Genomic DNA, 57,671 nt, shown 5'->3' on the forward strand with positions numbered 1-57,671 from the left:
CCCGGAAAAGACACACTTTTCTTTACTTAACCCCGGAAAACCATCGATAAGTCGGGCAGACAAAAAGACCCGCACCTTACCGGTGCGGGTCTGCGTTGTGCGCCCGAAGGGATTCGAACCCCTAACCTTCTGATCCGTAGTCAGATGCTCTATCCGTTGAGCTACGGGCGCATTTTGTTGTTATTCAGCGACTCTGGGGTAATTCCCTCGGCCCCTGCAACGAATAGATACTTTACTCATCCTGCTAAGTTTTACAAAATCGCCTGTTCAAGCAACCTTTTCGGCACTTATTCAAGTACATATTCGTTGCACATTAACAACAGGTTTCGTAGCGGTTACCCCGGCCTATCCGAACAGGACCGACCGAGGTACCCCTGACCGAGGTAACGGAGAAACCGAGGAACTACTCGCCGCGGACCCAACGGACAGCGTTGCCGAAAATGTCCTGCTCACCAATGCCCGGAATGTTGCGCATCAGGCCCTCCCGGAAACGCTCCGGGTGGCCCATCTTGCCCAGAATCCTGCCGTCAGCACTGACAATGCCCTCAATGGCGTAGGAAGAACCGTTCGGGTTGGCTGGCGCTGTCATCGTCGGCACGCCCTCGGCATCGCCGTCGGCATCGACGTACTGGAAAGCGACCTGACCGGCCTCGAACAGGCGGCGAGCCTCGTCCTCGGAAACCACGAAACGGCCCTCACCGTGAGAAACCGGCATGAGGTGGGTCTGACCTGGCTCGAAACCGCGCAGCCACGGGGAATTCACGGTCGCGACGCGAGTGGTGGCGATGCGGGACACGTGGCGCAGCTGGCGGTTGTGGGCCAGGGTCGGCGAGTCCTCGCGGAGCTGCGCAGGGTCGCCGTACGGCAGGAAGCCGGACTTGACCAGCGCCTGGAAACCGTTACAAATACCGAGCACAAGACCGTTATCGGATACGAACTCCTTGACGGCGGCTGCGACATCGTCGGAACGCAGGAACGCGGCGATGAACTTGGCGGACCCGTCCGGCTCATCACCCAGGGAGAAGCCACCGGAGAATGCCAGGATGTCGGAGTCCTGAAGCTTCTCGATGAACGCCTTCGTGTCCTCCGCCAGCATTGCCGGGGTCAGGTTGCGGATTACGTGGAACTCGTAGGTAGCGCCAGCAGCGACGAATGCCTCGGCCATGTCGTACTCGGAGTTGGTACCCGGGAAGACCGGCAGCAACACGTGGACATCCTTCTTGCCCGGGCTCTGCAGGTCAGTCTTGGTCTCGCTGACCTGGTTAGCGAACTCCGGCAGGGCCTCGCCCTCGTAGTCATTGAGCGGGAAGACCTCACGGTAACCGGACTCCATTGCCTCCAGAGCCTCGGCGACAGTGAAGGACTCCTCACCGAAGCGCAGCGTGCCCGACTCGTCGGTAGCACCGATCTTCACAGCACTTTCAACAGTCTGACCAGCCGGAACAGCCACAACAATGGAACCCAGTGGAGCCTCCGGGAGGGATGCCTCCAGGCCCACGCCATTGCCCACAGCCATGTTGACCAGGGTCGCAGCCAGATCCGCATTGGTAACAGCCGAGGCCGCAGCCGGACGCAGCTCGCGCACAGCGGCAAACAGTTCGTTGAGCTGCTCGTAGTTCGGCTCCCCGGACTCGAGTGGCTGGTGCGCAAACAGGTAGAGGTCGAAGTTACCTGCCGGGATTGCAGCAGAGACAGCGTCGGTCTCGTCCATCGCGGCAACTGCGAAGGTCACCAGGGTCGCCGGCACGTGCAAGTCCTCGCCGTAGGTGCCGGACATGGAGTCCTTACCGCCAATAGCCGCAACCTGGAAGCCATCCTGAGCCTCCAGCAGGCCAAGCAGAGCCTGCGCGACCTCGCCCCACCGCTGCGGATCCTGGTCCAGGCGCTGGAAGTACTCCTGCACACTCAGCCAGGCACCGCGCGGATTGCCACCGGCCGCCGCGAGCTTAGCCAGTGCCTCCACGACGGAGTAGGCACCCATGAGGTACGGGGACTCGTCGGCAAGCGATGGCGAATAACCCCAGGTCATGACGGACGCGGTGCTCGTGCCGCCATCGACCGGCAGCGTCTGGATCGACGCCTGCTCGTCGGTCTTCTGCGTCGCACCGCCGTACGGCATGAGCACGGTGGAGCGGCCGACGGTCGAGTCGAACTGCTCGATCATGCCCTCCTGGGAACCCGCCGTCGCCGCACGCAGCGACTCCAGCACGCTCGCCGGTGCCTGCTTTACGACGCCGCCCTCCGCAGCAACCATCTCGACGTTCTGGGCGCGGTCGGCGCCGTTGGTGTCGATGAACTCACGGGAGAGGTCGAAGACGACCTCGTCGCCCATGAACATGCGCAGTCGACCGGTGTTGGTGATGTCTGCCAGCGCGACGGCCTCGATGTTTTCTTCGGCAGCGGCGGCGATGATGAAGTCCGCATCCTCCGGGCGCACGACCAGCGCCATGCGCTCCTGGGACTCGGAAATTGCAATCTCGCGGGCATTCAGACCGGCGTACTTCAGCGGCACGCGCTCGAGGTGAATGTCGATGGAGTCAGCCAGCTCACCGACCGCAACGGACACGCCACCAGCGCCGAAGTCATTACAGCGGACAATCTTGGTGGCGACGTCCTCGCGGCGGAACAGGCGCTGAATCTTGCGCTCGTTGACCGGGTTACCCTTCTGCACCTCGGCACCGGAACGGCCCAGCGAGTCCTCATCGTGAGCCTTGGACGAGCCGGTCGCACCGCCGACGCCGTCACGGCCGGTGCGGCCACCGAGCATAATCACCACATCGCCCGGCGCAGGTTCGAGGCGCTTGACGTTGTCTGCCGGGGCAGCGGCGACGACGGCACCGAGTTCCATTCGCTTAGCGACGTATCCCGGGTGGACCAGCTCGCGCACACCAGTGGTGGCCAGACCGATCTGGTTGCCGTAGGAGGAGTAGCCGGCTGCGGCGCGGGAGGAAATATCGCGCTGCGGCAGCTTGCCCTCGAGGGTCTGCTCGCGCGGAGTGTTGATGTCACCTGCGCCGGACAGACGCATGGCCTGGTAGACCCACGAGCGACCCGACAGCGGGTCGCGGATAGCGCCACCGAGACAGGTGGAGGCACCACCGAATGGCTCGATTTCGGTCGGGTGGTTGTGGGTCTCGTTCTTGAACATGAGGAGCCACTTGCGGTCATCGCCCTCGACGTCGACATAGACGGAGCAGGCGTTGATTTCTTCGGAGACTTCCTGGTCATCCATGACACCCGTGCGACGCAGTTCGCGGCCCATGATGGTGCCCATGTCCATCAAGGAGCGTGGCTTGTGCGTGCGACCGTTGAGCTCACGCAGCTCGTCGTAGCGACGCAGCGCGCGATCCAACTGCGCGGCAAAGCGCGGCTCGTTGTTCTCGATGGAGGTCAGCTCGGTGTTGAAGGTGGTGTGGCGGCAGTGGTCCGACCAGTAGGTATCCAGCGCGGACAGCTCTACCTCGGTCGGAGTGCGGCCCTCGGAGCGGAAGTAATCCTGGATGGTCTTCAGGTCGGCCAGCGACATGGCCATACCGTCGGCTGCGAGCAGCTCGGCCAGGCCTTCGTCATCCAGCTCGGTGAAGCCCGGGTACTCGTTCAGCGGCTCGATCTCGCCCATGCTCGGACGGCGCAGGACGCTCAGGTTCTTCTCCCCCGATTCGACCGGGTTGATGAGGAAGGAGCGCACGGCGTCATTCACCGGAGCATCGAAAACGTACAGCGTTGCCGAGGTGATCTGCGCCTGCGTTTCCGGGCGGAGCAGGCGCAGGGCCTGCTCGGCGGCATCGGCACGCTGGTCGTACTGGCCAGGAAGCGGCTCGACAGCAAGGTAGTTCCCCAGCTCGGCGGGGGCCGGGAGCTCGACCAGCTCGTCGACACGCGAATCAGCAACTACCGACTCACGCAGCGCGACAAGATCCTCCTCCGTCGCATCGAAAGCATCGTAGAGATAGTAGATTGCCACCTCGCCGTCCTGGCCGATCGAGGACAGCAGCGTAGCTTCCTCATTGCGGAACTCGGGCTTACGGCGAACGGCTAGACGGGCGTCCATCAAGGCTCCTATCGAAATACGGGGAGGGCAACCGGGGTCTAAGTCTATTGCAACTGTTCAGGATAGGAAAATGTCCCCCGGTGCGCGAGGCGGCGCGGGGCGGCGCGGGGCGGAAGCGTCGCGGGGCGGAGGCCCCGATTGACCAAGTACAAGGCCAGGCTAATCGGATTCAGCCGGGCAAAGGCTGCGCGGGGGTGTTGGAGGTACGGCCGTGGCTGCTCAAGGAGGTGGCGAGTCGGGCGGCAGGTCCGGGTTGGTGCCTGTTGCTGCGCTTTGCTACCTGTTGCTGCGCGTTGCTGAAGCAAGGGAGCTGGTTCGTTGTCTTATCGATGCATAGTTCACCTTTCGATTCGCTATAGCCTGGCCACAAGTGAACAGTGCATCGACAAGTGCACACGTAGCACCCACAGCGCGCGCATAAGTGGCGCAAAACCATCGACAGGCCACGAGAAACCATCGATAAGTGACCGAACCCTGGCCACAAGTGAAGGACCGCGCTGCCCCGCCCCGCGATACCCCGGCTCGCGCTGCACTGCCAGGTAATAAAAACAAAAAGACCCGCACCTACAAGGTGCGGGTCTACATGGTGCGCCCGAAGGGATTCGAACCCCTAACCTTCTGATCCGTAGTCAGATGCTCTATCCGTTGAGCTACGGGCGCGTGTGGCGGAGGCGAGAGGATTCGAACCTCCGGCCCGTCGCAAGACAGGCAACTCCTTAGCAGGGAGCCCCATTCGGCCGCTCTGGCACGCCTCCAAAACCACTGGCATCGATCCCGCTTCAGCAAAGCTGTTCGCCATTGCGTGGACGAGACCAAATAACCGCAGCCAATCCTACAGAACACAAGAATTGAAAAGCAAAACACCCGCGGAGCCACCAAATACGGCGCCACAAATAGCGACCACACCTTGGGATTTTGCGGGGATTCTGTACTGCCCAATCCGGGCCATGTTCTACAGTTAGGCCTATGACCAACGATGCATCTTCAGTTCAGCCCAAAACCCGTGCCGACCTCGAGCAGGTTCCGGCCTATGTCCCGGGCAAGGCTGTGCCCGGCGCGCTGAAGATCGCGTCCAATGAAATGACTCAACCGCCACTGCCCTCGGTGGTGGAGGCCATCTCACAGACCATCGCTGACCCAACCACCAGCCCGAACCGCTACCCGGACATGGGCGCGGTTGACCTGCGCATTAAGCTCGGCGAGCACCTGGGTCTGCCCATGGAGCAGGTCGCGGTCGGCTGCGGCTCCTCTGCTCTGTGCCTGCAGCTCGTGCAGGCCACCTGTGCGGATGGGGATGAGGTCGTGTTCCCGTGGCGCAGCTTCGAGGCCTACCCCATTCTCGCTCGCGTCGCTGGGGCTACTCCGGTGCCGGTGCCGCTGGATGCGCAGGGTCGTAATGATCTTTCGGCAATGGCTGCCGCTATCACCGGCCGCACACGCCTGGTTTTCGTCTGTAATCCCAATAACCCGACGGGCACGACCATCACTCGCGAGGCTTTCGCGGAGTTTATGGCGCAGGTTCCGGGCGATGTTGTGGTCGCTCTCGACGAGGCGTACATCGAGCTGGTGGACGAGGCCACTCATGCTGCTACCCCGTTGGCGCATGAGCTGCTGGATACCTACCCCAACCTGGTCGGTTTGCGCACATTCTCCAAGGTCTACGGTTTGGCCGGGCTTCGTGTGGGCTACATGTTCGGCCCGGAGAAGCTTGTGGAGGCCGTGAATAAGGTCGCTATCCCCTTCTCCGTAAACACTCTCGCGCAGATTGCCGCGCTCACCTCGCTCGACGCACAGGAAGAGCTCACCGCCCGCATTGCTGAGGTCCGCGCACAGCGCGTCGCCGTCACCGAGGCCATCAACGCCGCCACCGGCCGCGAGACGGTGCTGCCGAATTCGCAGGCCAACTTCATTTGGATTGACGAGGGTCGGATCGCGGATCTCTCTTTGCTTGACGACGTCTCGGTGGCCACCACCACGGATCTCGGTGACTTCTTGGCGCAGCGCAACATTCTCATCCGCTACTTTGCCGGCGAAGGTGCTCGTATCACCATCACTACTGAGGAAGAGACCTCGCAGCTGCTGGCTGCGCTAGGAATTGAGCGCTAACAGCTATCGCTCAGCTAGCAGCTACCGGCGCGGCCGGTGGTCGCGCCACCGCTGCGCTCAATCGCCTTTGCGATGCGGTCAAGCATTTGCTGGCCGGTCTCATAGGTGCCGTCGTCAGGCTGGGCTGCGATAGCGACACCAACGAAGGTGCCCGGCTTCTTGCCCGGCAGATAGCCGAACTGTCGCACAAGGTAGACGCCTTCATCATCTGGGCCCCAACCGCCCTTGAAGTGGGCGCCGCGGATGCGTCCGAGGCCGTAGGACTGCTCGTCGGCAATCTGTCCCATGAGGTCAGCGACCTTTGGGCCCGCCTCGATGCACTGCAAATTGGCGCCGAAAATAGCCTGGTCGCGCAAATCCCACTGCGTCTGCCCGAAGACGGTGTATTCCGCACGGATGCGGTCAGTGCCCATGACGGTGCGGGTGTCGTGGCCCTCTCGGAGAATCTCGTCGGTGGTCGCGCCCGCGGTCGCGTCATCGCCCAGGAAGTACCACATGGACTCAGCCGCATCGTTATCGGAAACCGTGATTGCGGCTTCGACCAGGGAATCCACGCCCGATTGGCGCACATAAGCCACCGCGATGGGCACCTTGGAGGTAGACCAGGCCGGACCCGTTTTGAAGTCACCTGTGGCAACCACTTCGGAATCCTTATCCGGCGTTGCCAGAGCGGCGCCGGCCAGACCACCGAGTTCCTTTTGCGCGGACTTCACTGCCTCGACAACTTCGCGAGGCATCTCACCGGGCACAACTTTCCCGTCGGAGGATGCTCCGCCGGGGCCGTCGTCAAGCGGATTGGACAGCGTCGGCGACGGCATGTCCGCCGAGTCGGTGCCGATGGTGCAGGCGCTAAGGCCGAGCGTGACGACGGCGGTTGCGGCCAGAGCTACTCGGAGACGTTTAGACAATGTGCACCGTCGCATTCGTACCGCCGGTGCAAGTGACAACCTCACCGTTATCGCGGCAGGTCATGCTGTATGTCTTGCCAGTTGTTGGGCTGCTAGCGGTGACTGTACCGTTGAGCTTCTTCGTAAGTTGGTACTGCTCAACGAAGGAATTGCGGACGTTGGTGGCAAACTGACAGGTCGTCGTGTTACCGCCGACATCTTCTGCATATACCAAGTTCAAATCACCCGGATCGCCTGAGCCGGAGCAGTGGCGCCAATTCGATGGCGGCTGGAACCCTTCAGCGCGACGCTTCTGCTCAGCAGTCGACGACGTGGAGGAATCCTCAGCACTAGCTGACTGAACCGACTGGGGCGAGTTGCTGCCGGCCGAATTCACTCCCTTCGAATCGGAGAAGTAGAAGTAAGCCATTGCGCCGACGAAGAGAGCGACCGCAACGAGTGCCAGGACAATAACCGCGATGGTCAGCCCCTTGTTGTCATTGCGCGGCGCAGCAGCCGGACCAGCTTGCGGACCTGGAACATAGGGGGCAGGGCGGTATGGTTCAGGCTGCTGGGACTGTGGATACTGCTGCTGCAGATACTGGGTTTGCTGGTTCTGGGGCTGATAGTCCTGCGTTTTCCCCTCAGGCTGCTCCCACTGTGACTCATCCACAGCGCTCCACGCATTTGCCGGCGTATCAGCGGAGGGTTGATCATCTGACGTGCCCGGATTTATGCTCCACTCACCGAACGAGTCGTCCGAGTGGTTGCTCCGATTCGTTGCCATTGTTCGACCTTTTCCCTCAATACCGTCCGCCAGCATGACGCTGGGTTTGTATTACAGCAAGACCGAGCTTACCGGTTTTAGCAATTTGCCCGTATTGTTTCAGGCCACAGTACACGTTGGTCGGAGCAATTAAATTACCTCCGCAAAATTACCTGTGGCAGATTTCGGACACACGAAACCCCCGACCGCATGCGACCGGGGGTTTACGTTCTGCAATTCGCTCTCTATCTGGGGAAGTTTTTACTCATCCCTGGAGAACTGCCGCTAATCGCGACCTAGAACAGTCGTTAGAACGGCCACCACGACGGCTTCGCATTCTTGTTCACGACTACCTTTTCGCCGCCAACGACCCAGTTCGCGGTCGGGTTAAAAGCCGCGCCCAAGTTGGCGTAGCCGCCGTTGTCGAACTCACCTTCATAGCCTGGAGCCCTGTACGTGAAGTCAACGGAGACAGACTTCGAACTGCTGACAGTCGGGTTGTCCTTGAAGACACCGAGGAAGCCGCCCTCCGTCCAAGACAGGCGCACCTGACGATTACCGTTGCGCTCGGTGTTGACGTACTCCCCCTCCTTCAGCGTGTAAATACCGCCACCGAGGATATTGTCCTGCGACTGGCGAGTCACACGAACGAGCTCAAAGTCAGCCGGGATGTTGTGGCCGATTCCCCGCAGTTTGCCTTCGCCATTGACGCCGACGACCTCAATACGGATGGTGACCTCGTCACCCGGTCGGACCTCCTTACCGCGGATAATCTGCGAGTAAACATCAGCAGACCAAATCGGGCCACCGACAGTGCCGAGCTTCACCTTCGGGGCGCTCGAGCCCGGCAGGGTCAGACCAGGCGAATTAAGTCCTGGCGAGTTCAGACTCGGCGAGGGCAGACCCGGGGACTGTGCCATGGCAGGAGCGCCGAAACCGAAGGTCAAGCCAGCTGCGAGGGTAACTGCGGCAATGGCGGTACGGGAGCGACGTCGCGGACGAGAGGCCGCGATGTTCTTGGAGTGCATATTGCGCATGATGGGAAAACTTTCTGTGAAAACCTGAAAACAGGCGCGGTGGAAAAGCTGGAATTACTTAGCGGTTAATGCCCGGCGACGGCAGCCCCGGGGACTGGAAGCCCGGTGACGGCAGGCTCGGCGACTGCAGGCTCGGGGAGCCCAGCGAGCCACCTGGGACATCCGGAATACCCGGAATATCCGGAGCTGGCGCCTCTCGCTTCACAGTGAGCTTCGGCCCCATGTCATGCAGCTTCTCCACCGAATTGCTCGGGTTGAAGTGGATTTCGGTTCCGGTATTCAACGCACCGTCGGCAATTGCGTCCGTGACGCGGTACTTCCACTTGAAACTCACAGTCGACGTGGTCGGGGAACCCCATGCCTGTGTGATTCTGTCGGCTGCAAACTCCACCGCACCGTTGTTAACGATTTCCAGCCACTTGTCTGACTCGTTCTGGTTTGCCCACTCATCGTCGCCGACCTTGTACGTCGCCGAGTTGGCCACGTACTGCAGGCCATCCGGAATGACATCGGTCATGCGCTGAATGTAGGACTTCGCACCCCAGATGTTGTTGTCCGTGTAGGTCAGAGTAAAGGTCACGACATCGCCGGGCTTGACGACGGCACCCGCGACACCATTGACCTCAACGGATCGCGTCACATTGGAGTTCTTCCAGCTATGCGTCGCGCTGGAGGAACCAGTACCGGTGACTTCACCAATGGCGTCGGTGACAGTCTGAGTGATGGAATCAACGCTCAGCAGGTCCTGAGCATGTGCGGTATTACCGAATCCCGCAAAGGTCATACCTGCGGCTAGAGAGAGTGCAGCAATGCGAGCAATGCTGCGGTTACGTACGGTGCGAGTTGCCATCTGTCACGGGCTCCTTTTAACGATGCGAAGACTTGTGGTCGGAGTAGGCCAACATGGCGGTTCTCCAGCAGGAATGCACGCGTGATGCATCGGCGTGCGATTCACTTGGCGATAGTTAATACGACACCTATCGACGGCGGCAACAAGTAGCCATTTTTCGAACATCAACCTAAAAATCGAAAACCATGTCGCCACAGCAGTCACACCAGTCACATGTCCGCACATGCGTTACAGGTTTGGGCCGGCTGGAATACTTTTAACTATAGAAATACGCACTGCCCTGAAATGGCTGTTCCACACCGCTGCCAAAATTGCCCCCATTTTCCATCCCGCGACAAAACACCCCAGCTTGCCCCCTGTAACGCTGTTCAGGAGTATCCAAAGAGCCCAATTACATGCCCGTCCGACCACCCCATAACGGGGTTAACCACGAAAGCCTCCCAAAGGTCCGACTATCCGTCGCTGACCTCAGCACATACGCCAACTTTTAAGAGAAATGAAGAAACCCCCGGTAGAAAATCTACCGAGGGTTTCATCTGCGGAAGCAGGGGGATTTGAACCCCCGGAGGTGTGACCCTCGCTGGTTTTCAAGACCAGTGCATTCGGCCGCTCTGCCATACTTCCAACGCCAACATCATAACCGCATACCGCCGTAAGGCAGCAAACGCCCTCATAACACCCCTTGCCAGCACCTTTCGCAAGCCCTTCATCGGAAACCACACCCCAAGCATCCACCTCTACAGACATAACTATTTTTGCTAATTGCAAAAGAGGTTGAAATACCGCGTGCATAACCAGTTTTTGCATTACCTTTGAAGACTATGAAGGCAATCATTCAGACTGATCTTTCCAACCCCCGCGCCCTGGAATGGGCCGATGCTCCGGAACCGACTCTCGAGGATGGGCAGGTGCTGGTCAAGGTCAAAGCCGCTGGCGTAAACCGCGCTGACCTACTGCAGGCCGCTGGCCACTACCCGCCACCGAAAGGCGTGACCGACACCCTCGGCCTGGAGTGCGCGGGTGTCATTGAAGAGGTCAAGGGGGACTCCCAGGGCTGGAAAGTCGGCGACGAGGTCTGCTGCCTTCTCTCCGGTGGCGCTTACGCCGAAAAGGTCGCAGTCCCGGCCGGCCAGATTCTCCCCCTGCCACATGGCTACTCCTTCACCGAGGCCGCATCCGTCGTCGAGGTTGCCTGCACGGTGTTCTCGAATGTCGTGATGATTGCCGGCCTCAAGGAAGGCGACCTGCTGCTGGTCCACGGTGGCGCGGGTGGCATCGGCACTTTCGCTATTCAGATGGCCAAGCGGCTCGGTGCTCGCGTCGCAGTCACCGCCGGTTCAGCGGAGAAGCTGGCTAAGTGCAAGGAGCTTGGCGCCGACATCCTCATCAATTACAAGGAAGAGGACTTCGAGGAGATCGTCGCAGCTGAGGGCGGTGCCAATGTCATTCTGGACATCATGGGCGCAAAGTATCTCGACCGAAACGTCAAGGCCCTGGCAAAGGACGGCCACCTGGTCATCATCGGCATGCAGGGCGGCGTTAAGGGCGAGCTCAACATCGGCCGCCTGCTGAGCAAGCGCGGCTCCATCACCGCCACCGGCCTGCGCTACCGCGATCTCGCTGACAAGGCTCGCATCGTCAACGCCACAGAGGACACCATCTGGCCAATGCTTGCCGACGGCACCGTCACCCCTCAAATTCATGAGGTCATGGATATGCGCGACGCAGCCAAGGCCCACGAGCTGCTCGACAGCGGCGCGGTCAGCGGCAAGATTGTGCTGACCGTCTAGTTAACCGGCTGCCTAGCTAACCGAGCGAGGCAACTGCGCGCACGAGCTGGTCAATGTCGTGCGGCGTATTGAACGGCTGGAGGCCGACTCCCACGGCGCCTCCAGCCTCATCGATGCCCATGGCCTCCAGCAGTGGTGATTCATATGCATCAACAATGCTGGTCACCAGGCCATTATCCAGCAGCCTGTCCACGACTACCTTCGCCGACACCCCATCGACGAGGAAGCTAACGCGCGGAATGTGCTGTGCCCGCGACACACTCGCGAAAGAATCATCTTCGGTATCCATGCCGATGATGTACACCCGCGGCAGGGTCATCAACGCCGCAATCAGGCGTTCCGACAACGTCGTCAAGTAGCGAGAAACCTGCGGCATCGCCGTTTCAATGCGATGCCTACGCGACCCCCTCGCCGTGCTATCCAGCGATGCCAAGTGCAGCACCGATTCCGACACCCCGCCGAGCAATGCCGGCGACACCGGAGAAACCTCGATCCGCTCGACGCCGCGCACATTCGGCACATAGCTTAACGACGTCATGCGCTCGAACATCTCGGGATCCTTGAACACCAATGCTGCGACCTCAGGCCCGCCCAGCACGGAGGCATCAACCAGCATGATGTCGGCGCCCAGCTTGCTCATCGACACATCGCGGTAGGCGACAATATCCGAGGCATCAACCAAAACCCAGGCGTTGGAGTGCTCATGCACCCGCCGAGAAATGTCAGCTACCGGGGCAATGGTGCCAATGAACGGATCCGCGGCCGGGACGACAACGAGGCGAGTGTGCTCGTCTACGAGCTCGTCGAACTGCCAGGACGGCAACGTACCCGAGGACAAGTCGGCCTCAGCAATGCGGACTTGAGCTCCGTAGAGATTGGCTGCCCGGCGTAGTGGTGCGTGTACAACTTGCGAACCAATGCGAGAAATCACCAGGTTAGAGCCGAGCGTCAAGCGTCGACTCATTGCGGACGTGAACTGCTCCATGAGCACCTCACGCGAAGATCCCAACACCACGCCGGCGACCGGGCCGCCAGTGAGGTCGGCAAAAGCCCGGCGCGCACTGGCGGTTAGCTCCGCTGCAGCGGGAACGCCCGAGCTGCGCGACTGGCCATGAGCCCCCGCCCCAGTCTCACCAGGAAGGGACTTCTGGGCATTGCGAAATGCAGAAATCATCGCAGCCTGGACACGCTCGGGTACCTGGGTGCGTTGACCCGCATTGAGGTATGTCCACCCGTCGGAAAGCGACGAGTAAGCACCCCTGGTTGTCGGCACATCGAAGGCCATGAAAACCCTTTCCCGGTTTCGAATTCAAGCTGCGATATCTATTTCAGAGTTAACTGTGCAATCACCCACGAATCGAGCATCCATGCCCCGAACCGTGTATCGATTGCACATCTTAGTTGGAACCAATTCTATCGAAGCAACCCCCTATAGGATAATCTTTATCCCTTTTTAGTAGTTGCTTAAAATTGGACGAACTTTTCTTGCCTGTAGCCATGCGCAAGCACTCCCGATGCGTGAACCATATGCACCAGCTGCATGCCATAAAGCAGTTACAGCGGCGATTGTATGTAAGTTTTCCAGGGTCACATAACCAGTCACATAACCAACCGTGGAAACAGCCTCAGAAGCACCACGTCACCACCAATGACGACCGTCCCACGCGACCGTTGTTCGCCGTCACGACGTGGAATAATGGCTCGCCCGGTGCCGTCGGTATTCAATCTAAACCGCCCTAGCTAGTAGTTTGGAGACGTGACTAACGCAGAAAATGATCGCCAATCCGCAGCTGCAGCCGACCAGCCGGCCAATACTGTGCGCAATGGCTCCGCTATCCGCACGGAGGAAACTCTCCGTCGCGACATTGCGCGCATAACTGACGCAACAGGCGAGGCACCGGCTTTCAAGTCGCGTTCCCGCACCATGGGCGCTGCCTGGCGGGATCTAGCTATCGGCTTCGGCCAGCGCGAGCTGTGGCTGCAACTGGGCTGGCAGGACATCAAACAGCGGTACCGCCGCTCCACGCTTGGTCCACTGTGGATCACCATTGCCACCGGCGCCATGGCCCTCGCTCTCGGCCTGCTGTACTCGCTGCTGTTCCAGCAGGAGCTGGCGTTCTTCCTGCCACACGTGACCGTTGGCCTGATCATCTGGGGATTCATCTCCGGCTGCGTGCGCGAGGGCGCAACCGTCTTCATTGAAAACGAAGGCCTGATCAAACAGTTGCCCAGCGCGCTGAGCGTTCACGTCTACAGGCTGGTATGGCGGCAGCTGCTCTTCCTGGCCCACAACATGGTGATCTGGCTAATCCTCGTGCTGGTCTTCCGGCCGGATTTGGGCTGGAACTTCTTTCTGGTCATCCCCGCGATGGCGCTGCTGGTGGTCAACGGTGTGTGGGTGACGATGTTCTTCGGCATCATCGCTACGCGCTACCGCGACGTGGCACCACTGCTGGATTCCCTAATTCAGCTGGTGTTTTACATGACTCCGATTGTGTGGACCACCAAGACGCTGGAGGAACAGGGCGGTGCCGTCGCCGAACGCGCACGCATCGCAGAGATCAACCCGCTGTTCCACTACCTGGAAATCATCCGCGCCCCATTGACCGGCGAGCCGGTGGATACCTACCACTGGTGGATTGTCCTCGCCTGCACCGCAGTCGGCCTGCTGCTGGCACTCGGGGCTATGCGCCTGTGGCGCTCCCGCGTGAGCTACTGGGTTTAGGCCGCAAGGGCCGTCGTAAAGCGAATAGAACTAGCAAGGGATAAGCATGGTCAGCATTGATACTTACAACGCGTGCGTTGACTTCCCCATTTTCGACGCCAAATCGCGGTCGATGAAGAAGGCGTTCCTCGGCGCCGCGGGTGGTGCGATTGGCCGCAATGACTCCAACGTCGTGGTTATTGAGGCGCTGAAGGACATCAACATCCACCTGCGTGAGGGCGACCGCGTCGGCCTAGTAGGCCACAACGGCGCGGGTAAGTCCACGCTGCTGCGACTGCTGTCGGGCATCTATGAGCCCACGCGCGGTGCCGCCGATGTGCGCGGCCGTGTGGCTCCGGTGTTCGACCTCGGTGTCGGCATGGACCCGGAGATCTCAGGTCTGGAAAACATCATCATCCGCGGTCTGTTCCTGGGGCAGACACGCAAGCAGATGAAATCCAAGCTCGACGAAATCGCAGAATTCACCGAACTCGGTGACTACCTGCACATGCCACTGCGCACCTACTCCACCGGTATGCGCGTGCGACTGGCGCTCGGCGTGGTCACGTCCATTGAGCCGGAGATTTTGCTTCTCGACGAAGGCATCGGAGCCGTCGACGCCGCATTCATGGCGAAGGCCCGGACGAAGTTGACCGAATTGGTCGACCGCTCCGGTCTGCTGGTGTTTGCGTCGCACTCAAATGAGTTCCTGGCGCAGCTGTGCGACACGGCGCTGTGGATTGATCACGGTACGGTTCGACAGGCAGGGCTTGTCGACGAAGTGGTCGAAGCCTACGAAGGTAAAGAGGCCGCCGACCAGGTGCGCCGCGTGCTCGCGCAGCGACGGTAGCAGCTTCGCCGGGAGTCCGGGCGCAGTTCCCCATCGTGGCCGAGCGGGCGGCTGGCGAGCGGCTGGCGGGCGGCACGGATGCTTGGAATTGCCCACCCGGAGCAACATGGCAAGATAGACAGCAATAAAAACAGTAATAAACGGTACTTCCCCCGATGGAGAACGAAGTGAGCGAAAACTCGGCTGACCACCCAAAGCACGATGAAGCAGCAACGGCCGCAATCGTGGTGACTCACAACCGCATCGAGGACCTGCGCCAATCGCTTCCCATCGTTGCCAGCCAGACCCACATGCCGAAGTGGCTCATCATCGTCGACAACGGCAACGACCCGAAGGTCAAGGAACTCGCCGAGCAGGTGGCGGCGCAGCAGTCGTCGGAAAGCGGATCGGCGCCGGAGATTCACTACGTCGGTTCCAAGACGAACCTGGGCGGCGCTGGTGGTTTCGCACTGGGTATGCTGACTGCGCTGTCGCTGGGCGCGGAGTGGATTTGGTGCGCCGATGATGACGGGCGCCCGGAGGACTCCTACGTGCTGAAGGCGCTGCACAGCTGCGCGCGACGTCACCAGCTCGACGCTGTCTCGCCGGTGGTCTGCGACATTAAGGCCCCGAACAAGCTGGCATTCCCCCTGCGCCGCGGGCTGGTGTGGCGCCGTCATCGCGAGGAGCTTTTCGAAAGCGGCATCAACCCCAAACTCCCGGAAGTACGCGACTCCGAGGGCACGAAGTGGTTCACCAATTTCGCAGATCAGAAGGCTGCTACCGGGCTCGAACTGCCTAGCGACCTCGAGACCATCGACGGCAACCACGACCTCCTGCCCGGCATCGCATCCCTGTTTAACGGCGCACTGTTTAGCGCCCGCTCGCTGGAACAGCTCGGCGTTCCCGACTACCGCCTATTCATCCGCGGCGACGAGGTCGAATTCCACCGCCGCCTGGTCCGCTCCGGCCTCCGGTTCGGCACATGCTTGACGACGGCCTACCTGCACCCCTCCGGTTCGGGTGAATTTGTGCCCATTCTCGGCGGCAAAATGCACACGCAGTACCCGACCAATGACTTCAAGCGCTACTTCACCTACCGCAACCGTGGCTACCTGATGAGCCAGCCTGGCATGCGCAAGCTCATGCCACAGGAGTTCCTGCGCTTCGGCTGGTTCTTCCTGGTCCAGCGCCGCGATGTCCGCGGCTTCTACCGCTGGTTCAAGCTACTGAAGCAGGGGCGCGCGGAGAACTTCGAGCGCTTCGATCCAAAGTCGAAGTAGTTCGGGCTGGCGTTGCGGCTGGTGGGGCTGGTGGGTTCGGGCAAGCGCTGAGGCTGATGAGGCTGGTGGGGCTGAGGCTGTGGCGCTGGCCTGCATATTTGATCTCGCCCGGGTCGTGTAGTCCGCATTTCGAGTGCTCAGTGCGCAAAAGTGTTACCTAACCCCTGGTTCCCTTCTCCTCCACTGACATATCGATGAGGTATTCACTCATCGATGCGCTACAGCCTGCGCATAAGTGAATAGTCCTACGATAAGTGCGCGGGCCAGGCCAACAGCGTGGCCATAAGTCCTGAAAAGTCATCGACAAGTGGCGGAAAGTTGGCCATAAGTCAGCACAATTGCAATAGGTCAGCAGCTGAACTTAGCCTGAGTCGCGCGAGGCCGGTGCATTTTCCAGAAGCTGCAAACGCTGCTTACGCTCCTGGATTCTGGACTCACGGAGCTGCCGATCTTTATACGGGACAGTGGCTTGACGAAAACGCCCAACTTCGGACGAAAATACCAACCCACCTGCCTGAATGCGCTGCCTCTGCCGAATAGCGAACTGTCGCAAGACCTCCACGCAGTCCCCATTAATGACCTGTGACCATTGGAAGCGGAGTACATCTAAGTGGAGGTTTCGCAGACGCTTCTCGCGAGCTTGCTCTTTCAGAAGCACAGTCTCCGTAGCTGCTACCCCGCCACCGGAATACTTAGTCAGCCCATCGAACTCAATGATCAAATTCAGATGAGGCACATAAAAATCGACGCGCCCAATGAATCCTTCACTGTCATAGAACTCGACTTGCTGCATGAGCACGCATTTTTCGTCGTAAAGCGTGGCAATTCCTGAGTCGATTATGCATTTCTTTGTGATTGACTCACCGATGGTTTCGCTGTGTGCGCTGGCAGTTCGAAGTAGCTCGCGGGCGCGGCGGGTACCCGGCGAACGTGGGTAATTTGTGAGGACGGTGTGCAGTTCTTCGAGGTCACACCACTGTCGCAGTGCGGTGTCAACGATGACTGGCCCGTTTTCGGACTCGGCGGTGCGGCAGATATCGATGACGGTTTTCGGCACATCGGTAACGCAGCGCCCACCAATGCGAACGATGTCTTGTTCGAGGATTCTGTCACCGACATGGCGCAATCCGCCGCCAGGTCGGCGCAGGCCGGAATTGGCAAGCGCGATTGTGGCATTTCGAACAAGCAACGGGATGCCATGCAACGCAGCGGCTGCTTCACCCGTAATGATTGTCCCGGAACCTGGCTTGACCAGTGCCTTTATCTGCAGTTGAAAACGTTCGAATGCTGACAGCGCATTCCAGCGAGAGCACTCGATGTATGTGCCGTACGCCAGTCTGAGCAGGGATCCATCTCGAATATTTGCGCTTCCGACGTGCCCGTGCAGATTATCCAGCTCTGACTTGGCACTGACATATTCACAAGGATGCTTGATTTGTTTCTGCGAAGCCGCGTGGATGAGGCCATCGGAATCGTAAGTCCAGTTAGGCATTGGTTTAGGCACGCTCCCCGAGGTGGGCTACAGGAATTCACGCATTGGAATTAGTGCCTTTAGTTATGGTCGACCCCGCGGAAATTGGCAGCAGAAAAGCCGCCGAATTGCCCGTTTCTGTGGACAATTTGGCGGCTGTGGATAACTAGCTGCGGACACCCAGCTGTCGCTTACTTAGTACTTGGCGCCGTCCTCAACTGCGAGACCGAACGGAATGCCGGTGTCTGACGGCCAGTACTTCTCGTCAGCTGAGAAGCTAATCGTTACCCTTTCCCCGTCGCTGTGGAGACTTGGGTTAATCACGACATGGTCAATAGTGCGTGTCTCAGATTCATTACTTCCTGCAAGCTTTGCTGTCACTTCAGTTGGCTGGTCGAGAACCAGAATCGCAAATTGTCGATCGTCGGCAGTATGGGGGTTGGGATCCTCACGCTGCTGATAAGCGAGAACCTCGGCTCGATTCTGGAAAACCTTCACAGTACCGGTCACGGTCTGCTGGCCGCTGGTTCCGTTGCTCGACCCCTGCGAACTAGAACCCGAAGCCCCAGACTGCGAACCCGAACCAGCCCCCGACTCCGAAGCCGACTGCCCCGCCGTCGGATTCGGGCCACCGTTGCCACCGTTACCACCATCAGCGCCAGTACCATTCGAGCCCGAGCCCGGCGCGCAGTCATTACCAGCAGCAATGGCCTCGACGACATCCAGGTTGTCAGCCGGAATCCAGTTAAACTGTTCGAACTCCCCGGCACCCGGATTCGCAGGCGTTTCCACCAGCTCATTGCCCTGGCGCGTCACCAGCAAATCTTCCTGATCGCGCCCCATCCTCTCTGCAGAAAACGAGAACATACCCGGCTGACCAGTAGCTCGCTGAAGAGCGCGACGTACACCGCCCACAGAAGTCACGCCGTCATGGTAGGAATTCTGAAACTGAATTTCCTGACCATTCTCGTCAACGCCGTAGACACCAATCGCATCAATTTCGGCGCTCATCGCACTTGTGCCATAGTTCAGCACCAGCTCGGGCACGCACCCATCATCAAGATGCACGAGCGCATATTTCATCGCCCCACCGGGGCTAACTTCTCCGACAAAAGTCTGCAGTGGCGCCGGGTTCGCCAGCACCTGCTTGTACACAACGACGGCCTTCTCCGCCTGCGCCTGCACCTGCGCATCGCCATTTTCGCTTGACGACGACGCCCCACCCTCGGCAGCCGCCGAATCGCCACCTCGATCCCCAGAAACCTGGAGGAAAAGGAACAGAGCCAGCAACAGGATAATCAGCACCAATAGCACCAAAATGGCGATGAGCTGCTTGCGGGTTTTGCCACCTGAGCTAGTCGAAGGCGTGGGTGTGTGCGTGGTCATGATTGAAGAACTACTCGCCCTGGAAGAACTTTTCCCAGTTGTCTTCGCTGGTCAGCGACGGCACGGCGGCACGCCACTGCTTCGCAAGGTCGTCCCACTTGGAGGACAGTTCGCGCATGAGGCTGATGGTCTCGGCGCGCATGGACTTTTCCTTTTCCAGGTCGCGGACCAGGTGACGCACACCGTTCTGGGAAGCATCGGTAACCCACACGTCGTCAAAGGTGGAAATGTGCCACCAGAAGGAGTCCTCGAAGGCCACAGCCACCGGACCCGGGCGCTTCTTACCCATCTGCGTATAAGCCAAACGCTTTGCCATCGTCTTATTTTCGCTGGAGATCTCGTGTGACGGCGGGCGAACTGGGGTCAGACCACCCGGCATCTCGTGCATCGGCAGCAGCTCGGTCTCCGGGAAGTTCTTTCGACCAGCGGAAATGCGAGCGAAGTCGCCCTGCGATGCGTTCTTCAGCACCTCCGGTCCACGCAGCAGGTCACGAACAGCTTCCATCTGCGTCCAGGCCAGACCGTAGCGCATAGAGACTAGGTTCGAGAGGATTCGTCGTGAAGCGACGTTGACCATGTCCTTTGCGGTGACATCGCCGTGCATGGTGGCGGCGATAAGCGAGTTGCGCAGGCCGAAGTACTGGGCGGCGTTTTCGATGTCCTTCCAGTAGAAATCGGCGTGCCAGACGGCGGCGCCCGGAATGGTGTCAGTCGGGTAGCCGGCCTTGGCGGCGCGGAAACCGTAGTCGATGTCGTCGTACTGGAAGAACAGCGGCAGCGCCAGGCCAATCTTCTTAATGACCTCGGACGGCACCAGGCAGGTCCACCAGGCGTTGTAGTCAACGCCCAGGCGACGCAGCTGGTGGTACTTGCGCACGTCCACGTCGGCGTAACCGAACTTGGGGTCGTTCTCCTCGACCGTCAGCGCCTTCCAGTTGTAGGTCTCGCCGGTGCGGAAGAGGCTGGTCGGGTTGAACAGGAAGAGCATCTGCGCACCGAGCAGCATCGGCTTTTCCGCGCATACGGCCAGGGCGGATAGGCGCAGGGTGGTTTCGGGCTCGGGGCGGATGTCGTCGTCGGTAAGCAGCACCATGCAGTCGCCCGCAGCGGTGGCGTCGCGCATGCCGCGGGAGAAACCGCCGGCGCCGCCGAGGTTCGGCTGGTGGACAACGTTCAGACGCTCGCCGAGGATTTCCTTGGCCTGGATGAAGTCGGCTTCGTCGGCCGGGTGCTGTTCGCCCTGGTCAACGACGCGGATGGTGCGAACGCGCTCAAGGGCTGGCAGGTCCTCTGCCAGCGTGGCGACGGTTCGAGCACAGTCAACCGGTCGGTTGTAGGAACAAATGACCAGGTCAGTCGGAATATCGCGCTTGATAGCCGACTTGGGCACAACATAGCGGACATCGGAAATCTTTGCGCCTGCGTCCTCGGTGTCGAAGCGCAGGTGAATGGCACCGCCATCGGCGAAGCGGTCCAGCGGGACGGTCAGACGCACCTCTTCATTGGCAGAGCCCGACATTGGCGAGTGCTCACCGGTCCAGTTGCCGTCGGCATCCGAGCCGCCCGCTGCCCAGGAGTCCTCCAAGCGGAGGTGGCCCCCAATATCTTCGGTGTAGGCCAGCACACGCGCGGAACCGACCACGCGCGCACGGATTTCGACCTGCTTAATTGAGGTCCAGCGCTGCCAGTAAGAAGCTCGGAAGCGACCGAAGTAGGTGTCAGTGCGCACCACGGTGTGGCGACCGAGTGTGATCGAGTTACGGGTGGCCTGCACCGAGCTGTCGTAGGCGCCAACGCCTTCGACTCGGTAGTACAAATCCGGCTCCACCCAGTCTGCGGGCGGAGCAAACAGCACGCGCTGAATAGTCAGCATGTCAACATCGGTTTCGGCGGTCAGCTGAGTGGATTCCTTATTAGAAGCAGTCGAAGTCACGTCCCCCAGCGTATCGCGCTATTTCACACGGAAGATGAATACACGCTGAATGATGAAGTTAATTACCGTCGCAACGCCCTGTGCGACGACGAATGCGCCGAACTGTGCCCACTGCGCGTTCCAATCCCAGGCCTCGACAAGCCAGGGCTGCAACACATTAAAGATGCCGACCTGGGTGGCGTAGGTAATCAGGTACAGCACCGCAACTGCCAGCACCTTCTTCGCCGAGGACTTCGACTTGAAGGTCCAGCGGCTGTTAATGATGTACGCCGTAATCGTGCCGAAAACCCAGCCGACCGTCTTGCCCCAGAAGTTGGTCGCCCCGAAGGCGTTGAGCATGATGAACGTCAGGCCGAAGTCCACCACCGCCGCGATGACGCCGGAGATAATAAAGCGCATCATCTGCACTTTCAGTCCGTGCTCGTCCTTGGCCTCCGTCGCCATTGGCACTGCGGCCGAGTCCTCTACGACAAAACCGTTTTCGTGGGAGCCGTTTCCGAGCTTGCCGTTGTCGCGGTTCGGGTTTTCATTTGCTGTTTCATTCGCTGACACGCCTAGGAATTCTAGGCCACCGGCCAGCTAACAAACAGCCAGCGCGAACATAAACAAGCAATAAAGAGGAGAAAAAAACTAACGTCGCAGCGCCTCACGCAGTAGATCCAGCCGCTCCACCGGCGAGAGCGTATCCTCCCCAGCTAGCCCCAGCGCGCTCATCTCCGCCCAGCTAGCCGCTGCCAATTCCTCCACGTCCTCGCCGGATAGCGGGATGCCCTCGTCGCTCTCCCAGCCGAGGCGCTCCATGACATGCGCCGCCACATCATGCCGTAGCTCATCCGAGGTCAGCGCCGCCAAGCACAGCAGCTCCACCAATGCCGCATCGTGCCCGGCTGGGTCTTTCTCGGCGTCCTCTATAGGCAATGCGCGCAATCGCTTAACGACGCTCTCCCCCGCCTCCCCGGTCAATTCCAGCGCGGTTGCTTCCGACCTCTGCAGGTCCAGAGCCTGTAACAGGGGCACGAATTCAAACACCCCCGACCTCTCGATGATGTCCACGATATCGGCACGAGCGGTGGCCAGCGTATTTTGAATAGAGTCCCGTCCGGTCAATTCCCTATTGATTGCGGCAATATCTACCGGCTCCTCCGCGTCCACATCCCCCAGTGCGCGGATTGAACCCGAGCCACCGATGCACAGGGCATCCGGGGTGGCCTCATCGCGGGCAAAAGCTTCTCTGACCTGCAAGGTATGTTCCCACAGGCCCCACTGCCAGATAAGGGTATCGCCGGGACTTTGCAGCACCTCGGCAACTGTGGTGGACAGGGGAACATCGACGACTCCGACCGCTGCGGGTCTGCCGCCAGTCACCAGCTGCGCCGCAGACTCCACCGCAGAGCCGGGCAAATGGAACTTCGTCGGCACGCTTTCCTCGCCCCACCCAAAGATGACTGCTAACACGCGGGACAGGCTTCGCAGATCCATCTGGTCATTGACCCCGAAGACGCGGTGGGCACTGCACGGTTCTTCCTCTAAAGAGGCACCGATAATGAGCGTGGCCGGTTCCGTGGCCACGCGAACGCCTGGGAAGGCGACTACGTTATCGGTCTGTGCTGCCATACCTCACAGCGTACGCAGGAAAAACAATGTGGCCTGGATGGCAAAAACTCGCTACAATGCGCGCGTTTTTACCAGCGGAATCTGGCGCGGCTCCGCACCCCACGGCTCTACCAAGTACTTGCGACGCAGGCGCTGCGACTCCACCGCGGTCCACTGCGCCACCAGCTCTTCTACCCCGCGGGCAAGCCCCAGCACCGGCCCTGCGACCTTTTCGCCAACATGCGGAAAATCAATAACCTCCACGTCGTTGACCTTGGGAAACCGCGGCTCCGTCAGATTTCCCTTGCCGGGCTTGGCCTTCTCTTCCTTCGCGGCGGCGCGCAGCTGTCCGATGTGGTCACGAATGCCGGCCACGGATGCCGGCAGGTCAATCACCGTGGCCCCCGCCTGCTCAATCGCTTGCGATAGCAAGTCCGCACCCTCAGCACCCTCAGCGCTCTCTGCCGCAGCGTCACCGTCACCATCGCCCGCGGTCACAGTTGCAACAAAGCAACCGGTGAGCAGATTGGTGGCGGTCTCCAGGGCTCCGTCGTCAAGCGGATCCACCAGCCATGCACCCGACAACCTCTCGCCTGCAAAGGACGGCGAGAGCTCCACATGCCAAATGACAACGGGCGATGTGGAACTACATACGGCAAGGGTCTGCGGAGTAGCAGCGGGCGTGGACGTCATGAGGTTGATGGTATCGCGAGTGGCGGATTCGAAGCGGGGTAGCCTGTATCGCATGTTCGACTTTTTTAAGAAGAAGCCGCGCGAAACCATCAACATGGCCGCCGAGTACACCAATACCCCGCTGTCGAACCAGATGGTCATGCTGTTCGCCGAGGAACTGCCCATCCTCGACAGCACAGAGCGCGCACAGGTCTACCGCGTACTCGAGGCCTACGACGGCCCGCAGATCACCTCGCAGGAGATGCTGCCGGAAGAGATCCGAAAAATTATGGATCTATAGCCTCTCCGTACATTTCGTTCGCTTTCCGACGGCCCGTGCGCGGCCTCAAGCGTGACCAACACCTCGGAGCGTCACGGGCGACGGAGCCGGTGCAAAGGGGTAGCCTAGCCTTGATGTCCACTAACACTAACGGCAAGTCCAGCACCGATGCTTCGAACGGTGCCTACGGAGCCGTACACACAGAAGCCAGGACCCTGACCGGTTGGGGTCGTACCGCCCCCGCTAAGTCCCAGGTGCTGTCGACGCCGGACTTGGATGAAATCGTTAACGCCGTCAAGGCTGTCGCAGACCAGAACTCCGACAAGCCTGCCCACCTGCGCCGCGGTGTGATTGCCCGCGGTATGGGCCGCTCTTACGGCGACCCCGCCCAGAACTCGGGCGGTCTGGTCATCGACATGCAGAAGCTCAACAAGATCCACTCCATTGACCAGGAGTCGGCGATTGTTGATGTCGACGGCGGTGTCACACTGGATCAGCTGATGAAGGCCGCGCTGCCCTACGGCCTGTGGGTGCCGGTACTGCCGGGTACTCGCCAGGTCACCATCGGTGGTGCCATTGGTCCGGATATTCACGGTAAGAACCACCACTCCGCAGGTTCTTTCGGCAACCATGTGCTGTCGATGGAGCTGCTGGTCGCTGATGGCCGTATCCTGCACCTCGAGCCGGAGGGCTCCGCAGATGATCCGGACGGCAAGCTGTTCTGGGCAACTGTCGGCGGCATGGGCCTGACCGGCATTATTGTCCGCGCTCGGATCAAGATGACCAAGACCGAGACGGCCTACTTCATCGCCGATGGCGACATGACCCACACTCTGGACGAGACCATCGAGTTCCACTCCGATGGCTCCGAGGAAAACTTCACTTACTCCTCCGCGTGGTTCGATGCCATCTCGCCGGAGCCGAAGCTGGGACGCGCCGCAATCTCCCGCGGTTCGCTGGCAACCCTGGCTCAGCTGGAGGAATACGCCCCGAAGCTGGCCAAGGACCCGCTGAAGTTCAACGCTCCGCAGCTGGTGACCGTGCCGGATATCTTCCCGTCCTTCACCATGAACAAGCTGACCATGATCAGCATTGGTGAGCTGTGGTGGCTGAAGTCCGGTACCTACCGGAACCAGGTGCAGAACCTCACGCAGTTCTACCAGCCGCTGGATCTCATCGGTGAGTGGAACCGCGGCTATGGCTCCAAGGGCTTCCTGCAGTACCAGTTCGTTGTTCCGCGCGAGGCCGTCGAGCCGTTCAAGGAGATTGTCCGCGATATCCAGCGCTCCGGCCACTACTCGGCACTGAATGTGTTCAAGCTGTTCGGCGAGGGTAACCGCGCTCCGCTGTCCTACCCGATGCCAGGTTGGAACGTCTGCGTGGACTTCCCGATTAAGCCGGGTCTCGGCCAGTTCCTGGACGACCTCGACCGCCGCGTCATGGAGTTCGGCGGCCGCCTCTACTTGGCTAAGGAGTCGCGCACTTCCGCCGCTAACTTCCACCAGATGTACCCCGAGATGCAGAGCTGGCTGGACACCCGCAATGAGATCGACCCGCACGGTGTCTTCGCCTCTGACATGTCGCGTCGACTGGAACTGCACTAAGACAACCGAGAGGATTTAAGCCCCAATGATTAATGCTGTAGGCGCTGCCCAGTCCATCCTGCTGCTCGGCGGCACCAGTGAAATCGGTCTGGCGATCACCGCCGAGTTCCTGAAGAAGGGCTCGGCCAAGGTCATCCTGGCTTCCCTGCCAAACGACCCCCTGCGCGAAGCCTCCGCCGAGAAGATGAAGGCCGCCGGCGCTTCCGAGGTGGTCACCCTCGACTTCGACGCAACGGACTTCGACTCCCACCCGGAGGTCGTCGATAAGGCATTTGCCGACGGCGACGTGGACATCTGCATCGTCGCGTTCGGCATGCTTGGCGACGCCGAGGAGCTCTGGCAGAACCAGCGCAAGGCCGTCCTGGCTGCGAACATCAACTACACCGGCGCGGTGTCTATGGGTGTTCTGGTTGGTCAGAAGTTCAAGGCGCAGGGCCATGGTCAGTTCATTGCCATGTCCTCCGTTGCTGGTGAGCGCGTGCGTCGCTCCAACTTTGTCTACGGTTCCACCAAGGCCGGTCTGGATGGTTTCTACCTGAACCTGGGTGAGGCCCTGGAGGAGTACGGTGTCAAGACCCTGGTTATCCGCCCTGGTCAGGTCCGTACCCGTATGTCCGCTGACGTGGACGAGGCTCCGTTGACCGTGAACAAGGAAGATGTCGCCAAGCTCGCAGTGAAATCCGTCGAGGCCGGTAAGACCCTGGTCTGGGCTCCGCCGGCATTCCAGCTAGTGATGATGGTGCTGAAGCACATCCCGCGCCCGATCTTCAAGAAGCTGCCGATTTAAGACTCGAACAGCAGAGCTTTACAGGGTATTTCCGCGCTGACTCTCAAGTTTCTTGCATCCGTTTCGATAAAACCCCAGGGCTGTTTTCTGAGGAGGGCGAGAAGTGCAAGAAACTTGAGAGTTTCTTGCACTTAGGCCCCCTTTTCATCCTTGACCCCACTTTTAGCGCCTGGGCTCAGACAACCAAGCGTGTATTGGTCTCAACCCACAGCTGCAGTTCCAATTGGGATAACCGTGGAGCAATACGATTGCAGCAGCTCATCATCGTGACTGACTAGAACTATGCCCATTCCCTCGCTGTTGAGTTCTTGCAGAACGCTCATCACTTTGGTCGCTGCTTGATAATCAAGCGCCGAGGTAATTTCATCGCAGAGCAGGAGCTTTGGGCGCACGGCTAGAGCACGTGCGATTGCAACACGCTGCCTCTGCCCTCCAGAGAGTCCACTTGGCTTACGCTGTGCGAGCTGCTTATCGATACCGACTTTATCGAGCAAATCTATTGCCGCTCGGCGTGCGTCACGGCGTCCCCTTACCGACACCCGGGCTGCACGCGCTACGGCATCGAGCGCGGTCATTTTCGGGTTCAACGTAGAGGCAGGATCCTGCGGAACTATCTGCATCATCAAACGATTCTTCCGTGGCCATGTACGCTTAGCTTCACGAGTTACACCAGCGATTTCAATCTCACCCGACTCTGCGTGGTTTAGCCCGATTAGGCACCGAAGTAGTGTCGACTTTCCGCTTCCCGACGGTCCCTTGACCCCAACCATAGTGCCACGCTGTACAGCGAAAGAGAGGCCCTGAAAAAGAGTCACGCGTTCATTATTCACGCAGCTCAGGTTGGAAACTCTTAAGACTGGAGACGCGCCCGCCCCTGCCCCCGCCCCCGGCATAGATTCACCGATCGAGGCTTTGGATAGTTCTGTGACCTGGGTATCTTTCGTTACCAAATGCAGGATTTGATCAGTCTTCGTCCCTGCACTCTGGCGTTCCGCAATCTGGCATTTCGAACCGTTTTCTTCGATTCCATTCCCGACAACCGCGACTTTGTCAATGCCAATCGCGAGCTTAGGAACCTGGTGAGCGGTGAAGATGACCGTAACACCGCTATCCGCAATGTCCCTGAGCAGATGAGCGATAACCGTCGATGTACCGGAATCGAGGCCAGCGAACGGCTCATCGAGAACAATTGCTTTAGACGAACGTGATAGCGCCCGAGCTAATGCCACCCGCCGCTGCTGCCCACCGGACAGCTGGTGAATCCGCCGGGAAGCAATGCTGGCGGGGAGATCTACACGTCGCAACAACGCTGCAACGTCGGTGCCTGGGGCCAACTCCCGGAGCAACCGGGCTACTGACATCAATGGCGGCAGCTCAGCACCCGGATCCTGCCCTACGAAAGCAATATGTTCACGGCGAAAACGGGCTAGTTCAGTTTCTGACAACTCCAACGGGTTTAAAACTCGGCATTCATTGGATTCGACAGAGATCGCGCCAAATACTTCTGATTTCTCCGGCACCGCACCGATCAATGCCTTTAAAAGTGAGGTCTTTCCAGAACCGCTCTCTCCTGTTAATACCGTAACTTCGCCTGCGCGGGCAGTGAGCATTGTGCGGGGTAGGATAACGTGCCGACCTTGCCTCACGGAAATATCTACATCAATCACGAGATAGACACATCCTTCAATTCCTTCTGGTCCCCATTAATTAGTGCCACTACAGCAATCGATGTCGCAGCCAATGCAGCAGCCGGTGCAAGCACTGACCACGGGTTAAGAGATATTCCGCTTGCGTTGTCACGCACCATCGCTGACCAAGCGAATTCACCTAAACTTCTCCCGACCCCAAGGAAACTCGCTGTTGCCAGAACATACAGTGCCTCGATAATGCGAAGACTCCACACCGAACGAAGTACAGCCGAAATATTGGGAATGATGTCCCGAAAAATTATCGAGACGGTCGTTGCGCCACTGCCCTGTGCAGCCTGAACATAGCCAGCGCTAGCAACGGGATAGGTTGCGGCAGCGACTACGCGGGCGGCGTATGGAGTACCGACTGCGACAGAAACGCTGATAAGTAAAGGCAATCCTCCATTGGGATATAACACAGCGGTTAAAAGCAAAAGAATTACTGCGGGCACCAAGATGGTGACATCCGCCACTGCTTCAATAAAGAAGCCCAGTTTTGGCTTTAGCGACCCCAAGATACCGAATAGAGCGCCAAATGCCGTGGTCAAAGAACCGACGATAATTGCAGTTACGACCAAGGACCGGCCACCGACAAGCACTGCAGCGCCCACGCTTCTCCCCAGGTGTTCTGTTCCTAGGAAACCCTCCTCGTTACCGTTAGCGAAGGGCACGCCATGCGCCGACAGTTCAATGCCAAACAAACCAGCAGCGACCGGTCCGCCTAACACTAGGGCGATAAAGGCCCCCGCTAAAAACCTTCGAATCATAGTTGCACCTTCGGGGTGAATGCGACTTTTATTGCATCTGCCACAGTCAGAAACACCAATATGATCGCCCCTGTTACAGCAAGTACGGCAAGAATCACCGAGATATCCCGTTGCGCGACTGCATTAGACACCAAAAGCCCCACTCCAGGATGGTTAAATAACGCTTCGACTGTGACTGTCCCTGCTACCAAAACACCTGCTGTTGTAGCCATTGAAGTAGCAAATGTCGGTGCGGATAGCGGCAGGATATGTCGAAGTGCCAGCTGATTTCCCACGATTCCGTTTAGCTCAGCATTGCGGACCGCAGTGTTGTGAGAAGCATCCTCGAACGCTGCGAAAAGCATTCTCGAATTCCAGGCCGCCTGAGGAATTACCAGCGCCATAACCGGTAATGCGTACATACTTATCTGGGTTGGCAAGCCTTCCGCGGTTATAGTGACCGCGGGAAACCAACCAAGCCAGAGAGAGAATACCGCTACCAGAAACACACCAACGACAAACTCTGGTAGCGCAATTAATGCCACTGTCGATCGGTCAATAATGTGCGAAATCCAGGGTCTTTCAGCACGTGAAGCCCAAAAAATGGCGATTGCTACCGAAAGAACAGCAGTGACTAAAAATGCCATACCAGTTGTTGCCAGCGTCACAGGCAGCGCTGAACTCAGCAGATTAATAATCGGTACTCCGTTTACGGAAGTACCAAAGTCGCCCGCAAACGCACTTCCCAGCCAGCTCAGGAAGCGGGCCATAAGCGGCTTATCAAGATTCAGGTTTCTTTCTAGCGCTGCCAGAGCTTCCGGGGTCCGGTTTGCGCCCAAGATTGCGGAGGCAGCATTACCGGGCAGCCAATCAATCGCTACAAAAACAAGTCCGAGAACTGCGAAAAGTAAGCCTCCACGAATTATCAGCCGAGGAATAAGCCAACGCGCGATTTCCGCTGGCACACTAAGCCTTCTGGACGGTTTCAAGAAGGACACGACCATAGCCTGGAGCCTTAGGCAGACCACTCAAATTAGCTCTCGCAATATCGACTCCGTCAGATGCACCCCAGACCAGATACCCGGATCGCTCGAACTCAATCTTCTGCAGCTGGCGGCTTAGCTGGTTAATTCTCTCAGTATCGGTGCTTTCCAGTACCTGGTCATAGATCTCGTTGAATTCAGCATCATCAAATGCGGTCTCATTAGAGGCCGCGTCACCGTCGAGAACCTTCCCAGCGAAGAAGAGCACAGAATCATTAGTTCCCCAATAGCCACAATATAGGTCTGCCTTGGTCCATGTCTCGTCGTAGAAAGTACCCGAATCCTGCTCCACTACATTGAGAGTCATGCCGATTTCTTTCACCTGATCAGCGATAACCTTCATCGCCTCTACTTGACCCGGAGCCTCAGGGGTAACGTACAAGTCATACGTTTTCTCAAGGTCAAAATCTGCCTCTTGGAGGAGATTCTTCGCTTTCACAACGTCACGCTTACGCACTAACGAAGAATCCAGGTTCGAATCTGCCGTTCCAAGAATGTCGTTTGCAGGGGTTCCATAACCGGAGAGAGCTCGTTGGATGATTTGCTCCCGATCAACTGCAAGGCGCAGCGCCTGACGAACTTTCACATCTGAGAAAGGCCCATCTGAGGTACGCATGATTAGTGGAATAACCGAGTCATTCATCCGGCGCACAATCTTTATATCTTCATTTCCTTCGACGGATCGGGCCGCAATAGGACCCGCAGCTTGAGCTAAGTCAATTTGCCCGGACAACAGCGCATTAGTCATTGCGGTGGAGTCTTCAAATGGAATGACATGGACCTCAGCAACTCCTGCTACTGTTCCGTGATAGTTATCGAAACGCTTGAGCTTAGCAGAACCATTTTCCCAACTGACCAGCTGGAACGGCCCCGATCCAATGGGCTTTTCAGCAGAGGAACCCTTCTTCATCACGAAGGTCATCAATCGCGCAAGCATCGGAAGCTGTGAATTCGGTTCCGCAGTTTCCATCACAACGACGTTGGCTCCAGCAGCACGAATGCTATCAGGCATCACTGGAAGCCGGAATGAGTTTTCCTCATCCGAAAGCATCTTCTTCAACGACCACACGACATCTTCAGATGTGACCGAGGAACCATCATGGAAGGTAGCACCGTCGGCAATCATAAATTCCCACTCAGTCGGATTATTCTGTTTCCATTCCTGCATCAGGCGTGGCACTACAGTTTCTTTCTCGCCCGGCACCGTCAGAGCCTCCCAGATCAGGGAGCTAATAAGCATATCTGAATCATTAGGCAAAAGCTGGTAAGGGTCTCGTTGAGCGCTTGCCGCTTTCCCGAGAGCCCCAACACGCAGCACATTAACGTTTTCGACTTCATCCCCACTGGCAGCCCCATCCCCTGCCGTCGACTCTCGTGACGTACACGCCGTCAGAAAAGTGCCTGTCCCAATAACTGCCATTGCAGCGAGGAATTGGCGTCGAGAAAAATTGGTCATGATGGTTCCTTAATCTCTAAGAAAGACTGCCCACAGGAGAAAAGACATAGCTAACAACTACAGCAGCAGTAAAGCTTAGGCAAGCCTACTAACGAAATTCTTTTAAGAATAATTACCTAGGCCACCCTTTACAGCATAGGCTACCCTCACCTAATCTCTCTGTCATGCAGCATTTGCACCTGAGCCAAGAACTCTCACACAGGATCGTTAAAGCTGCCGACGAACTGGCTGCGACACAGAAGATTAGCTCTCCCGACTCGTACAATGCCATCAATCATCTTTTGACTGATGAGCTGGAGGAACTGAAAGAACTAATTCTGCTCTCCCCTACTGCCCATGCCACTTCCATCCATGGACTTCCCTTCCCTGCAGTTCACGGACCTACCCCAGCCACGTGGCAGGAATGCGTTGGCAAGGTCCGAACCTGGAGATTCGTTCTTGCGATCATCGCTAGCGCTGTCGGTCGCCCATTCGGATGGTTCGGACAGCAGAAAGGCCGTATCACCACAGACTTGGTGCCGACCCGCGGCCAGGAGAACCAGCAAGTTGGCGCCAGCAGCAACACCACATTGACCCTGCACACAGAAGATGCTTTTCATCCGCGGCGCGCGACGCACTTCGCTTTATTTGGTCTTCGTAACCCCAAAAATGTCGGCACTACGCTGGCCCCCATCGATGAAGCATGGCATCTACTCGATGTAGATTCGAAAAAAATTCTAACCGGGGACGGAGCCATCATTATTCCAGATGCATCTTACGGTGATTACGAATATGCAGCTCCTACTGCCATGACATCAATCTGGAAAACTGATGGCAATTTAGGCATGAGGTTTGACCCCGCCTACACAGACAAAAATTCTGGAACCTTACAGTGGTGGGAGGCATTTGAGAAGCTTCAACAGGCTCTTCACACTGTCACCTATACGGTGCCTATAAAGCCAGGTCAGATGGTCATCATCAACAATGACCGATGCGCCCACGGACGAGTACCTTTCGTAGCCAACTACGACGGGACCGACCGCTGGATGCTACGCATCAACATTATGGGAACCAAAAACACACGCCCCATCAATGAAATCAACGAACCCGGCTACGGCCAACACATCCGATTTATGGATGGTGAAATCCTATGAAACAGCGAACTAACCTGACCGTCCTCAGCAGATCAGAATTAGCTCAAATAAAAATTTCACCCGAGTCCGTACTCGAGTCGGTGAAATCCGCTCTCATCGAGCTCGACCAGCCAGGAACTCTGTGCCCAGGGAAAATCAAAGTTGAAGTACCTGAAAGCGTGAGTTACTCGATGGTCGGCAGAAGTCGTTCTTCAAATTCCGTCGGATTCAAGACTTCCTATACCCATTGGAGCAAAACTCACCAACAAAGCGCCAGGGATAGAAGCTATTACACGACCCTCACACTGTACGACGATTCCAGCGGATATCCTATTGCACTTCTCGACGGCGCTGCGGCAGGAACTCTCAGAACCCCGGCAGTCTCAGCGCTATTGGCACAGTATGCTGGTGCAATTCCTCAGAGCGCTCTCATCATCGGTTCGGGAACCCAAGGACAAAACGCAGCCCCTTTTCTCCTTGAAACCTTTGAAACATTAAACACGATTTATCTCGCCGGCAGCCACAGCGTGGGACTAGAGAAAGGCGCCAAGATTGCATCAACAGCAGCAGTGAAGCTTGGCCGAAAAATAAAAATCAAGATTGTAGACGATCCTACAACTGTGAGTTCAAACTGTGATCTCATTATCGGGGCCGCTGGACCTGAGACTCGTTGTACTGTCACAGCATCCGATATTCCCCGGCACGCAACCGTCGTTGTTGTGGGCTACGGAATCGCCCCTGATATCTGTCATCAAGCGAGCAGAGTCATCACGACGAGTATCGAACAGATGAATGTTACCGGTCGCGATTACGCTGACACCGATGGTCGGTTGCCGAATGTCCATGCCGAACTATCCGATTTGCTCCGCAAAGGGCGCAAACTGCCTCGTATTGACGAAACTACGTTTTGCTATAACAGCGGACTAGTTCTAACCGATATCGCTGTCGGCCAAATCCTCGCCAAGGAAGGTCTTAAGCAGGGATTCGGGACGGAGATATCCCTGTGGTAAGTGCCATATCATGCAAGATTGATGTTCCAAGCTGGCAAACGGCTCTGATTGGCTCAGGGAAACTTGACTTCATTGCTGAGCTTTCCGACACCCCTTTTCATGTCCTTTGCCCAAACCAATTTGCTCAAACACTTTCAGCCTGGCATACAACCGCTAAGGAAGTCGGCATTAAATTCGGTATCCGGTTTGGCAAAAAGGCAAATAAGTCCGCGCACTTCAGTCGCGAGATAGCACTGAGTGCTCTTCGTGGTTTCGACAGTGGAATCGATGTCGCCAGCGTCGAAGAGTTCCAATCATCTCTGGCCGCTGGTGTACCAGGAAATAAATTAATCATTACTGGTGCTACACCGAGTCGAGAACTTATCCATTTGGCAGTTTGCCACGATGCAACTCTAACTATTTCCAATGAAGTAGATTCAAGAATAATTTCCCAATTTGTCGACGAAATCGATACGCCTAATCAGCTCCGAGTTCTTCTCCGGATTGCGAACCAAACCCCCTCCACACGGTTTGGTATGAGCATCGATACCGCCTTGTCTCTAACCGCTCGTCTTAGCCAAGGCCGTGCCAACATCGAAATTACCGGCCTAAGTTTCCACTGCAACGGTTATGACCTCCACGAGAGGATAAACATGTCGCATCTGGCAATCGACACCCTACTCAAGGCGCGCTCCCTGTCTCCACGGGCCGACACTATTTCCATTGGAGGTGGATTTCCCACAAGCTCAGTCGAGTATGGAGTCTGGCGAAACCTGCAATCTCGACTAAAAAACGAAATGTTCATAGATTCGGATAAACCTAAAGACCAATATCCGTTCGGATCACCTTTATCCGGACAATACTCACTACGGTTTATAGCTAATCAACATCGCCCACTGACACGTCGAGATATGGAGTCCACTCGACGCAGCTCGGACTCCATGGCTCAGCGCGCTCATCGTCACAACATAAAGATTTTGGCAGAGCCTGGACGGTCTTTATGCCAGTTCGCGGGTGCTAGTTTCTTTCCTGTTCTTTCGTGTCACGCATTGCCCAATGCTGCACGGACAGTAACTGTCGTACGTGGAACTAGTCTCAGCCTCTCAGAGCAATGGTTCAACTCGGAGTATTATCCGGACCCATATCTTGTGCGTAACGGAGTCATTATCGACTCGGGAGTAGCTACCGCAACAGCAGTTTCCGGATCAACGTGCTTAGACAGCGATTATCTCAGCAAAAGAATGATTCAACTCCCCGACAGGCCTCGACCTGGAGATTTCCTAGTCTATCCCGACACAGCCGGGTATCAAATGGACTCGAACGAGTCTGCTTTCCACGGATATCGGATTCCTCAGAAATACGCCTTTAATCCTGTCACCATGACCATCACGGAAGATCGCTAGAACAGAGGCCAAATAAAGATGCCAAGAAGAATTTATACGCAGATGTCTCAACTCATTGGCAATACTCCTCTGTTCGAGCTTGTCTGTACTCCCCAGAAAAGTCGCGTTTTGCTTAAGCTCGAGCAATTCAACCCAACTGGAAGTGCGAAAATCCGGATGGCCCAGTCGATGATTAAGGCGGCAGAGCAGGATAACCGACTTCAAGAGCATGGCACTATCGTTGAATCGACTTCCGGTAATACTGGACAGGGCTTAGCACTTCTTGCACTTGAGCGCGGATACGACTTCGTAGCAGTCGTCGATAATCATTCTTGTAAAGATAAATTGAACTCCATGCGTGCAATGAATGCACAGATGTGCTTCGTTTCCAATCAAGATGACGATTCGCTCGCCACATCGGCTAGAGAAAACCATGCTGAGGAGCTCGGCAAACAACACGGCTGGGTATTCATGAAGCAGCATGACAATGTCGCAAACTCGATGGGTTATTACCCTGCAGCTGATGAAATTTTGAATGATCTTGGGGAAAGTCCGACTCATATCATTAGTGCCGTAGGCACAGGTGGAAGCCTCTTTGGAGTTACTGAACGTCTCCATCAATTGGGACACCGTCCCACTATTATAGGCGTCGAACCGGAAGGTTCCATTGCATTCGGTGCTCCTGGACACGACTATTGGCAATCTGGAACGGGCACCCCCGAAGGTGCAGTTATCGGCACTTCAGTTCGCTACGACTTACTCGACTACGGAGCAAAGGTATCCGACAAAGCAGCTTTCGCTGCATGCCGAACAATCGGAAAGCACATGGGGCTTCTACTGGGAGGATCTGCTGGCGGAGCCGTAATAGCAGCCCTCGAGCTCCTGCCGGGCTTTCCCGCTGGCTCTACATCGTTGACCATGGTGTGCGATGGAGGGGAAAAGTATCTAGATACCGTATTCAACGATGAGTGGATGTCCGAACGTGGTTTACTCGATGTCGCCCTCGAGGACAAGATTTGGGCACAAATTACGTCATTGCGCGCTGGGAAAAGTTCAATTCCGCTAGGTTCAACACGAATTTCATGGTCGAAGGAAAAGTAGTGCCCGGTACTACCTCACAGAACCTAAATCGTCAGCTTTTGGCGATGTCTCTTCCCCTCGCCGGCACACAGCTTGCGAACATCGCAATCTCAACCACGGACACTCTCATGATGGGTCAACTTAGCCTCGAGGCTCTGGCTGGCGGAGGCTTGGCAGTGGTGTGGTTTAACCAAGTACGCACAATGGCTGTGGGCCTATTAACACCACTGGGCAATAGGATTGCGTCGGCTCATGCGCTGTACGAAAGCAAATCTCGCGAACGAGCGGACTCTGAACTATCTGTTACTACGTTGCAAGGCGAAATTCGCAATCTTTCACGCACCGGCTGGTTCCTAGCAACTGCCAGTGGCCTCGTGGGAGCACTAGTGCTAATCGGGATTGCCTACGCGCTGCCATTTTTCGGCCAGTCCGCTGAGATTAGTTCCGCAGCCACTTCCATGATGTGGTTGCTCGCGCCAGGTCTTGTTCCTTGTTTGTGGTTCCAAGTCTCCCGTCAGTTTTGTGTAGGCCTCGGCAAACCAAAATCGCTACTACACATAACCGTGGCGATGATCGTAGTGAATGCAGCGTTGAACTACGCGCTCGGTTTTGGATTCGGGCCGTTTCCTGCATTGGGTCTGCTAGGCATTGGACTGTCCACCACACTGGTTCATTTATTGTCGGCCCTAATTTATCTGCGAATCACCATCCGAGATCCCGACCTCTCAACTTTTCTTGCCCTCGATTTCTGGAGTGCCGACGGAGACACGATGCACGGAAGGCTCCGTCACCTCGTCCGCACTCAGCTTCGTCTGGGGCTTCCAGTCTCAGCAACCTACGGAGCCGAAGCGGGCATGTTTTCTGTGCTGGCGATGGTCATGGGATCCTTTGGCACAGAAGCACTCGCAGCGCACAACGTCGTCTATCAAATAACCTTTATTGTTTTCCAGATTGGTGTTGGGTTCTCCCACGGCAGCTCTATTCTTGTGAGTCGCGCTTGGGGTCTGAATGACAACTCCCTTGCACGCCAAGTCGGCATTCGAACTCAAACGATGATGGCTGCCATCGTTGCTGTTGCTTCCGTCAGCTTTCTTTGCGCTCCCCGCCTCGTACTTTCCCCATTTATAAACAGCTCCGAGAAATCCAATGCCACCGAGACATTAAGCATCGCATTGGGGTTGTTGGCTATTGGCGCAGTGATGGAATTTGTCGATACTGCACAAAACATAGCTATCGGTCTCCTGCGCGGGATTAGCGACACCACTACTGGTTTGAAGGCATCCCTCACTGGTTATTGGATTATAGGTTTGCCAGCTGCTTTAGTACTTGCTTTTCCCATCGGTCTAGGGCCTCACGGGGTGTGGTGGGGATTGGTCATCGGGCTTGCCAGTTCTTCAATAATCCTTTGGAGAGCTTTCCTTCTCGCGACGCGTAAAGACCTTACCGTGAAACTCTAAAGAACTCGTCCCTCAAAGCGATATCCACGTCGCAGGTATCCGGTCGTTCACGTTCGTGTGCAACACTTAAAAGCATGGTTGACAAGCAGGCCGACACCTCATCATGCAGCGAAGCCCAACAGGCTTCGCCAGCTTTTGACGAAACTACAGAGTTTTCCACAAACCGGCTCGCAGGCGAGTTCACCGACGAAGATCGCTACGAGATCTTCAATGATGACCAGCTCTCCCTCAAGGCTGCCCTCCTCTACCTGGTCGCAGCGCTTGTGGGCGGTTCGGTTATCGCTCTGGCGTCCTGGTTTGTGTTCCACCGCCTGTCGCTGCCGGCCTTCGGCGGCTCGCAGCTGACCAGGGCGGTCGCAACAGCGCTGATTGTCATCACGCTGACGCTCACCACCGTCCTGCTGTATTTCTTCGCCACCAAGGGCAAAGACAATCGCCCCCGGTGGCTAACGTGGTTGACGTACCTGATGGCTTACATGTCACCGGCCATTCTGGTGGTCTCTGCCGTCGGCCTGCCGCTGGGCTCGACCAGGCTGTGGCTGGACGGCCTTTCTGTCGACCAGGAGTTCCGCACTGAATACCTCACCAGGATGGCCGCGGAGCTTGGCCTGCATGACATGTCGTACATCGACATCCCGTCTTTCTACCCCGCTGGTTGGTTCTTCCTGGGCGGACGCCTGGCCAATATCCTGGGCATTGCCGGCTGGGAGGTCTTCCAGCCCTGGGCGTTGATGACACTCGCCGCTGCTGGCTGTGTTTTGGTTCCGGTGTGGCAACGCCTGAGTGGCTCCCTGCCAGTAGCCACTGGCATTGCGCTGACAACCACGGCCGTCGCCCTGGCCACTGTCGCCGATGAGCCCTACGCCGCAGTCGTTGCTATGGGTCTTCCGGCGATGACCGTGATGGCCTGGCGCGGTCTCACCGGCGCCTGGTCCGCCATGTTTGGCGTGCTCGTCTTCCTGGGTATTTCTGCGACTTTCTACACTCTTTACACTGCCGTAGGCGCGCTTATTGTGGTCGTGTTGGCCGTGGTCGCGTGGACGTCGTCAAGCTCTTGGATGCCCGTAGTGCGCCTGATCATTATGGGCGTGGGGTCGATGCTGATTGCGGCGACGGTGTGGGGTCCGTACATGCTGGCGGTTGCGACGGGGGCACCGCGCTCGGGCGCGACAGCGACGCACTACCTGCCCCCGGAGGGCGCGCAGCTGCCTTTGCCGATGCTCGCCGCCAGCGTAATCGGTGTGCTGTGTTTCATCGGCGTCGTGCGCATGCTGGTCAGCGCCACGGAGCCGGATGCCCGCGCGCTCGGCCTGGGCACGCTGGTGCTCTATGGCTGGGTAGTTGCCTCGATGGTGGCGACGCTGCTCGGACGCACGCTGCTGGGGTTCCGCCTCACCGCACCGATTACGTTCATGTTGATTGCGGCTGGTGTGGTCGCGCTTGCCGACGCCCGTCTCAACGGCATCGAGAAGTATTGGCCGCAGGCGGCACCAGCTCACATTGCCAAGCGTGTCTCCGCGGTAATGGCGGCAGTCTTGCTGCTGGCGGGCATTGGCTACGCGCAGTCGATTCCGAATAAGTTGCATGGTGCCATCGACTTGGCGCATACCGACACCGACGGTAACGGCGAGCGCGCGGACCGCTTCCCACCGAATGCCGGGGCGTGGTACTCAGCGGTGGACCAAACGCTGAAGGAGGCCGGGCTCGATCCGGCCCAGACAGTGGTGCTGACGGATGAGAAGAATTTCCAAGCACTCTATCCCTGGTACGGATTCCAGGCGCTGACCAGCCACTACGCTAACCCTCTGGGTGAGTTCGACCGCCGTAATCAGGCATTGGAGGAATGGTCGGAGATTCGCGACCCCGATGAGCTCGTGCAGGCAATGGACGAAACGCCGTGGCGCGGACCGGATGCCATTGTGCTGCGGGGCGAGGTTGAGACATCTGATGGCGAGGATGCCGCTCCACTGACGTTGGACATCGCGGATGATATCTATCCGAACAATCCGAATGTGGTCTTCCGGAGCCTGAATTTTGCCCGCTCTGCATTTGAGAAGCACTGGGAGCTAAACCAGGTCGGCCCGTTCGTAGTGGCGGTTCGCAAGTAGGTATTGGCAAGTAGGTATTGGGCGGCTATCCCCTGCTATAAACGTGATTCCTGTTACTAATGTGGAAACTGTGATGTAACTTTCGCGTTGCAAACTCAAAGAAAAACGCCAATTACCGTAGTATCTTTCCTTGTGACTGCCGAAACTAAAGAAATCAAAGAAAGTGTCGACGGCTCACCCGAAGTGACCATCGACCGCGTGGAGAGACCGCCTATGGACGGCCCCTCTCCTACGACACTGACTCGTTGGACAGCGATTATCGCTGGAATCGTCGGTTTCATTTGCTTTGTCATCACACCGTTCCTCCCGGTCGTGAATACTCAGTCCTCCGTGTCTTGGCCTCAGCGCGACACACTGAACTCAGTGGATGCACCGCTTATGGCGCAGGCACCGTTGGATCTGAGCATCGATCTGCCTCTGTCGCTGACGGATGAACTCTCCGACAAGCGGACAACCCTGTTGTCGACTATCCCCCCGACCGCGGATAAGCCGACCAAACGGGGTCTGATGGTGCGTTCGGGCAAGGACGGCCTCGACGTCATTCTGCGCGACAGCGTGGTGATGAGCCTGGATAAAAAGGAGCTTGCCAGCAACAAGGGCAAGATCCTGGAGATCCGCTCAAACGAGCATGAGACCACCGTCAACATCGACGGCGCCAAGAACTCAGATGGTGAGAAGCTCACCGCCACCACACACGGCGATTACCGTCCGCAGGTCACCGGTATCTACACTGACCTGCCCGCTGACGGCGACGCGGCCAAGGCCGTAGCCGATGGACTCGATGTCCACATGAACATCGACTCCCGCTACACCTCACACCCGACAGTGGTGAAGTACATCGTCATGTACTTGGGTCTGCTTCTGACGCTGGCTTCCCTGGTCGCGTTGGCTCGCATTGACCGTATTGATGGTTCCCCCTTCACTCCGCTGTTCAAGCGCGGTGCGTTGAAGCCAACTCCGCTGGACATCCTGGTCGGCACGATTTTGGTTGTTTGGCACTTCATCGGTGGCAACACCTCCGATGACGGTTACATCTTCACCATGGCGCGCGTCTCCGACGAGTCGGGTTACATGGCGAACTACTACCGTTGGTTCGGCGCTCCTGAGTCACCGTTCGGCAGCCCCTACTACGACCTGCTGTCGCTGATGGTGAAGGTGTCCACCTCATCTCTGTGGATGCGACTACCGGCGCTGCTGTCCGCACTGCTGGTGTGGTTCATTATCTCCCGAATGGTTATCCCGCGCCTCGGCGACAAGATTGCCCAGCGCCGGGTGGCCTACTGGTCTGCTGCTGGTGTGCTGTTGGCCTTCTGGCTGCCGTACAACAACGGACTGCGCCCGGAGCCGGTCATTGCGCTGGGATCCCTGCTGACCTGGGTATTCATCGAGCGCGCAATTCTGACTCGACGCCTGCTGCCAGCTGCAGTCGCAGTGGTTATCGCCACGCTGGCACTGGGCTCGGGCCCAACGGGCCTAATGGCAGTTGCTGCCCTGCTCGCAGGCATCCCGATGCTGGTGCGCATTGTCGTTGAGCGCCATAAGGCTCTCGGTGGTGGTTGGCAGGCCCCACTGATGCAGATTGCACCGTTCCTGGCTGCGGGCACCGCCATCTTGGTCGGTGTCTTCGGCGACCAGACTTTGGCCACGGTCCGCGAGTCCATTCGCGTCCGCAGCATCATCGGCCCGTCGGAGCCTTGGTACAACGAGTACGTCCGCTACTACTGGCTGGTGCTGCAGTCGGTCGACGGCGCCTTCCCACGTCGTTTCCCGGTTCTGATTGCACTGGCGTGCTTGACCATCACGATTGCCGCGCTGCTTCGTCACCGCACCGTTCCGGGGGCTCTGGCCGGCCCGTCGGCACGCCTGGTGTTCATGTTCATCGGCACCATGTTCTTCCTGACCTTCACGCCGACAAAGTGGACGCACCACTTCGGCGTATACGCGGGCATCGCGGCTTCCCTGGCAGCACTTGCCGCCATGGCCATTAGCCATTGGGTAGCAGGTAACCCGCGCAACCAGCTGTTCTTTGCCGGTGGTATCACCTTCATCCTCGCTTTCTCGCTGATGGGCATTAACGGCTGGTGGTATGTGTCGTCCTACGGTGTGCCGTGGTTCGACAAGACTATTCAGTTGCGCGGCCACCAGCTGGGTTCAGCAGTATTGGCTCTAGCCTTGCTACTGCTGCTGGCTGGTGCCGTAATGAACTTCGTCCAGGAGTTCCGCACCAAGCCGAAGTCGCAGGAAAAGTCGGCACGCGCGCGCCGCATCAATGCAGTTGCATCGTCCCCGATTGCAGTGACGACGCTGCTGGTGACGATGTTCATGGTGGCTTCACTGGGCAAGGGCGCAGTATCGCAGTACCCGGCATACTCGGTCGCCGCGGGCAATATCCGCTCCTTGGCTGGTCAGACATGTAATATGGCGAGCGATGTGCTGATGGAAACCGATCCGAACGATGGCTTCCTGAATACCGTCGATGGCAAGCCGCTAGCGGAATCGTTGCGCGGTGGCGGCAAGAACCGTGGCTTCGACCCGAACGGCGTCCCGTCAAATATGAAGGCCGAAGCTGTGGACACCAGCCAGAGCCAGGCAAGTACTGCCGACACTGATGATCAATCTACTGATCCGGAAGCCACAGTTGAGGGCGGTTCCGCGTCGGGCACCGACGGCGGCAAGCGCGCCGACAAGGGTGTCAACGGCTCGCAGGTCGAGCTGCCATTTGGCTTGGATCCGGATAAGGTGCCGGTGCTTGGCTCCTACTCCGAGGACATTCAGCGTCCTGCAAGCCTGGAAACTTCCTGGTTCCAGCTGCCTGAGATTGACGAGGCCCACCCGCTACTCGTCGTATCGGCGGCCGGCCGTATCTTCCACCACGACATCAACGGTGTGGCTCAGCAGGGTCGCAAGCTGGTGGCAGAGTACGGTCGCAAGGGCGGCGACGAGGATGGCTTCGAGGTCCTCTCCGAGTCGGAGCCGATTGATATCGGCCCTGCTCCGACCTGGCGTAACCTGCGCTTCCTGACCGAGGAGATCCCAGAGGGAGCGACCGCTGTGCGACTGGTCGCGGAGGACAATGACGTCTCCGAGGATCAGTGGCTGGCACTGACCCCGCCGCGCCTGGCCGAGCTGCAGTCGATGACTGATGTCATTTCGCCGGAAACTGCGACTATCCCGGACTGGCCGGTTGCCTTCCAGTTCCCGTGCCAGCGTCCGTTCGACCACTACGCAGGTGTCGCAGAGCTTCCGGAATACCGCATCACTCCGGACCGTGGCCTGAAGGTCGTCGGTGCAGATGTCTGGCAGTCGGTCGATGGCGGTGGTCCGCTCGGATTCTCCGACGCTGTGAATGAGGCTACGTCCGTACCGACTTACCTCAAGAACGACTGGCGCCGCGACTGGGGTTCCGTCGAGAAGCTCTCGCCACGTCCGAATAAGGACAAGGTCAAGCCGGATGTCGCCGAAATTGAGTATGAAGATATCACTCGCTCGGGTCTATACTCGCCCGGGAAGATGATTGTGAAGGATCCCTAGGCAAAGGAGCCTCGGTGCCTCCTTCACCTAAGGAGCCCGAGTGACTGCACAAACCCGTTCCATCGTTGTCGCCGCAATGGTTGTGACTGACCCGGTGGGACGGGTTTTGTGCGTTCGTAAGCGGGGCACGGATACGTTCATGCTGCCCGGCGGCAAGTTCGAGCCGGGTGAGTCCGTCGATCACCCGGAGGTCACCGCCGCGCGCGAGGTCTCCGAGGAGCTCGGCGTGGACATCGACCTATCGCTGTTGCGTCCGTGGAATATCGCCCGTGCGGCCGCCGCCAACGAGGCGGGCTTCGAGGTCGTCGGCCACCATGTGCGCTATGTCGGCGAGTTCACCGATGAGCTGGCGAACGTTCAGCCCCACGCCGAAATTGAAGAGGTCCGCTGGCTCGACCCCTGGCTACCGACCGGGAAAATCGCCCCTATGCTGGTCGAAACCACTCTGCCGAAGCTCCGCGAAGAGCTGCCCCAGCTTGCCGCTGGCCGTGAGCAGCCACAGCGCGCACTGTCGTCACTGACTGTCTTCTGCGGCTCCGGCTTCGGCAACGATCCCGCCTGGCGCGTCACCGCCGAACGCCTCGGCCAGACACTCGCGGAAAATCGGGTGGAGCTCGTCTACGGGGGCGCGGCGATTGGTCTTATGGGCACGGTTGCTAACGCGTCGCTTGACGACGGCGGCAGTGTCACCGGTGTCATCCCCGAGGTCCTGGTCAAGAAGGAAATTGCCCATCCGCGGCTGACTCACCTGGAAACTGTTGCGACTATGGCCGACCGCAAGTCGCGCATGTATGAGCTTGGCGATGCTTTTGTTGCGCTCCCCGGCGGCGCGGGCACGCTGGAGGAGTTCTTCGAAGTGTGGACCCAGCAGCACCTGGGGATTCATGCCAAGCCAGTGGCGTTGCTGGGTCCTTCGGGCTTTTGGGAGCCGCTGTTGGCTCTGCTCCGCAACGTTGTGGATGCGGGTTTTGTGCGGCCGGAGCTTCTCGATGCGCTTATTGTCGTCGACGACGTCGACAAGCTCCTGCCTGCGTTGCTTGCGTGGCGTGCGGGGCGGACGAAGTTTTAGCCCGACCCCAGACCCCACAACATCCTGCTAGTGAGCAGCAGCCAGCTGCTGCAGCTCAGTTTCGGTGCCGTTGAAGACGTCCTCGTCCACGTTGGTCGGGATGCCATCGACGCGGCCGGTGGAGGAACGCTGCCAGAAGGCCATACTCTCCCAACCGCCCGGCAGTGAGGTCGGAGCGCTGTCTTCGTAGGCGGCGAGCCACAGCGGGTAGTCGGTGAAGTCGGTCGAGTTACCCATCGGGTTCTGCCAGAACCAACGGTAGGTGTAAATCATCGGGGTTTCGCCGGTCTTTTCCTCTACGCGCTCGAGGAAGTCCTTGGTCCACTTTTGCAGCTGGGTTGGGTTGAGGCCATTGTCTAGCTCGATGTCAAGCACAGGCGGTAGCGTCTTGTCTGTGGAGATTTGTTCATCGCGCTGCTGCAGTGCTTCTACGTACTGGTCAGCCTGCGCGGTTGCGGAGCGATCCGGGTGTGCCTTGTGGTAGCTGCCCACGTACAGACCGGCCTTCGCTGCAGCAATGGAGTCCTCGAGGAAGTACTTCTGGTCACCTTCGACACCGTCGGTGGCCTTGATGAAAGCGAACTTCTGGCCGCTGGCTGCGACCTCGTCCCATTTCAGCGCGACGCCACCTGGGCGCTGCCACTTGGAGACGTCCACGCCGGTCGGCCCCATGTTGAAGCCAGTGCGAGCCGAGTTAGACGATGCATTCTCGGTGGATTGAGACTCAGCGCTCGACTCAGAGTTAGTGGACGAACCGTTGGCATCAGAGCCCTGCGACTCCTGAACAGTCAAAAAGTCGAGCGACCCCTTGGAATCAGCAGCGGACTGGTTGGAGTGTGCAGATGCGTCCTGTGTTTGTGCGTCTGCCGGTGCAATAACACCCAAGGTCAGCGGCGCAACGGCCACGATACTTGCCAAAGTGGCGCGTCCCGGGCGTCGCTTCAACACCGCGTTCGCGGAAAGTGGAAGAAATTTCATGGTTTGCACCTTACCCCCTAAACCACTTCAGCCCCATTCGTAAGCCTAAACTTATTCCACCCCTCCAGTCACAGCTTCAATCCGCCCTTGCCCCTAGACTGGCGGCATGACAAATAGCACTAATACTGAGACCCAGTCCGCAACGCCCCAATTCTCAACAACTCCTCGCCCGCAGGATGACCTCTACTTGGCCACCAACGGTGAGTGGATTAGCAATCACGTCATCCCGGCTGACCGCCCCATCGATGGCGCCTTTTACAAGCTGAGGGATGAGGCGGAGGAAAACGTCCGCGAGCTCATCACCACTGCCGCCGATGCGGATCCGAATTCCCGCGTCGCTCGCTTGTACAACTCTTTTATGGACGAAGCCGCTATTAATAACGCCGGCGCAGCTCCTCTCGCGCAGGATCTAGAAATGATTGCCTCCGCCGAGAACGCGCATGAGCTGGCGTTGGCGCTCGGCCACCTCGACCGTCTCGGTGTCGGTGGTGCGCTCGGGTACTGGGTAGAGAAGGATTCTGGCTCGGACCTGGACGCTCTCTATCTGTTGCAGTCGGGTCTCGGCCTCCCGGATGAGGCTTACTACCGCGAGCCGGGTCACGCCGACACCCTCGCTGCCTATGAACAGCATGTTGCCGCTATGTTGAAGCTCCTCTCCTCGCATGACGACGGCGCGGGGGACCTCTCCACCGCGCTTGCTGCATTCGAGTTGGTGGACCCGGCCGCTGCGGCGGCGCGCATCGTGGCTTTTGAAAAGCGAATTGCCGCTGGTCACTGGAATGTGGTCGATACCCGCGATGCACTGAAGACCTATAACAAGACGGTCATTGCTGACCTCCCCACCGGCTTCCCGGTCGCGGAGTGGCTCGCGGCCACCGGTGTCAATGAGACGAACCAGACTGCCATCGACACCATCGTGGTGATGATGCCGTCGTACTTCGAGCACTTAAGCAAGCTGTGGCAGGACACTGACCTGGCAGATCTGCGCCTGTGGGCACTGTGGCGCGTCCTCCACCAGCGTGCCGCCTACCTGTCGGATGACTTCTCTGCGGAGAGCTTTAACTTCTACGGCCGCACCTTGCGGGGTTCGACCGAGCAGCGTGCACGCTGGAAGCGTGGTGTTGCCTTTGCGGACGGGGCGGTTGGACATGACGTCGGCAAGCTGTATGTGGAAAAGCATTTCCCTCCGGAGTACAAGGAGCAGGTCCTGGAACTGGTGGACTACCTGCTGGCGGCGTACCGGGAGCGCATTTCGCAGCTGCCGTGGATGACGAAGGCGACGCAGGAGCGGGCACTGGAGAAGCTGTCGCTGTTTAAGGCCAAGATTGGTTACCCGGAGCGTTGGCGTGACTACTCGGCGATGGAGCTCGGGGATTCACTGATGGACAATGCTCGCGCTGCCAGCGCTTTTGCGCATGATTATGAGGTGGCAAAGCTGGGCACCCCGGCCAATCGCGATGAATGGCATGGCACTCCGCAGACGGTCAATGCTTTCTACAATCCAGTGGTCAATGACATCACGTTCCCGGCTGCGATTTTGCAGTCTCCGTTCTTCTCACCGGACGCTTCCCCGGCGGAGAACTTCGGCGGTATCGGTGCGGTGATTGGCCATGAGATTGGTCATGGTTTCGATGACCAGGGCTCGCAGTATGACGGTCACGGCAACCTTCACCAGTGGTGGACCGATGAGGATCGCGCAGCTTTTGAGAAGCTGACCTCCGCACTGGTGGATCAGTACGAGGGCCTGGTTCCGCAGGCTCTGCGCGAGCAGGCCGAGGAGGGCACTGACCTACCTGGTGTCAACGGTCGCTTTACCCTGGGCGAGAACATCGGTGACTTGGGCGGGCTTGGTATTGCTGTCGTCGCTTTCCGCCGTTTCCTCGCTGCCCGCGGAAAGGAACTCGGGTTGGAGGACACCCCCGAGACCTACCGTGACCTGTTCAAGCAGTGGGCACTGGTCTGGCGTTCCAAGATTCGTCCGGAGTTTGCACGTCAGCTGCTTGCCATTGACCCGCACTCGCCGGCGGAGTTCCGCTGCAACGTCATTGCCAGCAACATCGATGAGTTCCATGAGGCCTTCGGCACTTCAGCGGGGGACGGCATGTGGCGTGAGCCGAATGAGCGCGTGAATATCTGGTAATTCTGCGGGAACCCAACCTGCGCTGCCTTATCCTCCGATGCTTTCCGGGCTCTCCGACGCGTTCCAGCAGCCTCCGGGGACAGCCAACGCCTCACCGTTTACTACAAATGCAAAAGCTGACTTTTTGTTTTTGCAAACGTGGAACTAAAATCACAGGTGAGGCGCACGCTTTCCCGATGATCAAATCGGGCAGGGCCCCAATCAAGCGAGGTTCCTGTTACAAGTGCGCTTGCTAAGTGCTCTTGCTGGAGGAGGCCGCTGTGGACACTCGCGACATCCAAGCACTCACCGCCGTCAAACTCTATTACGGCGAGGGGCTCACACAGTCTCAGGTTGCAGCCGAACTCGGGGTTTCCCGTCCAACGGTCTCTAAACTGCTCAACCTTGGCCGCGAGCGTGGTTACGTGCGCATTGAGATCCACGATCCGCGCGAGGAAGCCTCAGAGACCGCTACGCAGATGCGGGATCGCTACAAGTTGAACGATGTGCGCCTGGCGCAACCGGCACGCGCTGGCAACGCGGTCTTGCTCCGCGAGTTGGGGCGTGTGGGCGCCGAGCTTCTCGACGAGCTGGTGGTCGACGGTACCCTTCTCGGTGTTTCGTGGGGCAAGACCATGTACTCCGTATCCACGCAACTGAAGTCCAAGGATGTCTCGGGCGTGGAAATTGTGCAGCTCAAGGGCGGAATGAGTCATTCCGATAAGTCGACGAATGACATCCGCACTATTGGCGGGTTCTGCCACGCTTTCCATGCCTATGCCCGCACATTGCCGCTGCCGGTGATTTTCGATTCGGTCGAGACCAAGCGCATCGTGGAACAGGATCGGTTCATCGCCAGCGTTTTGGCGCTTGGCCGGACGGTGGACATTGCCGTTTTCACTGTCGGCGCAGTCGACCATGATTCGCTGGCCTTGAACTTGGGGCAGCTGTCGGCAACCGAAAAGGACTTACTCGTGGAGCGCGCAGTGGGCGATGCCTGCTCACGCTTCTACCGCCCGGACGGTGGCATTGCGCTGCCAGAGGTCGATGCCCGCACGGTAGGTATCAGCCTCTCTGACCTGCGCCGAATCCCCACTCGGGTACTTGTCGCCGGTGGCGCACACAAGGCCGAGGCCATCGATGTGGCCCTTCGAACAAAGTTGGCCACTCATCTGGTCATTGACGATGCCACTGCCGAGCGCCTACTTTCGCTGGACTCATCGGACTCATCGGACTCATCGGACTGACCGGGCTCGCCAGTCTCACCGTCTAGCCCCTGCCCCTCCCTCTGCCACGGAATAGCCGTCTCGGGACGCATCAGTACAAAGAACTGACACCCGGGCCTGAGAAGCGCCTCTGCCCTCTTCGACCGATAGACTTAAGCGAGCCTGCATGTCAGCGCATATGTCGCACACGTACCGCAGCCGCTGTTCGGTCGGAGAGGACGATTCTTTAGGTGTCACCAGCACAGCAGATCAAGCACACACTCCAGGCCTACGAGTCGGCGGACGCATCTTTTGCTCAGTCCGCGAAGAAGTTGCCACCCGTGGGGTGGAAAGGAGCGCTCTACGCTCTCAAGCGTGCGGGTATCGAGTTTTTCTTGGAGCTCGGTTTCGACGCTGCCGCGAAGTTGACCTACTACACTGTGTTGACCTTCGCGCCTGCACTGCTGGCGATTTACTCAATTGCCACGCTGATGTTGGCCGGTTACACCGATGACCTAAACCGTCTGACTGAGGACTTCATCCGCAGCTACATTCCAGCTGAGTATGCCGAACCGATTCGCAATGTCATCTCAACGATTATCGGCTCCGCCACAGGCGGTCTCGTCGCACTGACTATCGGTATTATCTTCGCGCTGATTTCGTCGTCGGCCTACACGCGCGCATTTTCGCGCACGGCTAACTCCATCTATGGCGTGTCCGAAGGCCGCACGCTTATTCGCTACCACCTGCTCATGGTCGCCATTACGCTATTGCTACTCATTGGCACGGTGGTGCTGCTCATTGCGATTATTGTCAATGACCAGCTAGTTATCACCATCGTCGAACCGGTTGCCCGCCCGCTGGGTATTGAATCGACCACGCGACAGGTCATTGACTTCTGCATCTCCGTCTGGAGTTGGCTGCGCTGGCCGGTCATTATCGTCATGTCGATGATCCTGATTGGCTCGCTGTACTACTTCACACCGAACGTGCGCATGCGCAAATTCCGCTGGCTCAGTACCGGTTCGGCACTGGCAATTATCAGCTCGCTGGGTATTGGCAAGGCATTGCAGCTTTACCTGTTCAACTTTGCGGCTTCAAACCCCTACGGCGCCATGGGTGCCGTCATTGCTCTCATGACTGCACTTTGGGGCATTAATGTCGTCGTGGTCTTCGGCTTCAAGCTGGATGCCGAGGTTGAGAGGATGCGCCAACTGCGCGCCGGCCTGCCCGCAGAGCGATACATCCAGCTTCCACCCCGAGCTACCGCGGCCGCCGAGGGCGAGCAGAAGATCCATCAGAATCTAGAAAAGCAGGCGGCCGAATTCCGAACTGAGGAAGAGCTATAGCGCAATCACACCCACAATTGCAGCGTTGAGCAGGTTGGTGCACAGGCCCGCAATCAGCGCCAGCGGACCGTTCTTGGCAATCTCACCGCGACGCTCCGGCGATAGCGCACCGAAGGAACCGATCTGAATTGCAATGGAAGACAGGTTGGCGAAACCAGCCAGGGCGAAGGTCGCCAGCATGATGGACTTCGGATCCAGCGAGTCGACGTGCTCAGAGAACGAGGTGTAGCCGACGAACTCGTTCAGAATCGTCTTCTCACCAATGAAGCTACCGACCAGCCCTGCGTTCTCCCACGGCACACCAATCAGCCAGGCAATCGGCGCGAAGATCAGACCGAACAGCCCCTCCAGCGACCAGTTTTCCTGACCGAACCAGCCGCCTATGCCGCCAATCATCGCCGACAGCATCGCAATCACAGCGATGAACGCAATCAACAGACATGCCACAACCACAGCGATACGACCGCCGGCCAACGCACCCGCCCCGAGCGCGTCAATGACGTTCTTCGACTCAGTGTCGCGGACATCCTTCACCGACGCATCCAGATCGGATTCCTCCGTCTCCGGCCAGAAAGTCTTCGCAATCAGCAGCGAGCCCGGCGCGTTCATTACCGATGCCGCCAGCAGGTACTCCAACGGCGCACCGAGCAGGGAGTAACCGATCAAGGTCGATCCGGCCACCGACGCAAAACCGCCCGACATACATGCGAACAGCTCCGACTTGGTCAGTTTCGGAATATACGGCTTAACGACGAGCGGAGCCTCCGACTGCCCGAGGAAAATCACCGTGGAAGCGAAGACGGACTCCACCTTCGAGGTTCCCATAATGAACTTCAGTGCGGACCCGACATATTCAACGAAGTACTGCACTACCCGCAGGTAGTAGAGGGCACCGAGGACTGCGCCCAGGAAGATGATCACTGGCAGCACGTTGAGCACGAAGACGAAGTTTTTACCCGTGCCGTCGAAAAGATTACCGAAGACAAACGAGGTGCCCTCATTTGTAAAGTCGATCATCTTCTCAATGGCACCGGCCACGCTCTTCAACGCCTGGAAGCCGGGTTCCCACTTCAGCACTACCAGCGCGAACACCGCTTGCAGCAGCAGGCCAACGCCGAGTGTGCGCCAGTTAATGGCTTTCCTGTTCTTTGAGATAGCAATGGCAAATCCGATGACGAGGATGATGCCCAGTAAGCCTTGCAGTCTATCCATGACTAAGGTCTTCTTTCTTGATAAAAGAGGCTGTGGTGATGATGCCTACAGGTCCTCGGGACCAAAGGCGTAAGGGAGAATTTTTTCGAAGTCGATGCTGGCCGGAGCGCCTAAACCACCATTTTCCGGGCGCTCGGATTCCACAATGACACGCTTGCACCCAAATTCGTGCAGGACCTGCCGACAGGCACCACAGGGGTGACACGGTGCCGCCTTTCGCCCGACAATGGCACAGGCCGCAATCTTATGGTTGCCGCCGTGCTCCGCGACCATGCGGAACACGGCTGTACGTTCTGCGCAGTTGGTCAAGCCATAGGATGCATTTTCCACGTTGCAGCCTGTGACCACCGTGCCGTCGTCAAGCAGAAGTGCGGCACCGACCGGAAAACCTGAATAGGGGACGTACGAGTTTTCCGTGGCAGCGTAGGCCTTAGCCAGCAGTTCTTCGTCTGAGATGTGGGACATTGCGCTCTCCCTCCCGAGCCTGTTCGAGGTGTCTATGCAAACATACTTATGTGGGTACAAATGGAAAGTTACCTATTGACATTTGTTCTAGTGCTGATGATAATCGGAATCAGCAGAGTTCACAAGACCAATATCGCTAAGCACAATCGCCTATAAAAGGAGCGAACAATGGCTGAAAAGTTCGATGTAGTTGACGTCATCAAGGTAAAGCGTGATGGCGGTGAGCTCAGCCCGGAAGAGATTTCCTGGGTCATTGACGCCTACACTCGCGGCGTCGTGGGCGATGAACAGATGGCGGCGCTGAACATGGCCATCTTCATCCGCGGCATGAATCGTCGCGAAATTGTGGATTGGACTCAGGCGATGATTGACTCGGGCGAGACCATGAGCTTCGCATCGCTGAGCAAGCCCACCACGGACAAGCACTCCACCGGTGGTGTCGGCGACAAGATCACACTGCCGCTGGGCCCACTGGTGTCCTCCTACGGCGTGGCCGTCCCGCAGCTGTCCGGCCGCGGCCTCGGCCACACCGGCGGCACCCTGGACAAGCTGGAATCCATTCCGGGCTGGCAGGCTGATGTTCCGAATGACCGCTTGATGCAGATCCTGGAGGATTCCGGCGCGGTCGTCGCAGCAGCCGGTGCGGGCCTGGCACCTGCGGATAAAAAGATTTACGCGCTGCGTGACATCACCTCGACGGTGGACTGCATTCCGCTGATTGCCTCGTCGATCATGTCCAAGAAGATTGCGGAGGGCACCTCCAGCTTGGTGCTGGATGTCAAGGTCGGCTCGGGCGCCTTCATGAAGGATCTGAATCAGGCCCGCGAGCTGGCCCGCACCATGGTTGACCTGGGCAACGATGCGGGCGTGAACACCCGCGCACTGTTAACGGACATGTCCACTCCGCTGGGCCTGACCATCGGCAACTCCCTCGAGGTCCGCGAATCGGTGGAGGTTCTCGCTGGCGGTGGCCCTGCGGACGTCGTGGAGCTGACCTGTGAGCTGGCCCGAAACATGCTGGAGCTGGCCGGCGTACACGATGCTGACGTGGAGCAGGCTCTGAAGGACGGCCGCGCAATGGATTCGTGGAAGAAGATGATCCGCGCTCAGGGCGGCGATCCGGATGCCGCGTTGCCGGTGGCACCTCACACGCACGATGTGGTTGCGCAGGCTGACGGTTACCTGACCAAGCTGGATGCACTGGCTCTCGGCGTTGGTTCCTGGCGCTTGGGCGCGGGACGTGCTCGTAAGGATGATCCGGTGCAGGCCACTGCCGGTATTGAGATTTTCGCCAAGCCGGGAGACAAGGTGGTCAAGGGTCAGAAGCTGCTCACGCTGCACACTGAAACTCCGGATAAGTTCGAGCGCGCTCTCGAGTCCATCGAGCCGGGCATTGAAATCGGCGACACCGCGCCGACAGCCGAGCACGAGATTATCCTCGATCGCGTGTCCTAGAAAATTTCTGACGGGCTCGCGCCGGCGCCACTTCCCCGTCCCGAGCCCGCCACCTCCCTACTTTTAAGCTCTCTCCCAAATTTCCGAAAGGACTTGATTTCTCCCATGACTTCCCGCGCTGATGTTGCCAAGATGATTGACCACACCCTGCTTAAGCCAGAAGCCACCTCTGACCAGGTCAAGGCTCTTATCGCCGAGGCCGCCAAGCTCGGCACCTACTCCATCTGCATCTCCCCCTCGCAGCTCCCAGTCGAGGTGCCTGAAGGCCTGCACATCGCCACTGTCGTCGGATTCCCCTCCGGCGCGGTAAAGGCCGAGATCAAGGCCTCTGAAGCCGCTCGCGCTGTGGCCGATGGCGCTGAAGAAGTCGACATGGTCATCAACATCGCCTTCGCCAAGGAGCACCGCTTCGACGACCTCGAGGCCGAAATCAAGGCTGTTCGCGACGCCATTCCGGGCAAGATCCTGAAGGTCATCATCGAGTCGGCCGCTCTGACCGATGAGGAAATCATCGCAGCTTGCAAGGCTTCCGAGTCCGCAGGCGCAGACTTCGTCAAGACCTCCACAGGCTTCCACCCGGCCGGCGGCGCTTCCGCTCACGCTGTGAAGCTCATGCGCGAAACCGTGGGCGACCGCCTTGGCGTCAAGGCCTCTGGCGGTATCCGCGATGCCGCTGCCGCTGAGGAAATGATTGCCGCTGGCGCCTCTCGCCTGGGCCTTTCCTCCTCCGCCGCCGTCCTCGACGGTCTGAAGTAGGCGAACCCCGATGCTCTCCGAACAGCTACAAGCCACCATCACCGATTGGATCGCCCACGATCCGGACTCGGCCACCGCCGCCGAGCTCTCTTCGCTTTACGACGAAGCCAAGGCCGCCAACCCCGATGCGATTGCCGAGCTGGAAAGCCGTTTCGCCGGGCCACTCGAATTCGGCACTGCAGGTCTTCGCGGTGTCGTTGCAGCTGGTCAGTCCCGCATGAACCATGCCACGGTCATCCGTGCCACCGCTGGCCTGGTTGCGCATCTGAAGAACATTGTGGGCGACGACTTCACCGTGGTCATTGGTTGCGATGCCCGCCACGGCTCCGCCGATTTTCACCGAGATGCCGCCGCGGTTGTCGCCGCAGCCGGTGGCAAGGCCCTGGCTCTGCCACAGCAGCTGCCCACACCGGTGACCGCCTTTGCCGTGCGCCACCTCAATGCTGATGCCGGCATCATGGTCACGGCCAGCCACAATCCGCCGAAGGACAACGGTTACAAGGTTTACCTCGGTGGCCGCGCGGTGGAGTCTGATTCCCGCCGAGGCGTCCAGATCATCGCGCCCCATGACAAGCAGATTGCGGAAGCCATCGCCGCTGCTCCACCGGCTGATGAGGTCCCGCGTGACTTCGATGCCGTCGAGCAGGTTGGTCCTGAACTACTGGACGCCTATGTGAAACGGGCGGCTGCGCTCGCAACGACGTCATCAAGCGAAGAGAAGCAGGCAGCGAAGATTGTCCTCACCCCGATGCATGGTGTCGGCGGCGAGACCATCGTGCGCACACTGAACGCGGCAGGTTTCTCGAATGTCAGCGTGGTCGAGAAGCAGTTCGCGCCGGATCCGGAGTTCCCGACGGTATCGTTCCCGAACCCGGAGGAAGCCGGTGCACTGGATCTTGCGTTTGAGCTGGCACGTGACGAAGACGCGGATGTCATCATCGCGGCTGATCCGGATGCGGACCGCTGCTCGGTAGCTATTCCGGACAGCGGCGTCGATGGCGGCTGGCGACAGCTCTCCGGCGATGACATCGGTGCGTTTCTGGGTGAAGTCATCGCTGCGGATGCCGAGGCCCGTGGGATTGCGACCGTGACCAATGATGAGGGCGCAGAGTTCCCGGCCACAATGGCTAACTCGATTGTGTCCTCACGCCTGCTGGGCAAGATTGCCGCAGGTCACGGACTGAATTATCGCGCTACACTGACCGGCTTTAAGTGGATTGCTGGTGTGGACGGGCTCGTCTTCGGCTACGAGGAGGCCATTGGCTACTGCACTGACCCGGCAGTCGTGCGAGACAAAGACGGCGTATCTGCGGCGGTGCGTGTCGCCGACGCGGTGGCGCGACTGAAGGGCCAGGGTCTTGGCATCCAGGACCTTCTGGATGATGTCGCCCGTGCCCATGGTCTCTACAAGACCGCACCGTTGACCTTCCGTGTCGAGGACCGCTCGCTGATCACCAAGGGCATGGACACTCTGCGCGCCAACCCGCCTGCACAACTGGCTGGTTCGAAGGTCACGCAGGTCACGGACATGAATGATGGCCTAGACATGGTCGATGCCAAGGGCGAGAGCTATCACATCCCTCCTACCGACGGCATTCTCATCCTCACCGAGGCCAACGACCGCGTCATTGCCCGGCCTTCCGGCACGGAACCGAAGCTGAAGTGCTACCTGGAAGTCGTGCTGCCGGTCGCTTCGGCCGCGATTCCGCACGTGGCCGCGGCCGAGCGGCTCGACCAGATTAAGGCCGAGCTCAAGGAAATCCTGGGGATGTAGCGACTAAACAGCTAACCAATAGGCAGCTACCAGCTACACCTCGCAACAAACTGGGGTGCGCATGAACGAAACGGCCGAAAAATGGCCGTGGGGTTTCACGCGCGCCCCAGTTTCACATATGCAGCCCGGAGTCTTGGACCGGCTCATGAGTTACTGACTAGGTTTATGACAAAAACAAGCAGAAATTAGTGCCGAAACTGACATAAACTTAGGCAGTTTCTCGATGGTCACAACCTCATTTGAAGCTCACCACCTCATTTCGGGTCTAGCTAAACCCGTCCTTGCCACATCTTGCGCAAGACATGCGTCTCCTAACATGCTTTACAGTTTTCCCAGTAATACAATAAAAGCCGTTAACCGTGTCCCCAGGGGATGGAACACCATTCGCTACGCGGGTTGGGCTCATCACAGGGGGAACACTTCCTCCTCGTGATTGGTCGTCCAGCATGTCGCATAACGAGTCCCCCAGCTCAGACCCCAACTACAATTCGAATCCTTCCACCGGTTCTTTCGGCCCCGTGTACCCGAACCAGGCACCTCAACCACAACCACAGCCGCAGCAGCAACCCCAGTTCGCTGCGCAGCCGGCACCAGCGTACGCTTACGCAGCCCCAACAGCGTATCCGCAGCAGAACTCAGGTACTTCCGGCGCAATGATTGCGCTCATTTCAGTGCTGGTCGTGGTGCTGCTGAGTCTGGTTGGCGCAGTTGCTTATGTCAGCCTCGGCAAAGATGACTCGGTGGCTGCTGCCGACACACAGACGGCTGCCACTACACAGGCCGCTGCCGATGCTTCGAGCCAGCCCAACCCACCGGTCACACAGACTGAGACCGTGGTTGTTCAAGATTCGAGTGGCTCATCCGGTAATTCGGGCTCATCCCGCTCGTCAGGTCTGGCTGGCGGCAACCTCTCCAGCGCATGGAAGGGCACGTCCTCAACGAGCGATCCGTTCGTTCGAAATGTACACAGCGCCTACGTCCGCTATCGCAATTCCACTGGTACGGAATCCGGCACCATCACGGCCTACAGCCCAACGACTGGCCTGACCTACAACATGTGGTGCCGCCCATCTGGTAGCAACATCAAGTGCACGGGCGGCCGTAACGCAGTGGTGTACATCGGCTAACGCATACCGCCCACCGCCACGGTCACAGCACTCCAGTCCGCGACCTACGCCACTGCGTCGTCTAGGCCGCCAGCTAGGTCGTGGAAAATGGCCCGGTTGAGACGAAATGCCTTTTTCGCCTCGTCAACCACGGCATCTTTGTCGGCATCCGAAATGCCCAGCTCAGACAGACTCTGTCGGTAGCCGTCGCGGTAGGGCTTAATTTTTCCGATCGCGGAGAAGTCATAGAATCGGGTTCCCTCCGCACCGATGCCGTAATGCTTGGCCAGCATGGACGCAATCACCTGACCACCAGAAAGATCGCCCAGGTAGCGAACGTAATGGTGTGCCAATGCGGCGTTGGCGTTGCCGTTGCTTTCGATTTCACGAAGCTCGGCCACGTAGTTCTTTGTCGCCTCCACAGGCGAGATCTTTTCCCGCCAGTCAGGCCCCACCAAATGTTCAAGGTCGGCCGCCAGAGCCTCCAGGCGCTCCAGCTGCGCATCGTAGACCGCGCTGACCTGCGGCGACTCCGCAGTGGACCGCACGGCCTGCTCCAACGCTTCGTACACAAAGTACAGCTGACCAGTTAGATCGATGGCCGCCTGCGCATTCAGTTCACCCGCAAGCAGCCTCGACATGAAGTCGGAGTTCTCCGCTTCACTGTGGACACCCGCAGTCTCCACTTTGAGTCGTTCTGCCAGGGGCTGAGCAGCCTGCTTGTCACCTTCTTTAATCGTGTTTTCAACCATGGTTTTCTTCTTTCTCTGTGAGGTTCGGAGACTGGGGTGAGAGATTGTGGCTCGCGCGCTGAGGCACCAGCACGGGGTTGCCCGCGGAGTCCTGAAGCACTTCCACACCGATGCCGTAGACTTCGCTGACGGTCTGTGCATCCAGGGTTTCCGCAGGCGGTCCTTGCTTTACGACGCGCCCCTGCGCCACCACCACAACGTGATCGGCATACGCCGCTGCGGCGGACAAATCGTGCAGGACCACGACCACGGCTTTGCCCGCCGCCGCGCGGGCGCGCATCATTCCCATGATTTTTTCGGCGTGGTGGAGGTCCAGGGCTGCAGTCGGTTCGTCGAGAAGCACGACAGGAGTGTCCTGGTAGAACACGCGCGCGCTGTGGACGCGGGCGCGCTCGCCGCCGGAGAGGGTCGGGACTTCCCGGTCAAGGAGGTGCGCGACGTCGCATTCAGTGATGACTTCCTCGAGCAGCTCTTCGTTCGGGCAGCCCCAGGGGTTGCGTCCGAAGTTGATTACTTCGCGGCTGGTGAATGGCACGGACAGTTCTTGGCTCTGTACCAGGACGGCGCGGTAGCGGGCCAGGTCGGCGATGGAGAGCTCGGTAATGGAGTGCTCGCCGATCCGGACGTTGCCGCCGCTGAGCTCATGGTCGCCGGAAAGCGCTGCGAGCAGTGTCGACTTTCCAGCACCATTCGGGCCGACCAGCGCGGTGACTTTTCCGGGCTCGGCGACCACGGAAATATCGTTGAGAATGCGGTGACCGTCCAGGGTGATGCTGACATTTTCGGCAGAAATACCCAGGCCAGAGTGAA

Annotated in this window: 44 protein-coding genes and 4 tRNA genes (1 of these 48 running past the window's edge); 23 read left to right on the forward strand and 25 right to left on the reverse strand. The window is 58.5% G+C overall.

The window, feature by feature from the left end; all coding sequences use genetic code 11:
* Nucleotides 1-98 precede the first annotated feature (98 nt).
* The 4 genes from HMPREF2857_RS03155 to HMPREF2857_RS03175 form a co-directional block, all read right to left on the reverse strand.
* Nucleotides 99-171, reverse strand: a tRNA-Arg gene (locus tag HMPREF2857_RS03155).
* Nucleotides 172-403: 232 nt separating this feature from the next.
* On the reverse strand, nt 404-4,051 hold the full coding sequence (locus tag HMPREF2857_RS03160) for a phosphoribosylformylglycinamidine synthase (RefSeq protein WP_070642705.1): 3,648 nt from the start codon (nt 4,049-4,051) through the stop codon (nt 404-406).
* Nucleotides 4,052-4,635: 584 nt separating this feature from the next.
* Nucleotides 4,636-4,711 (reverse strand) — tRNA-Arg (locus tag HMPREF2857_RS03170).
* A 3-nt stretch (nt 4,712-4,714) separates the two neighbouring features.
* Nucleotides 4,715-4,806 (reverse strand) — tRNA-Ser (locus HMPREF2857_RS03175).
* Nucleotides 4,807-5,017: 211 nt separating this feature from the next.
* Here HMPREF2857_RS03175 and HMPREF2857_RS03180 point away from each other — a divergent pair.
* The gene (locus HMPREF2857_RS03180) at nt 5,018-6,157 is read left to right on the forward strand and encodes a histidinol-phosphate transaminase (RefSeq protein ID WP_070642707.1); all 1,140 of its coding nucleotides are present in this window, start codon (nt 5,018-5,020) and stop codon (nt 6,155-6,157) included.
* 14 nt (nt 6,158-6,171) lie between these two features.
* Here the strand turns inward: HMPREF2857_RS03180 and HMPREF2857_RS03185 are convergent, their stop codons facing one another.
* From HMPREF2857_RS03185 to HMPREF2857_RS03205, 5 genes are all read right to left on the reverse strand, one after another.
* On the reverse strand, nt 6,172-7,065 hold the full coding sequence (locus HMPREF2857_RS03185; protein WP_246819593.1) for a hypothetical protein: 894 nt from the start codon (nt 7,063-7,065) through the stop codon (nt 6,172-6,174).
* Entirely contained in the window at nt 7,058-7,831 is a 774-nt protein-coding gene (locus HMPREF2857_RS03190) for a hypothetical protein (protein WP_070595833.1), read from the reverse strand. Before HMPREF2857_RS03190 ends, HMPREF2857_RS03185 begins: the two co-directional genes overlap by 8 nt.
* Before the next feature lie 287 nt (nt 7,832-8,118).
* Nucleotides 8,119-8,838, reverse strand: a complete 720-nt coding sequence (locus HMPREF2857_RS03195; protein ID WP_141752725.1) for a hypothetical protein — start codon at nt 8,836-8,838, stop codon at nt 8,119-8,121.
* Between the two features lie 67 nt (nt 8,839-8,905).
* Nucleotides 8,906-9,697, reverse strand: a complete 792-nt coding sequence (locus HMPREF2857_RS03200; protein WP_070642711.1) for a hypothetical protein — start codon at nt 9,695-9,697, stop codon at nt 8,906-8,908.
* 539 nt (nt 9,698-10,236) lie between these two features.
* A tRNA-Ser gene (locus tag HMPREF2857_RS03205) sits at nt 10,237-10,321 on the reverse strand.
* A 197-nt stretch (nt 10,322-10,518) separates the two neighbouring features.
* Here HMPREF2857_RS03205 and HMPREF2857_RS03210 point away from each other — a divergent pair.
* On the forward strand, nt 10,519-11,487 hold the full coding sequence (locus HMPREF2857_RS03210; RefSeq protein ID WP_070603645.1) for an NAD(P)H-quinone oxidoreductase: 969 nt from the start codon (nt 10,519-10,521) through the stop codon (nt 11,485-11,487).
* Nucleotides 11,488-11,503: 16 nt separating this feature from the next.
* Here HMPREF2857_RS03210 and HMPREF2857_RS03215 read toward each other — a convergent pair whose 3' ends face one another.
* A complete protein-coding gene (locus tag HMPREF2857_RS03215) occupies nt 11,504-12,772 on the reverse strand; it encodes an aminotransferase class V-fold PLP-dependent enzyme (protein WP_070642713.1) in 1,269 nt (422 codons plus the stop codon).
* A 471-nt stretch (nt 12,773-13,243) separates the two neighbouring features.
* On the opposite strand from HMPREF2857_RS03215, the gene HMPREF2857_RS03220 reads away from it, so the two are divergent.
* The 3 genes from HMPREF2857_RS03220 to HMPREF2857_RS03230 all read left to right on the forward strand — a co-directional run bounded on the left by HMPREF2857_RS03220 (nt 13,244) and on the right by HMPREF2857_RS03230 (nt 16,303).
* Nucleotides 13,244-14,212: a galactan export ABC transporter permease subunit Wzm/RfbD gene (locus HMPREF2857_RS03220; RefSeq protein ID WP_083310490.1), complete on the forward strand. Its 969-nt coding sequence runs from the start codon at nt 13,244-13,246 to the stop codon at nt 14,210-14,212.
* Nucleotides 14,213-14,258: 46 nt separating this feature from the next.
* Nucleotides 14,259-15,041: a galactan export ABC transporter ATP-binding subunit Wzt/RfbE gene (locus HMPREF2857_RS03225; protein ID WP_005510871.1), complete on the forward strand. Its 783-nt coding sequence runs from the start codon at nt 14,259-14,261 to the stop codon at nt 15,039-15,041.
* A gap of 155 nt (nt 15,042-15,196) precedes the next feature.
* Nucleotides 15,197-16,303 (forward strand): glycosyltransferase, encoded by a 1,107-nt coding sequence (locus HMPREF2857_RS03230; RefSeq protein ID WP_070429125.1) that lies wholly within the window; start codon nt 15,197-15,199, stop codon nt 16,301-16,303.
* Nucleotides 16,304-16,664: 361 nt separating this feature from the next.
* On the opposite strand, the gene HMPREF2857_RS03235 is transcribed toward HMPREF2857_RS03230, so the two are convergent.
* The 6 genes from HMPREF2857_RS03235 to HMPREF2857_RS03260 form a co-directional block, all read right to left on the reverse strand.
* Nucleotides 16,665-17,795: a PDDEXK family nuclease gene (locus HMPREF2857_RS03235; RefSeq protein WP_070607258.1), complete on the reverse strand. Its 1,131-nt coding sequence runs from the start codon at nt 17,793-17,795 to the stop codon at nt 16,665-16,667.
* 174 nt (nt 17,796-17,969) lie between these two features.
* Nucleotides 17,970-19,160: a hypothetical protein gene (locus HMPREF2857_RS03240; protein ID WP_070642715.1), complete on the reverse strand. Its 1,191-nt coding sequence runs from the start codon at nt 19,158-19,160 to the stop codon at nt 17,970-17,972.
* Between the two features lie 10 nt (nt 19,161-19,170).
* The gene (locus HMPREF2857_RS03245; RefSeq protein ID WP_070642716.1) at nt 19,171-21,093 is read right to left on the reverse strand and encodes a glycosyltransferase; all 1,923 of its coding nucleotides are present in this window, start codon (nt 21,091-21,093) and stop codon (nt 19,171-19,173) included.
* A gap of 18 nt (nt 21,094-21,111) precedes the next feature.
* Nucleotides 21,112-21,645: a GtrA family protein gene (locus HMPREF2857_RS03250; protein WP_070547045.1), complete on the reverse strand. Its 534-nt coding sequence runs from the start codon at nt 21,643-21,645 to the stop codon at nt 21,112-21,114.
* 78 nt (nt 21,646-21,723) lie between these two features.
* Nucleotides 21,724-22,707 (reverse strand): hypothetical protein, encoded by a 984-nt coding sequence (locus tag HMPREF2857_RS03255; RefSeq protein WP_070549355.1) that lies wholly within the window; start codon nt 22,705-22,707, stop codon nt 21,724-21,726.
* Nucleotides 22,708-22,758: 51 nt separating this feature from the next.
* Entirely contained in the window at nt 22,759-23,379 is a 621-nt protein-coding gene (locus HMPREF2857_RS03260; protein ID WP_246819594.1) for a hypothetical protein, read from the reverse strand.
* Between the two features lie 52 nt (nt 23,380-23,431).
* Here HMPREF2857_RS03260 and HMPREF2857_RS03265 point away from each other — a divergent pair, with 52 nt between their 5' ends.
* The 3 genes from HMPREF2857_RS03265 (at nt 23,432) to HMPREF2857_RS03275 (ending at nt 26,029) form a co-directional block, all read left to right on the forward strand.
* A complete protein-coding gene (locus HMPREF2857_RS03265; RefSeq protein WP_070607249.1) occupies nt 23,432-23,659 on the forward strand; it encodes a hypothetical protein in 228 nt (75 codons plus the stop codon).
* 113 nt (nt 23,660-23,772) lie between these two features.
* The gene (locus HMPREF2857_RS03270; protein ID WP_005510894.1) at nt 23,773-25,242 is read left to right on the forward strand and encodes a decaprenylphosphoryl-beta-D-ribose oxidase; all 1,470 of its coding nucleotides are present in this window, start codon (nt 23,773-23,775) and stop codon (nt 25,240-25,242) included.
* Between the two features lie 25 nt (nt 25,243-25,267).
* On the forward strand, nt 25,268-26,029 hold the full coding sequence (locus HMPREF2857_RS03275) for a decaprenylphospho-beta-D-erythro-pentofuranosid-2-ulose 2-reductase (RefSeq protein WP_070642719.1): 762 nt from the start codon (nt 25,268-25,270) through the stop codon (nt 26,027-26,029).
* A gap of 200 nt (nt 26,030-26,229) precedes the next feature.
* Here the strand turns inward: HMPREF2857_RS03275 and HMPREF2857_RS03280 are convergent, their stop codons facing one another.
* Genes HMPREF2857_RS03280 through HMPREF2857_RS03295 form a run of 4 tightly spaced genes read right to left on the reverse strand, consistent with a single transcriptional unit; the run spans nt 26,230 to nt 30,962 of the window.
* Entirely contained in the window at nt 26,230-27,696 is a 1,467-nt protein-coding gene (locus HMPREF2857_RS03280; RefSeq protein ID WP_246819595.1) for an ABC transporter ATP-binding protein, read from the reverse strand.
* Nucleotides 27,693-28,484 carry an ABC transporter permease subunit gene (locus tag HMPREF2857_RS03285; RefSeq protein ID WP_070642723.1) on the reverse strand — a complete coding sequence of 264 codons (792 nt, stop codon included), beginning with the start codon at nt 28,482-28,484 and terminating at the stop codon, nt 27,693-27,695. The genes HMPREF2857_RS03280 and HMPREF2857_RS03285 overlap by 4 nt, the downstream gene beginning before the upstream one ends.
* Entirely contained in the window at nt 28,481-29,428 is a 948-nt protein-coding gene (locus HMPREF2857_RS03290) for an ABC transporter permease (protein WP_070602252.1), read from the reverse strand. The genes HMPREF2857_RS03285 and HMPREF2857_RS03290 overlap by 4 nt, the downstream gene beginning before the upstream one ends.
* Before the next feature lies 1 nt (nt 29,429).
* On the reverse strand, nt 29,430-30,962 hold the full coding sequence (locus tag HMPREF2857_RS03295) for an ABC transporter substrate-binding protein (protein WP_035010183.1): 1,533 nt from the start codon (nt 30,960-30,962) through the stop codon (nt 29,430-29,432).
* A 164-nt stretch (nt 30,963-31,126) separates the two neighbouring features.
* Between HMPREF2857_RS03295 and HMPREF2857_RS03300 the strand changes: the two genes are divergently transcribed.
* The 8 genes from HMPREF2857_RS03300 (at nt 31,127) to HMPREF2857_RS03330 (ending at nt 43,690) form a co-directional block, all read left to right on the forward strand.
* A complete protein-coding gene (locus HMPREF2857_RS03300) occupies nt 31,127-32,095 on the forward strand; it encodes a TauD/TfdA family dioxygenase (protein ID WP_070602250.1) in 969 nt (322 codons plus the stop codon).
* A complete protein-coding gene (locus HMPREF2857_RS03305; protein WP_070429116.1) occupies nt 32,092-33,084 on the forward strand; it encodes an ornithine cyclodeaminase in 993 nt (330 codons plus the stop codon). The genes HMPREF2857_RS03300 and HMPREF2857_RS03305 overlap by 4 nt, the downstream gene beginning before the upstream one ends.
* Entirely contained in the window at nt 33,078-34,466 is a 1,389-nt protein-coding gene (locus tag HMPREF2857_RS10865) for an alanine racemase (protein WP_083310491.1), read from the forward strand. Before HMPREF2857_RS03305 ends, HMPREF2857_RS10865 begins: the two co-directional genes overlap by 7 nt.
* 18 nt (nt 34,467-34,484) lie before the next feature.
* Nucleotides 34,485-35,546: a PLP-dependent cysteine synthase family protein gene (locus tag HMPREF2857_RS03310; protein WP_070602248.1), complete on the forward strand. Its 1,062-nt coding sequence runs from the start codon at nt 34,485-34,487 to the stop codon at nt 35,544-35,546.
* Complete coding sequence (locus HMPREF2857_RS03315) at nt 35,528-36,982, forward strand: MATE family efflux transporter (protein ID WP_070602246.1); 1,455 nt, start codon at nt 35,528-35,530, stop codon at nt 36,980-36,982. Before HMPREF2857_RS03310 ends, HMPREF2857_RS03315 begins: the two co-directional genes overlap by 19 nt.
* A gap of 74 nt (nt 36,983-37,056) precedes the next feature.
* Entirely contained in the window at nt 37,057-39,090 is a 2,034-nt protein-coding gene (locus HMPREF2857_RS03320) for a galactan 5-O-arabinofuranosyltransferase (RefSeq protein WP_070642724.1), read from the forward strand.
* Nucleotides 39,091-39,222: 132 nt separating this feature from the next.
* Nucleotides 39,223-42,621, forward strand: coding sequence for an arabinosyltransferase domain-containing protein (locus HMPREF2857_RS03325; protein WP_070642725.1), 3,399 nt, complete (start codon nt 39,223-39,225; stop codon nt 42,619-42,621).
* 40 nt (nt 42,622-42,661) lie between these two features.
* Nucleotides 42,662-43,690, forward strand: a complete 1,029-nt coding sequence (locus HMPREF2857_RS03330; protein ID WP_070642727.1) for a TIGR00730 family Rossman fold protein — start codon at nt 42,662-42,664, stop codon at nt 43,688-43,690.
* Between the two features lie 27 nt (nt 43,691-43,717).
* Here the strand turns inward: HMPREF2857_RS03330 and HMPREF2857_RS03335 are convergent, their stop codons facing one another.
* Complete coding sequence (locus HMPREF2857_RS03335; RefSeq protein WP_070642728.1) at nt 43,718-44,668, reverse strand: glycoside hydrolase family 25 protein; 951 nt, start codon at nt 44,666-44,668, stop codon at nt 43,718-43,720.
* Between the two features lie 106 nt (nt 44,669-44,774).
* On the opposite strand from HMPREF2857_RS03335, the gene HMPREF2857_RS03340 reads away from it, so the two are divergent.
* The 3 genes from HMPREF2857_RS03340 to HMPREF2857_RS03350 all read left to right on the forward strand — a co-directional run bounded on the left by HMPREF2857_RS03340 (nt 44,775) and on the right by HMPREF2857_RS03350 (nt 49,341).
* Nucleotides 44,775-46,808, forward strand: coding sequence for a M13 family metallopeptidase (locus HMPREF2857_RS03340; RefSeq protein WP_070642730.1), 2,034 nt, complete (start codon nt 44,775-44,777; stop codon nt 46,806-46,808).
* Nucleotides 46,809-47,068: 260 nt separating this feature from the next.
* A complete protein-coding gene (locus HMPREF2857_RS03345) occupies nt 47,069-48,034 on the forward strand; it encodes a sugar-binding transcriptional regulator (RefSeq protein WP_070642783.1) in 966 nt (321 codons plus the stop codon).
* A 209-nt stretch (nt 48,035-48,243) separates the two neighbouring features.
* Complete coding sequence (locus HMPREF2857_RS03350; RefSeq protein ID WP_070642732.1) at nt 48,244-49,341, forward strand: YihY/virulence factor BrkB family protein; 1,098 nt, start codon at nt 48,244-48,246, stop codon at nt 49,339-49,341.
* Here the strand turns inward: HMPREF2857_RS03350 and HMPREF2857_RS03355 are convergent.
* Nucleotides 49,336-50,553: a NupC/NupG family nucleoside CNT transporter gene (locus tag HMPREF2857_RS03355; RefSeq protein ID WP_070642733.1), complete on the reverse strand. Its 1,218-nt coding sequence runs from the start codon at nt 50,551-50,553 to the stop codon at nt 49,336-49,338. The genes HMPREF2857_RS03350 and HMPREF2857_RS03355 overlap by 6 nt on opposite strands.
* Before the next feature lie 45 nt (nt 50,554-50,598).
* Entirely contained in the window at nt 50,599-51,018 is a 420-nt protein-coding gene (locus HMPREF2857_RS03360; protein WP_049189792.1) for a cytidine deaminase, read from the reverse strand.
* A gap of 168 nt (nt 51,019-51,186) precedes the next feature.
* Here HMPREF2857_RS03360 and HMPREF2857_RS03365 point away from each other — a divergent pair, with 168 nt between their 5' ends.
* The 4 genes from HMPREF2857_RS03365 (at nt 51,187) to HMPREF2857_RS03380 (ending at nt 56,130) form a co-directional block, all read left to right on the forward strand.
* On the forward strand, nt 51,187-52,473 hold the full coding sequence (locus HMPREF2857_RS03365) for a thymidine phosphorylase (RefSeq protein WP_070642735.1): 1,287 nt from the start codon (nt 51,187-51,189) through the stop codon (nt 52,471-52,473).
* 105 nt (nt 52,474-52,578) lie between these two features.
* Complete coding sequence (gene deoC, locus HMPREF2857_RS03370) at nt 52,579-53,229, forward strand: deoxyribose-phosphate aldolase (RefSeq protein ID WP_069359695.1); 651 nt, start codon at nt 52,579-52,581, stop codon at nt 53,227-53,229.
* Nucleotides 53,230-53,239: 10 nt separating this feature from the next.
* Nucleotides 53,240-55,003 carry a phospho-sugar mutase gene (locus tag HMPREF2857_RS03375; RefSeq protein ID WP_070642736.1) on the forward strand — a complete coding sequence of 588 codons (1,764 nt, stop codon included), beginning with the start codon at nt 53,240-53,242 and terminating at the stop codon, nt 55,001-55,003.
* A gap of 446 nt (nt 55,004-55,449) precedes the next feature.
* Entirely contained in the window at nt 55,450-56,130 is a 681-nt protein-coding gene (locus tag HMPREF2857_RS03380) for a hypothetical protein (protein ID WP_070642738.1), read from the forward strand.
* Nucleotides 56,131-56,174: 44 nt separating this feature from the next.
* On the opposite strand, the gene HMPREF2857_RS03385 is transcribed toward HMPREF2857_RS03380, so the two are convergent.
* On the reverse strand, nt 56,175-56,861 hold the full coding sequence (locus HMPREF2857_RS03385) for a biliverdin-producing heme oxygenase (RefSeq protein ID WP_070642739.1): 687 nt from the start codon (nt 56,859-56,861) through the stop codon (nt 56,175-56,177).
* Nucleotides 56,854-57,671, reverse strand: partial view of a heme ABC transporter ATP-binding protein gene (locus HMPREF2857_RS03390; RefSeq protein ID WP_083310492.1) — the 3' portion only. 7 nt of this gene lie beyond the right edge of the window; 818 of the gene's 825 nt are visible here — the last part of the coding sequence; its start codon lies beyond the right edge, outside the window; its stop codon occupies nt 56,854-56,856. The genes HMPREF2857_RS03385 and HMPREF2857_RS03390 overlap by 8 nt, the downstream gene beginning before the upstream one ends.

Source organism: Corynebacterium sp. HMSC076C10 (assembly GCF_001812455.1).
Taxonomy (GTDB): Bacteria; Actinomycetota; Actinomycetes; order Mycobacteriales; family Mycobacteriaceae; genus Corynebacterium; species Corynebacterium jeikeium_D.

Excerpts from the sequence above, each read along its gene's own strand:
- HMPREF2857_RS03285 (WP_070642723.1), bottom strand. The coding sequence starts at position 28,484 with ATGATTCGAAGGTTTTTAGCGGGGGCCTTTATCGCCCTAGTGTTAGGC.
- HMPREF2857_RS03360 (WP_049189792.1), bottom strand. The coding sequence starts at position 51,018 with ATGTCCCACATCTCAGACGAAGAACTGCTGGCTAAGGCCTACGCTGCC.
- HMPREF2857_RS03225 (WP_005510871.1), top strand. The coding sequence starts at position 14,259 with ATGGTCAGCATTGATACTTACAACGCGTGCGTTGACTTCCCCATTTTC.
- HMPREF2857_RS03200 (WP_070642711.1), bottom strand. The coding sequence starts at position 9,697 with ATGGCAACTCGCACCGTACGTAACCGCAGCATTGCTCGCATTGCTGCA.
- HMPREF2857_RS03275 (WP_070642719.1), top strand. The coding sequence starts at position 25,268 with ATGATTAATGCTGTAGGCGCTGCCCAGTCCATCCTGCTGCTCGGCGGC.
- HMPREF2857_RS03260 (WP_246819594.1), bottom strand. The coding sequence starts at position 23,379 with ATGACGTCCACGCCCGCTGCTACTCCGCAGACCCTTGCCGTATGTAGT.
- HMPREF2857_RS03315 (WP_070602246.1), top strand. The coding sequence starts at position 35,528 with ATGGTCGAAGGAAAAGTAGTGCCCGGTACTACCTCACAGAACCTAAAT.
- HMPREF2857_RS03385 (WP_070642739.1), bottom strand. The coding sequence starts at position 56,861 with ATGGTTGAAAACACGATTAAAGAAGGTGACAAGCAGGCTGCTCAGCCC.
- HMPREF2857_RS03270 (WP_005510894.1), top strand. The coding sequence starts at position 23,773 with ATGTCCACTAACACTAACGGCAAGTCCAGCACCGATGCTTCGAACGGT.
- HMPREF2857_RS03365 (WP_070642735.1), top strand. The coding sequence starts at position 51,187 with ATGGCTGAAAAGTTCGATGTAGTTGACGTCATCAAGGTAAAGCGTGAT.
- HMPREF2857_RS03295 (WP_035010183.1), bottom strand. The coding sequence starts at position 30,962 with ATGACCAATTTTTCTCGACGCCAATTCCTCGCTGCAATGGCAGTTATT.
- HMPREF2857_RS03265 (WP_070607249.1), top strand. The coding sequence starts at position 23,432 with ATGTTCGACTTTTTTAAGAAGAAGCCGCGCGAAACCATCAACATGGCC.
- HMPREF2857_RS03190 (WP_070595833.1), bottom strand. The coding sequence starts at position 7,831 with ATGGCAACGAATCGGAGCAACCACTCGGACGACTCGTTCGGTGAGTGG.
- HMPREF2857_RS03255 (WP_070549355.1), bottom strand. The coding sequence starts at position 22,707 with ATGGCAGCACAGACCGATAACGTAGTCGCCTTCCCAGGCGTTCGCGTG.
- deoC (WP_069359695.1), top strand. The coding sequence starts at position 52,579 with ATGACTTCCCGCGCTGATGTTGCCAAGATGATTGACCACACCCTGCTT.
- HMPREF2857_RS03215 (WP_070642713.1), bottom strand. The coding sequence starts at position 12,772 with ATGGCCTTCGATGTGCCGACAACCAGGGGTGCTTACTCGTCGCTTTCC.
- HMPREF2857_RS03320 (WP_070642724.1), top strand. The coding sequence starts at position 37,057 with ATGGTTGACAAGCAGGCCGACACCTCATCATGCAGCGAAGCCCAACAG.
- HMPREF2857_RS03235 (WP_070607258.1), bottom strand. The coding sequence starts at position 17,795 with ATGCCTAACTGGACTTACGATTCCGATGGCCTCATCCACGCGGCTTCG.
- HMPREF2857_RS03305 (WP_070429116.1), top strand. The coding sequence starts at position 32,092 with ATGAAACAGCGAACTAACCTGACCGTCCTCAGCAGATCAGAATTAGCT.
- HMPREF2857_RS03195 (WP_141752725.1), bottom strand. The coding sequence starts at position 8,838 with ATGCACTCCAAGAACATCGCGGCCTCTCGTCCGCGACGTCGCTCCCGT.
- HMPREF2857_RS03310 (WP_070602248.1), top strand. The coding sequence starts at position 34,485 with ATGCCAAGAAGAATTTATACGCAGATGTCTCAACTCATTGGCAATACT.
- HMPREF2857_RS03180 (WP_070642707.1), top strand. The coding sequence starts at position 5,018 with ATGACCAACGATGCATCTTCAGTTCAGCCCAAAACCCGTGCCGACCTC.
- HMPREF2857_RS03160 (WP_070642705.1), bottom strand. The coding sequence starts at position 4,051 with ATGGACGCCCGTCTAGCCGTTCGCCGTAAGCCCGAGTTCCGCAATGAG.
- HMPREF2857_RS03375 (WP_070642736.1), top strand. The coding sequence starts at position 53,240 with ATGCTCTCCGAACAGCTACAAGCCACCATCACCGATTGGATCGCCCAC.
- HMPREF2857_RS03210 (WP_070603645.1), top strand. The coding sequence starts at position 10,519 with ATGAAGGCAATCATTCAGACTGATCTTTCCAACCCCCGCGCCCTGGAA.
- HMPREF2857_RS03230 (WP_070429125.1), top strand. The coding sequence starts at position 15,197 with ATGGAGAACGAAGTGAGCGAAAACTCGGCTGACCACCCAAAGCACGAT.
- HMPREF2857_RS03340 (WP_070642730.1), top strand. The coding sequence starts at position 44,775 with ATGACAAATAGCACTAATACTGAGACCCAGTCCGCAACGCCCCAATTC.
- HMPREF2857_RS03355 (WP_070642733.1), bottom strand. The coding sequence starts at position 50,553 with ATGGATAGACTGCAAGGCTTACTGGGCATCATCCTCGTCATCGGATTT.
- HMPREF2857_RS03335 (WP_070642728.1), bottom strand. The coding sequence starts at position 44,668 with ATGAAATTTCTTCCACTTTCCGCGAACGCGGTGTTGAAGCGACGCCCG.
- HMPREF2857_RS03240 (WP_070642715.1), bottom strand. The coding sequence starts at position 19,160 with ATGACCACGCACACACCCACGCCTTCGACTAGCTCAGGTGGCAAAACC.
- HMPREF2857_RS03300 (WP_070602250.1), top strand. The coding sequence starts at position 31,127 with ATGCAGCATTTGCACCTGAGCCAAGAACTCTCACACAGGATCGTTAAA.
- HMPREF2857_RS03380 (WP_070642738.1), top strand. The coding sequence starts at position 55,450 with ATGTCGCATAACGAGTCCCCCAGCTCAGACCCCAACTACAATTCGAAT.